The 49,047-nt window shown below is 42.4% G+C and carries 44 protein-coding genes (1 of these 44 only partly in view); 20 read left to right on the top strand and 24 right to left on the bottom strand.

Annotated features, from left to right (window positions below; genetic code table 11):
• Nucleotides 1–398 precede the first annotated feature (398 nt).
• The 3 genes from QL886_RS08160 (at nt 399) to QL886_RS08150 (ending at nt 2,443) form a co-directional block, all read left to right on the top strand.
• Nucleotides 399–602 (top strand): CsbD family protein, encoded by a 204-nt coding sequence (locus QL886_RS08160; RefSeq protein ID WP_057758006.1) that lies wholly within the window; start codon nt 399–401, stop codon nt 600–602.
• Between the two features lie 722 nt (nt 603–1,324).
• On the top strand, nt 1,325–1,984 hold the full coding sequence (locus QL886_RS08155; protein WP_290178312.1) for a hypothetical protein: 660 nt from the start codon (nt 1,325–1,327) through the stop codon (nt 1,982–1,984).
• Nucleotides 1,985–2,068: 84 nt separating this feature from the next.
• Nucleotides 2,069–2,443, top strand: coding sequence for a hypothetical protein (locus QL886_RS08150; RefSeq protein WP_290178311.1), 375 nt, complete (start codon nt 2,069–2,071; stop codon nt 2,441–2,443).
• A gap of 142 nt (nt 2,444–2,585) precedes the next feature.
• Here QL886_RS08150 and QL886_RS08145 read toward each other — a convergent pair whose 3' ends face one another.
• From QL886_RS08145 to QL886_RS08135, 3 genes are all read right to left on the bottom strand, one after another.
• Nucleotides 2,586–2,897: an NGG1p interacting factor NIF3 gene (locus tag QL886_RS08145; RefSeq protein ID WP_290178310.1), complete on the bottom strand. Its 312-nt coding sequence runs from the start codon at nt 2,895–2,897 to the stop codon at nt 2,586–2,588.
• 37 nt (nt 2,898–2,934) lie between these two features.
• A complete protein-coding gene (locus QL886_RS08140; protein ID WP_290178309.1) occupies nt 2,935–3,567 on the bottom strand; it encodes a DNA-3-methyladenine glycosylase in 633 nt (210 codons plus the stop codon).
• 321 nt (nt 3,568–3,888) lie between these two features.
• Nucleotides 3,889–4,608: a tetratricopeptide repeat protein gene (locus QL886_RS08135; protein WP_290178308.1), complete on the bottom strand. Its 720-nt coding sequence runs from the start codon at nt 4,606–4,608 to the stop codon at nt 3,889–3,891.
• A 49-nt stretch (nt 4,609–4,657) separates the two neighbouring features.
• Here QL886_RS08135 and QL886_RS08130 point away from each other — a divergent pair, with 49 nt between their 5' ends.
• Nucleotides 4,658–4,975, top strand: a complete 318-nt coding sequence (locus QL886_RS08130; protein ID WP_290178307.1) for a barstar family protein — start codon at nt 4,658–4,660, stop codon at nt 4,973–4,975.
• A gap of 338 nt (nt 4,976–5,313) precedes the next feature.
• Here the strand turns inward: QL886_RS08130 and purC are convergent, their stop codons facing one another.
• The 5 genes from purC to QL886_RS08105 all read right to left on the bottom strand — a co-directional run bounded on the left by purC (nt 5,314) and on the right by QL886_RS08105 (nt 10,918).
• Complete coding sequence (purC, locus tag QL886_RS08125; RefSeq protein ID WP_057757995.1) at nt 5,314–6,027, bottom strand: phosphoribosylaminoimidazolesuccinocarboxamide synthase; 714 nt, start codon at nt 6,025–6,027, stop codon at nt 5,314–5,316.
• A 127-nt stretch (nt 6,028–6,154) separates the two neighbouring features.
• Nucleotides 6,155–6,502: a hypothetical protein gene (locus QL886_RS08120; RefSeq protein WP_290178318.1), complete on the bottom strand. Its 348-nt coding sequence runs from the start codon at nt 6,500–6,502 to the stop codon at nt 6,155–6,157.
• Between the two features lie 120 nt (nt 6,503–6,622).
• The gene (gene dapA, locus QL886_RS08115) at nt 6,623–7,528 is read right to left on the bottom strand and encodes a 4-hydroxy-tetrahydrodipicolinate synthase (RefSeq protein ID WP_165598142.1); all 906 of its coding nucleotides are present in this window, start codon (nt 7,526–7,528) and stop codon (nt 6,623–6,625) included.
• 449 nt (nt 7,529–7,977) lie between these two features.
• On the bottom strand, nt 7,978–9,186 hold the full coding sequence (locus QL886_RS08110; protein ID WP_290178306.1) for a hypothetical protein: 1,209 nt from the start codon (nt 9,184–9,186) through the stop codon (nt 7,978–7,980).
• Nucleotides 9,187–9,463: 277 nt separating this feature from the next.
• Nucleotides 9,464–10,918, bottom strand: coding sequence for a Do family serine endopeptidase (locus QL886_RS08105; RefSeq protein ID WP_290178317.1), 1,455 nt, complete (start codon nt 10,916–10,918; stop codon nt 9,464–9,466).
• Between the two features lie 877 nt (nt 10,919–11,795).
• On the opposite strand from QL886_RS08105, the gene QL886_RS08100 reads away from it, so the two are divergent.
• Nucleotides 11,796–14,069, top strand: coding sequence for a cation:proton antiporter (locus tag QL886_RS08100; RefSeq protein WP_290178305.1), 2,274 nt, complete (start codon nt 11,796–11,798; stop codon nt 14,067–14,069).
• 180 nt (nt 14,070–14,249) lie between these two features.
• On the opposite strand, the gene tmk is transcribed toward QL886_RS08100, so the two are convergent.
• Complete coding sequence (tmk, locus tag QL886_RS08095; RefSeq protein ID WP_290178304.1) at nt 14,250–14,975, bottom strand: dTMP kinase; 726 nt, start codon at nt 14,973–14,975, stop codon at nt 14,250–14,252.
• Nucleotides 14,976–15,063: 88 nt separating this feature from the next.
• The gene (mltG, locus tag QL886_RS08090; RefSeq protein WP_290178302.1) at nt 15,064–16,353 is read right to left on the bottom strand and encodes an endolytic transglycosylase MltG; all 1,290 of its coding nucleotides are present in this window, start codon (nt 16,351–16,353) and stop codon (nt 15,064–15,066) included.
• Between the two features lie 170 nt (nt 16,354–16,523).
• On the opposite strand from mltG, the gene QL886_RS08085 reads away from it, so the two are divergent.
• The gene (locus tag QL886_RS08085) at nt 16,524–17,288 is read left to right on the top strand and encodes a DpnI domain-containing protein (RefSeq protein WP_290178301.1); all 765 of its coding nucleotides are present in this window, start codon (nt 16,524–16,526) and stop codon (nt 17,286–17,288) included.
• On the opposite strand, the gene QL886_RS08080 is transcribed toward QL886_RS08085, so the two are convergent.
• Entirely contained in the window at nt 17,285–17,779 is a 495-nt protein-coding gene (locus QL886_RS08080) for a hypothetical protein (RefSeq protein WP_290178300.1), read from the bottom strand. The two genes, QL886_RS08085 and QL886_RS08080, sit on opposite strands and share 4 nt — an antisense overlap.
• Nucleotides 17,780–18,106: 327 nt before the next feature.
• On the bottom strand, nt 18,107–18,673 hold the full coding sequence (locus QL886_RS08075; RefSeq protein WP_201606892.1) for a hypothetical protein: 567 nt from the start codon (nt 18,671–18,673) through the stop codon (nt 18,107–18,109).
• Nucleotides 18,674–18,816: 143 nt separating this feature from the next.
• On the opposite strand from QL886_RS08075, the gene QL886_RS08070 reads away from it, so the two are divergent.
• Nucleotides 18,817–19,014: a DpnD/PcfM family protein gene (locus QL886_RS08070; protein WP_290178299.1), complete on the top strand. Its 198-nt coding sequence runs from the start codon at nt 18,817–18,819 to the stop codon at nt 19,012–19,014.
• 3 nt (nt 19,015–19,017) lie between these two features.
• Here QL886_RS08070 and QL886_RS08065 read toward each other — a convergent pair whose 3' ends face one another.
• Nucleotides 19,018–20,010: an aminotransferase class IV gene (locus QL886_RS08065; RefSeq protein ID WP_290178298.1), complete on the bottom strand. Its 993-nt coding sequence runs from the start codon at nt 20,008–20,010 to the stop codon at nt 19,018–19,020.
• A 3-nt stretch (nt 20,011–20,013) separates the two neighbouring features.
• Entirely contained in the window at nt 20,014–20,691 is a 678-nt protein-coding gene (locus tag QL886_RS08060; RefSeq protein WP_290178297.1) for a hypothetical protein, read from the bottom strand.
• A 475-nt stretch (nt 20,692–21,166) separates the two neighbouring features.
• Here QL886_RS08060 and aroE point away from each other — a divergent pair, with 475 nt between their 5' ends.
• A complete protein-coding gene (aroE, locus tag QL886_RS08055) occupies nt 21,167–22,030 on the top strand; it encodes a shikimate dehydrogenase (RefSeq protein ID WP_290178296.1) in 864 nt (287 codons plus the stop codon).
• A 32-nt stretch (nt 22,031–22,062) separates the two neighbouring features.
• On the opposite strand, the gene QL886_RS08050 is transcribed toward aroE, so the two are convergent.
• A complete protein-coding gene (locus tag QL886_RS08050; RefSeq protein WP_290178295.1) occupies nt 22,063–23,184 on the bottom strand; it encodes an FUSC family protein in 1,122 nt (373 codons plus the stop codon).
• Nucleotides 23,185–23,566: 382 nt separating this feature from the next.
• Here QL886_RS08050 and QL886_RS08045 point away from each other — a divergent pair, with 382 nt between their 5' ends.
• Together QL886_RS08045 and QL886_RS08040 are read left to right on the top strand one after the other, a co-directional pair.
• On the top strand, nt 23,567–25,387 hold the full coding sequence (locus tag QL886_RS08045; RefSeq protein WP_290178294.1) for an acyl-CoA dehydrogenase C-terminal domain-containing protein: 1,821 nt from the start codon (nt 23,567–23,569) through the stop codon (nt 25,385–25,387).
• A 122-nt stretch (nt 25,388–25,509) separates the two neighbouring features.
• Complete coding sequence (locus QL886_RS08040; RefSeq protein ID WP_290178293.1) at nt 25,510–25,980, top strand: hypothetical protein; 471 nt, start codon at nt 25,510–25,512, stop codon at nt 25,978–25,980.
• A 112-nt stretch (nt 25,981–26,092) separates the two neighbouring features.
• Here QL886_RS08040 and QL886_RS08035 read toward each other — a convergent pair whose 3' ends face one another.
• Both QL886_RS08035 and ybaK read right to left on the bottom strand, forming a co-directional pair.
• Nucleotides 26,093–26,467: a 5-carboxymethyl-2-hydroxymuconate Delta-isomerase gene (locus tag QL886_RS08035; RefSeq protein ID WP_290178292.1), complete on the bottom strand. Its 375-nt coding sequence runs from the start codon at nt 26,465–26,467 to the stop codon at nt 26,093–26,095.
• Between the two features lie 204 nt (nt 26,468–26,671).
• Nucleotides 26,672–27,160, bottom strand: a complete 489-nt coding sequence (gene ybaK / locus QL886_RS08030) for a Cys-tRNA(Pro) deacylase (RefSeq protein WP_290178291.1) — start codon at nt 27,158–27,160, stop codon at nt 26,672–26,674.
• A gap of 247 nt (nt 27,161–27,407) precedes the next feature.
• Between ybaK and plsB the strand changes: the two genes are divergently transcribed.
• Nucleotides 27,408–30,230, top strand: coding sequence for a glycerol-3-phosphate 1-O-acyltransferase PlsB (gene plsB, locus QL886_RS08025; protein ID WP_290178290.1), 2,823 nt, complete (start codon nt 27,408–27,410; stop codon nt 30,228–30,230).
• A 103-nt stretch (nt 30,231–30,333) separates the two neighbouring features.
• On the opposite strand, the gene ettA is transcribed toward plsB, so the two are convergent.
• On the bottom strand, nt 30,334–31,995 hold the full coding sequence (ettA, locus tag QL886_RS08020) for an energy-dependent translational throttle protein EttA (RefSeq protein WP_057757965.1): 1,662 nt from the start codon (nt 31,993–31,995) through the stop codon (nt 30,334–30,336).
• Nucleotides 31,996–32,446: 451 nt separating this feature from the next.
• On the opposite strand from ettA, the gene QL886_RS08015 reads away from it, so the two are divergent.
• From QL886_RS08015 to QL886_RS08000, 4 genes are all read left to right on the top strand, one after another.
• Nucleotides 32,447–33,649 (top strand): 2Fe-2S iron-sulfur cluster-binding protein, encoded by a 1,203-nt coding sequence (locus QL886_RS08015; RefSeq protein WP_290178289.1) that lies wholly within the window; start codon nt 32,447–32,449, stop codon nt 33,647–33,649.
• Between the two features lie 158 nt (nt 33,650–33,807).
• Nucleotides 33,808–35,256 (top strand): acyl-CoA desaturase, encoded by a 1,449-nt coding sequence (locus tag QL886_RS08010; RefSeq protein ID WP_290178288.1) that lies wholly within the window; start codon nt 33,808–33,810, stop codon nt 35,254–35,256.
• Nucleotides 35,257–35,455: 199 nt separating this feature from the next.
• On the top strand, nt 35,456–35,749 hold the full coding sequence (locus QL886_RS08005; protein WP_290178287.1) for a GNAT family N-acetyltransferase: 294 nt from the start codon (nt 35,456–35,458) through the stop codon (nt 35,747–35,749).
• A 157-nt stretch (nt 35,750–35,906) separates the two neighbouring features.
• Nucleotides 35,907–36,200, top strand: coding sequence for a 4a-hydroxytetrahydrobiopterin dehydratase (locus tag QL886_RS08000; RefSeq protein WP_057757953.1), 294 nt, complete (start codon nt 35,907–35,909; stop codon nt 36,198–36,200).
• 133 nt (nt 36,201–36,333) lie between these two features.
• Here the strand turns inward: QL886_RS08000 and QL886_RS07995 are convergent, their stop codons facing one another.
• Nucleotides 36,334–36,489, bottom strand: a complete 156-nt coding sequence (locus QL886_RS07995; RefSeq protein WP_082624527.1) for a DUF1328 domain-containing protein — start codon at nt 36,487–36,489, stop codon at nt 36,334–36,336.
• 502 nt (nt 36,490–36,991) lie between these two features.
• Between QL886_RS07995 and QL886_RS07990 the strand changes: the two genes are divergently transcribed.
• Both QL886_RS07990 and QL886_RS07985 read left to right on the top strand, forming a co-directional pair.
• Nucleotides 36,992–38,278: a saccharopine dehydrogenase NADP-binding domain-containing protein gene (locus QL886_RS07990; protein WP_290178286.1), complete on the top strand. Its 1,287-nt coding sequence runs from the start codon at nt 36,992–36,994 to the stop codon at nt 38,276–38,278.
• Nucleotides 38,279–39,029: 751 nt separating this feature from the next.
• Nucleotides 39,030–39,608, top strand: coding sequence for a hypothetical protein (locus QL886_RS07985; RefSeq protein ID WP_290178285.1), 579 nt, complete (start codon nt 39,030–39,032; stop codon nt 39,606–39,608).
• A gap of 115 nt (nt 39,609–39,723) precedes the next feature.
• Here the strand turns inward: QL886_RS07985 and QL886_RS07980 are convergent, their stop codons facing one another.
• Complete coding sequence (locus QL886_RS07980; protein WP_290178283.1) at nt 39,724–42,270, bottom strand: Tex family protein; 2,547 nt, start codon at nt 42,268–42,270, stop codon at nt 39,724–39,726.
• Between the two features lie 378 nt (nt 42,271–42,648).
• On the opposite strand from QL886_RS07980, the gene ompR reads away from it, so the two are divergent.
• Both ompR and QL886_RS07970 read left to right on the top strand, forming a co-directional pair.
• Entirely contained in the window at nt 42,649–43,407 is a 759-nt protein-coding gene (gene ompR, locus QL886_RS07975; RefSeq protein WP_057757943.1) for a two-component system response regulator OmpR, read from the top strand.
• A 79-nt stretch (nt 43,408–43,486) separates the two neighbouring features.
• A complete protein-coding gene (locus QL886_RS07970) occupies nt 43,487–44,755 on the top strand; it encodes a GTP-binding protein (RefSeq protein ID WP_290178282.1) in 1,269 nt (422 codons plus the stop codon).
• A gap of 253 nt (nt 44,756–45,008) precedes the next feature.
• Here QL886_RS07970 and QL886_RS07965 read toward each other — a convergent pair whose 3' ends face one another.
• From QL886_RS07965 to ubiG, 4 genes are all read right to left on the bottom strand, one after another.
• Nucleotides 45,009–45,275 (bottom strand): DksA/TraR family C4-type zinc finger protein, encoded by a 267-nt coding sequence (locus QL886_RS07965; RefSeq protein ID WP_101204603.1) that lies wholly within the window; start codon nt 45,273–45,275, stop codon nt 45,009–45,011.
• Nucleotides 45,276–45,424: 149 nt separating this feature from the next.
• Nucleotides 45,425–46,261, bottom strand: coding sequence for a YciK family oxidoreductase (locus QL886_RS07960; protein WP_290178281.1), 837 nt, complete (start codon nt 46,259–46,261; stop codon nt 45,425–45,427).
• Nucleotides 46,262–46,336: 75 nt separating this feature from the next.
• Complete coding sequence (locus QL886_RS07955) at nt 46,337–47,047, bottom strand: HAD-IA family hydrolase (protein WP_290178280.1); 711 nt, start codon at nt 47,045–47,047, stop codon at nt 46,337–46,339.
• Between the two features lie 67 nt (nt 47,048–47,114).
• A complete protein-coding gene (gene ubiG, locus QL886_RS07950; RefSeq protein WP_290178279.1) occupies nt 47,115–47,942 on the bottom strand; it encodes a bifunctional 2-polyprenyl-6-hydroxyphenol methylase/3-demethylubiquinol 3-O-methyltransferase UbiG in 828 nt (275 codons plus the stop codon).
• A 505-nt stretch (nt 47,943–48,447) separates the two neighbouring features.
• Between ubiG and QL886_RS07945 the strand changes: the two genes are divergently transcribed.
• Nucleotides 48,448–49,047, top strand: partial view of a thiol:disulfide interchange protein DsbA/DsbL gene (locus tag QL886_RS07945; protein ID WP_057757933.1) — the 5' portion only. 21 nt of this gene lie beyond the right edge of the window; 600 of the gene's 621 nt are visible here — the first part of the coding sequence; the start codon lies at nt 48,448–48,450; its stop codon lies off the right edge, out of view.

The following is a 49,047-nucleotide window of genomic DNA, read 5'->3' as shown; positions in this document are numbered from 1 at the left end:
CAACGGGTTATCTTCATAAAAGTAGTCTAGCATAGTGCTTATCTACTACAGCCCCTATTTTTTTAATATTCATATAAAAAACAAGTTCATACAATAAATTATTCTCACGCATAGTAGACGCAATTTACGTGGCACTACTACAGCAGCCCTGTAGATAACACTTAGTAAACGCCCACTATAATTAAGTAACACTATAAACATAGCATATACAGACAGCTGAATTGAAAAGTCCTATATTTAACCTCACAAGATATTTGGGACCAATCACTTATCCTTGTGCAATACAATTAGAATAAAAATTAAATAGTATTATCAGTAATCGAAATCGTGAAATAAAAACCACAATAGTTATCAAGAAATAAATCAAACACAATAAGTTCAATAAAAGGAATAATACAATGAACGAACATACTCTAAAAGGCGAATGGAACCAAATGAAAGGTTCAGTTAAACAAAAATGGGCTGAGCTAACAGACGACGATCTTACCCATATCGAAGGTAGCCGTGACAAGCTAGTAGGCCGCGTACAAGAGCGTTACGGTCATGCCAAAGAAGATGCAGAGCGTGAAGTAGATGACTGGCGTGTAGAAAATAAATATTAATATATTTAGTTCATAACTACTGTACTGAATAAACCGAAAAACCGCATAGAAATATATGCGGTTTTTTGTGGCAGATTTATACTGTATAGATAAGCTGTCGGAAAAATAAATCACCGTCCTCCAGACACGATAAAACCGCATAGCAATCAATTGTTATGCGGTTTTATTGTTAACTATCCATGTTACCTATCACGACTGCTTTTCATGCATCCTTGCACAAATATTCAGTATATTGTGATACTGGGCATCCTGCCCTTTTTACTACACTACAGCTTCAGTATTACTTGCTGCTATCAGCAAAGGGTATATGTCCTTACTTCAATCGCTATTGTCATCCTGACGCTAGTTATCGAATCATTATCCTTAATGCGGTCAACTCAATCCTTGAGTCATATTCCCTAATGCCGTGTGACTATAATGCCTAACTCTCACTCGTATGTTAAGTCGCGTAAACGTCATTGCGTGTAAGCATATGCTTACAACAATCTATTTTACTTACCACAATTATTACAACTTATTAACGCAAATGACACCTACCGCAAAGTTTTGTACTCTATTATAGATAATGTAAGGAAATATTTCGTAAAATAAACTACCAGAGACACCTGCTAACTGCTAGCTAACTTGACGAACCAAAATACCTTTAAAATCTTATAGTTATATCAGGTATAGATATTTCTAATCTACACTGCCTAATTAATACCATCATAGGATATTGCCTCATGAAAACAATAAAACCTTTCTCTATTAAGGCCACTTTGTCTACTGGTCTTGTCGTTGCATTATTGGGTACGACAGTGGGTTGTGCGGTTGTAGGTCCAGGATATGACAATCAGCCTGTCTATCGTGGTGATAATAATAGCCAGAACAATAATTTTAATCGCGTAAGTCAGCAGCTTCGACAAGACTTGCGTCGCAAAGGCTATCAGGTTATAGATATCAGAGCTGATAGTTACCGCGGTGATCGAGCTCTTACGGCTTATGCTAAAAAGAACAACCAAGCCTACGAGCTAAAATATACTTACCCTACCCTAAGACTCATCAGCTCAAGCAAAAGAGCATGGCCAGATAACTGGGGTAATAAGTCGCAAAAGAATAATGACCGCTATAAAGAAAACAAGCATCAAGGTAATTATCAAAATGGTCAGCGCTATAAAAAAGGCGATGTTGAAGACACTATTAAAAGAGAAGCACGTTACCCAACTATCAAACGCCGTGCTATCAACAAAGTAAGGGCTATGGGCTACCGTGTTGAAGATATCGAGCTTGAAGAGAAAAACAAGCGAGGCGTCTTTGAAATTGAGGCCAAACGCGGTTCACAGAAGTACGAAATACTATTAAGTTATCCAAATTTAGATGTGATCAAAGTCAGAAAAGATTGATTACTTTTAGCATTTTTAGCTAATTACCTAGGTACGTTTAACTCTTACCCATATTGAGCAACAATATATTATTAGGAGATCATTATGAAAACCCTATCATTTTCAACATTAAAAACGGTAGCGACTGGCAGCATAGTCGCAGCTTTATTGGCAGTGACCACAGGCTGTGTGACTGCGCCGAATGGCTACAATGGCTATGACGACCTATACGAGCATACTCATAAGGACAATAAAGGCCATAAAAAACACAAAGACAAAAAGAACGATAAAAACAGCTATGTCTCCGTTGTCGAGCAACGAGCTGCTAGTAAAGTCCGTAGCATGGGATATCGTGTCAAAGACGTTAAGTATAAAAACGGTGATCGTAAGATTAAGATAAAGGCTGAACGTGGACGCGACGATTATAAAATCGAGCTAGGCTATCCAAGCTACAACGTGATTAAACTTAAAAAAGATTAATCAGTTGTCAGGGTCTGATATTCGCTGTTGATACTCAGTTGAAACAACAAAAACTCTATGACCAAATAAGTCATCAAATGATTTATTTGGTTTTTTTATGAAAAATCTTACACTCAAGAATCTGGTATTTTTCTATATAAAACTAAAAATCCAAGACTTTTATCACATCATAAGCTGGCGTTTCATAGGGATGCGCTTCTTTTAACGCGGCAATGGTAGCATCGATAAAGGCTTCATCCACCACCATTTCCATTCGCCACTCATCGACCATTTCTAAACTATCCTGTGTACCAATGTGCGGCTCACTGCCTGATAGTGGCATAAACTGACCGACCCCTCGTACCTGCCAACAGCATTGCTCATAGTTTCCAATCTTCCCAGCGCCAGCAGTAAACAGAGCAGACTTCACTTGGTCTAACGCTGCATCAGGAATAAAAACGGTCAACTTATACATAGGCTTACCTCATAGAATGGTTTTGAATCTCAATTTGCTAGTTCTTAGATAAGGAAGGATGATCGGTCCATATATAACGTAGCAGCCAGTCTTTGGCATCGCCTGCATAATCGATACCAATACGTGGGCGTAGTGATACAGGTGGCTGACAATTATCATCTTCTATCCAAACTTCTGATGCCGGCGAAATAGGTTTGCCATATAAATCGCGATCAATTTGCAAGCGTTTGGTCAATTTGCCAGGGCCTGCGAACTGCTTAGAATGTGTAAATTGCTTATCTGGGCTGAGTTGTTGCTCTTCAATCAGACGGTCACTATCATCGGTCAAAAACCCAGCGCGGATCAATACCGATTCAGGTGACTCTACAGAGCCGCTAATCAAATTTAGCATATGATGCACGCCATAGGTCAAATAGACATAGAACACACCGCCTTGCTCATACATAATTTCTGTGCGCGCCGTTCGAGTACCTGCATGTGAGTGGCAAGCGGGATCATCTTGACCAATATAGGCTTCGGTCTCAGAGATACGCATACGTAGCGTTTTTTGCTGTCCATCGCTATCGGTTAGCTGTCGACATAAGACTTTACCAATCAGATCAGCAGCGACTACACAGGTCGGACGAGTGAACCAGTCAGGCTCCAAAACAGTTGATGAGACAGTAGACATTAGCGAAACCTTTTTTATTTTTATAGTCTATATTGATATGAGTAAGTACTAACAAATTAGCATAAAAGTAAGATAAGGTATCGAGGACAGTGTTGCCGCTATGTTTGGTTTTTTATACGAGCTAACTACAAGCCTGTGCATAAAGGGTGTTACTGATTGATAAATGGATAGGAATTGCAGTCCGTTTTAAGTGGTTCTATTATAGCGGTCTGTTTTGGGTGGTCTATTCATTGTTTTAGAGGTCTGTTTGGTTGGTTCCGATGGGGTATACCCTTTTTGCCGCAGTTATAAAACAAGTTTGTCAGTTTCAAATATCTAAACTCAATTATACTTTGTTAAGCGATCATAGTCAGCGCAACTAGACTCAATACCGTTACTACAAGCTTTATTAAACCACTCTTTTGCCTTAGATAAATCTCTTCGAACACCTCTACCCTCTTCATACATAATACCTAAGCTATTCTGAGATAAAGAATTATCTTGTTTCTGGTTTGCTGATTTGAAGTACCATTCGAATGCTCTTTCATAATTTTGGCTGACTCCCACCCCATTCTCATACATATCTCCAATATTATTTTGTGCTCTAGAATACTCTTGATCGCTGGCTCTTAGATACCATTCAAGGGCTTTACTATAATCTTGCGCTACGCCTCGTCCATGGTGATGCATTAGTCCAACTATAAATTGTGCTTCTGCCATTCCCTGATCAGCCGCCTTCTGATACCAATTTAGCGCCTTTGTATAATCTTGATTGACGCCCAAGCCATCATAGTAAAGCTCAGCTAGGTTATATTGAGCAGAGGCTAACCCTTTTTCAGCAGCTCCCTGATATAACTTGAAAGCCTCATCATAGCTTTGCGGGACGCCCTGACCATACTCATATAATGAGCCGAGATTATTTTGAGCTTCTATGTTTTCCCGTTCGACTGACGTTTTAGTAGTTATAGAGCTGCATGCCAAAATAGACATAGATGTACTTGCCATAAAAATAAGTAGAGTTAATTTGTAAATTCCTTTGTATACTAGATGCTCTATCTTCATGAGGTATCTCGGTTAGGTCAGACTACACTTAAAAAAATGGTGATAATATATGGAAATGGTTATAGATTTTAAAGGTGTTGATACAGCAGACAAGATGCACACAAAATTAAAGCATGCTTTTGGTTTTCCAGATTTTTATGGTGCTAATATTCATGCCTTAATGGATTGCTTAGGTGACATACGCTATCCAGAATACGGCATGTCGGAGGTTACTATAGGAGAAAATGAAGTGTTAAATCTAACGATTAAAAACTTTCCTTACGAGAACGACATAATTATAAATATTTTTTTTCTTGCTATTAAATATGTTAATGCTAAGTCGATTCGAAATGAAGAAAGTCCTTCGATACATTTGATACTAATTTAGGTCAACTAATAAGTGACCCCTGCCGTCAATCCCATAGAAATTAACTTGGAAGATTCTAATCATACAGCTCGATAATCCTATGCTGTGGGTTTTATAGTAATTAAGTTCACATATAACACTAGCAGATCGATGCCGGTATGGCGCACTAATCACGAGTAGAATATATATGGTAAGTACACCATGAAGTACACTGTGAGTATTCCAATGTTTTAAAACATTGATACCATTAGCCCATAGCCAAACATTCGAATCCTCACTAGGGTACCATCATAAATATAATGCCATAAAAAAACTGAGCATATGGCTCAGTTTTTTATTGTATGCTAAGTATCAGATACTTATTTTAATGGTACACCAATACGGTCAGCGACTTCTTCATAAGCTTCGATTACATCGCCTAATGACTGACGGAAACGGTCTTTATCAAGTTTCTTCTTAGTGTTCTTATCCCAGATACGGCAGCCATCTGGTGAGAACTCGTCACCTAACACGATACGGTCATGGAATACGCCAAACTCTAGTTTAAAATCAACTAGAATCAAATCACCCGCATCAAACAATGCCTTTAATACATCGTTGACTTGATAGGTTAGCTCTTCCATCTTAGCCAATTGCTCTTTGGTCGCCCAACCAAGAGACACAGAAAGTGACTCGTTAACCATTGGATCACCTAGCGCATCATCTTTATAAAACAGCTCATACGTTGGCGGCGTCAATGCCTGACCTTCTTCTAAGCCTAAACGACGTACCAAACTACCAGCTGCAAAGTTACGCACCACGCACTCTACAGGAATCATGTCCAAGCGTTTAACCAACACTTCGTCATCAGATAATTGCTTCTCGAAATGTGTTTCGATACCAGCATCAGACAATTTTTGCATGATAAAAGCATTAAAGCGGTTATTAACCACACCTTTACGTGCTAATTGTTCGATACGCTTACCATCAAGCGCTGAGGTATCATCACGGAAGTGCAAAATCAGAAGATCGTTATCCTCTGTTTCATAGACAGATTTAGCTTTACCTTTATACAGCAGTTGTTGCTTTTGCATTATGGGGGTTCCTGTTCGTTCAAGCTTATGTGGTAAAAACGCGCAGCTACCGCTGACTGATGTAAGATACATGGTTTGCGGCTATGATAAAAACGCAACAGTCAGCGATATAGATAAGGGAATAAGTTTAGTTCGAAGTGTTGCTAACAGCACGCTGAGGTTTTGGCAGCTGATACTGATTGCCTGACTCATTTTTTAGTTGGAGCGTGTTTACCCCAGCATTAGGTGTTGAATATAAAGGGACAAAAGGTGCCGTTTCTTGGGCGGCAGGTAGCTCTATCGGTGCAAGCTTTTTGCTTTGTTGATAGTCTAAGCTGCCGTTATCACGTTTACCAAGCAGGTTTTTGGTCGCTTGACAGCCGCTCAATACCAAAGTGCTACCCAAAACCAAGGTCAGCATTGCTGGAAATAATTTTGTCGTTGATGATGCTGTCTTTGATGTTACTGTCATCATGTTGTCTCTCTGAGTTAGCAGTTATTGCTCATGTAGGCGATTGACTTATCGTGATAAGGTGACTTGCTGCTAGCTCGAATATCAATTATCCAACTAGCAACAAATCTAAAATCGCTGAATATCAATTGGCTAAATATCAATTTATCGTATGTTTGCTCGAACCAATGCTTCATCGATAGTCGCATGATGCTGCTCCGCGAGCCAAACCAATGGCAGACGAATACCTTTATCGATAATGCCCATTTTATGCAAGGCGTACTTCGCTGGGATAGGGCTTGATTCGATAAATAGGTCACGGTGCAGATGCTTGACCACGTCATGGATTTTACCAGCCGCTTCAAAATCACCACGCAAACCCGCAGAAAAAGTCTCACTCATGGCTTTTGGCGCTACGTTAGCAGTGACTGAGATATTGCCTTTACCGCCTACTTTCATTAGATCAAGTGCAGTGCCGTCATCACCAGATAGTACAACCATTCTGTCACCAACGGCTTTTATCAATTGCTCACCGCGACCGACAGATCCTGTCGCATCTTTGATAGCAACGATATTATCGATGTCACACAAACGCTCGACCGTGTCTTGAGCAATATCAACCACTGTACGGCCAGGTACGTTATACAGCATTTGCGGTATATTTACGGCTTTGGCAATGGCTTGATAATGCTGGAATAAGCCTTCTTGTGGCGGCTTATTGTAGTAAGGAGCAACTAGCAACGCGCAGTCCGCACCTGCATCGGCAGCATCCTGAGTCAGCTTGATGGCTTCCATCGTGTTGTTGGCACCAGTACCCGCGATGACCGGTACACGACCTTTGACATGCTGGACAAAATAGCGAATGACATCGCTATGCTCTTGCATAGATAGGGTCGCTGATTCGCCAGTAGTACCAACAGCCACAAGGCAGTGTGTGCCCTGCTCGATCTGCCAATCTATGAGATCTGCGAGACGTTTATAATCGACCTTACCGTCAGGGTGCATGGGCGTTACCAAAGCTACCATTGAGCCTTGTAGTCGGGTTTTGATCTCGTCGTATGCTGTGCTCATAACCGTGCCTTACTGTATTATCCTAGCTTTTATTAAAGCTGTCACATGATAGGTCGTTTGCAAGTGGCCATTACTTTATGTGCGTTGATAAACGCTGATGGCGTAACTTACTTGATGTTAATGCTGCGTATCTACTTACTATAATAGCGTTTGTACCATAGATAATTATATCTACGATATCAGTATCGTGATGGCAATTTACCAAGAGTAAAGGCCTGCTTACTAACCGACAGAAATATAATAATAAGAGTGCTCGTTAGTGTAGCATATTTTGATTTGACCGCTATCAATCAATTGGCAGTCAGCACATAATTTTAGTACCAAAAAACGGGAATTATTTTTTGCTTAAATATATAAAGCTTGGCTTAAAATCTTGTAGATGAATAGTTACATCATTAAAGGAGCAGTTTAGCGCAATCAATGTACGCTGATAAGTCTCTTATGTAATATTAACGAATCGTCAACACATCGATAGTAGGTCGATAGAATCGAAAAGGCAACCCTCTCGTACCGATGCCGCTACTAACAAATATCTGTGCGCTTGCATGTTGATATAGGCCGCGCTGCTTACCCATACGACTGTTATATAGCAATGCTGATTGCTCACTACTGCGTCGAATATCGTTTTGTTTTTGAGCAAGTAGGATATTTTTTTGAATAGCCTTTGCAGCGCCTGTTATCAACAAAGGGCGTGGTTGTAAAGATTTCGGCAGATCACTGATACTATCAAATCGTGATGCCAAGATAATCACTGGACTGGTGGCATTGGCAATCTCCGATCCAAGCATTATTTTATCAGTCGCTTCTGACGTTTCAATATCTGTAGATTGTTTGGGCACATCTTGCCAGCCACAAAGCACCGCTACTAATGAATTTGTATTCGGGTTTTCTTGCTCAACACTGTCTTGATTATTAGTTTGATTAGTCGACTGATTGACGACTGCCTGCTCATTTGTTGCTCTTGCACATTTGAGTGGTAGTGACGTACATTGCTGACCGATATAGTTAATATCGAGTACATCAAAAGTACTGGCCAATGTATCTTCTAATAATGGCTGACCTTGTTTGGTCGTATTCATAGATTGATAACGCAAGTCCGAGGTGCTCATGACCGTATAAACAGGTTTATTCACCCCTTTAAACAGCATTAACTGACCCACTAGATCCGCACTTGGATAATATAGCCAGTCGCCAGTAATCAGTACGGCGTCTGCTGACAAGGCATTAATAGTAGAGACCAACTTGCGAATATGACGCGGCTTACCACCGTATATCCCTATACGCAAATCTGCCAATACGGCGACTTTGAGCGGTGTAGACAAATCTAAGTCAATAGAATGATGCTCTAATCGTAAGCGATTGGGTTGTACAATGACAGTATAAAAGTATAAGCCCATCATCAATATTGCCATCAGTACGGCAGGTAATGATAGCTGCGCTAACATCGGTATCAGGTTCTGTGACCAAACCATGATAAGCAATACTGCCCAAACAGGCATCGTATAAGCAGCATAATATAATGCTAGCTTCACCCAAATACGCATAAAGCGCTTGGTAGGATTGGCATTAAACGTTTGTAGCCCTGACCACAGTGCAATGTACGCTAGCAGTGCTGCTGACGTTGTCGTAATAAGCGTATGTAGAGCGGGGTCAGTCATAATTACCTAGCGGTTGCATAATGGTACGAGCCTACTAAGCGACTCGGCCCACCTTAGAGCGTATTGATTGATCAATAACTCACTTAACGAATGGATTGCTGTTGAGGTCTTACTCTTAGCTGTTTGATAAAAAACCAAACATTATAGAGGTCGACCTCCATGATAGACAAGCACAATTATTGACGTGCGCGCTGCCTTTATACTCTGCACCGTAATCTGAGTTACATTATTAGTCACATTAACAATGACATTCACAGTCAAGCTTTAATCATGACACCTATTCAATACGTAGACCAATAATAGCAGGAATGCCTTGGCGTATAACTTCTATAGTGACTACGCCTTTTTTAGGAAGAGATGAGATAGCACCTGAAAAGTCTGCCACTGTTTCGATCGGCTTTTGATGAAAGTTAGTAATGACATCGCCTGCCAGAATACCTGAGCGTGCGGCCAATCCAGTAGGATCCACTGTGGTAACCAATATGCCCGTTTTATTATCGACAGCGATTTCTGCTTGTTCATCTGCCGTCAAATCGCGTAAACGCAAGCCCAACTGTACATCATCATTTTGCTCATCACCGCTCTGTGCTCTTACATCATTAGGCGCATAAGCGAGCTTGCCGTTAATCACCATCTGCTTACCGTTTCTCTGAATCCGTGCACGGAAGGGGTCGCTTGGACGCGCTCGGTTGAGCAAGTTCAGCAAATCTGATGCCTCCATGATTTGTACGTCATTGTATTGCAAAATGATGTCACCGGGTTTTAGGCCTGATTTTTGTGCTGGTGAATCTGGTGATACACGAGTCAGTAAGGCACCTTGAGGGCGCTCTAAATTGTAAGCCTCGGCCAGATTGCGATCGATATCTTGTGGATAGATTCCTAAATAAGCACGCGCCACTTCACCATCATTTTTTAGCTGCTCATAAATGTCCATGGCAGCGTCAATAGGGATAGAGAATGACAGACCCATATAACCGCCAGTACCACTAAAAATGCGCGAATTGATACCAATCACTTCGCCGCGCTGGTTAAATAGTGGTCCGCCAGAGTTACCCGGGTTTAGTGCTACATCCGTTTGGATAAATGGCACACTGGTCTCACGCGAGAAGCTACGCGACTTGGCACTGACAATACCAGCAGAGGCTGAGTAGTCAAAACCAAATGGCGAACCAATTGCCAATACTGGCTCCCCTACTTTGAGACCACTTGAGTCGCCAATAGGCAAGGCCGGAAATTGATTACCTTCAACTTTTAGCACGGCGACATCTGAGCGCTCGTCACTACCAACTAAAGTTGCATCAAGCTCGGTTCTATCATTGAGCGTCACAGTAATTTTGTCCGCACCTGCGATGACATGATGATTGGTCAGCATATATCCATTGGAGGTAATAAAAAAGGCCGTACCATAAGCATGTTCAATCGCTGGCGTCGCGACTCGATCAGGAATACGTAGACGATCACCAAAGAACTGACGCAACACTTCAGCAGTCTGAGCCTTAGCGAGCTCGGCCTCACTAATCGTTTTGGTAACATTGACGCGTGCCACTGCTGGCGTGACTTGTTGCACCAAACCAGAGAAATCAGCCGTAGTGACTGCAGCCTGAGCACTGTTTATCGTCGTGACATTAATACTAGTGAACATCGCGGTACTAATAGCGAGTGCCAGCGCACTACGTTGTAACCAGCGCTGCATATTGGCAGTGGTCTGTCCTTTGAACATATCGATAGGCATTTTGTGTCCTCCATATGAGTAATCGCTGTTATTAACAGCCACGTTATGATTGTCAGCGATAGCGACTACACCAAGCGGCATGCCCCTATTCGTTACTATTTGGTGAAATTATATTCTCTTATCTATTTATCTTGTCTATTTATGCGGCGCAGCACTTTTATTCGAACTTATTGTCATAGCTTTTTAGCCGTTACTTTACACTTATTTTTATCACTACTCATTATTTGAATACTTATAGAGCGCTCGTCTTTAGGACATGGTTAATAGTGTAGAACATGATTAATAGTGTCTTATAAAAATAAACCATGTCAGCAATCAGTATATGACATTTCATGGCGCTAACACTATTATCCTGTGCGCGACGTGCATGCCCCACGTAGCTACTGTATGATAAATAAAAACTTGAAGTATTGTGCTGATGCCTTTTGCATAGTGCAGGATAACCTAAGGCAGCGTTATTTCATACGGACTTCGTATACTTTTATGGCCGTAACATAGCTTTTTAGCAGGTACGGCTTACATCAGCTTGAAATAAAATCATGGTATGATGTCAAACCAAATATTTTACTAAACAAACAAAAGTTAGCTTGTATATAGGGCTGTTTATTGCAGGCTTATGAACTGGCTATCATCACTCTTGTTTTCCATCTTTTGCATTTCTAGCGTATTGTGATTTATCTAGAAGCGCTTTTGTCTTTGCTACTTTATAGTAGTTATATCATATCTAGCTTATGTTGTGATTCATGATGGCTATCAGTGCGATGGCTTAGCTACAACAGAAACGGATAACAACTTATTGTTAAATAAACGGTAGCGACTATCTTATAACAGCTATCGATAGATATAAAATATGACAAGATTATAAAAGGATTAATTTATGGATACCGCCCTTTTGCTATCCGGCGTGGTTGGGATTGGCATTGCCGCCCAATGGTTGGCTTGGTATTTAAAGCAACCATCCATTTTATTTTTATTACTGATTGGTATTATCGTCGGCCCAGTGCTAGGTGTATTTGACCCAGACTTGGTGTTGGGCGAGCTGATGTTTCCTTTCATCTCTTTGGGCGTAGCGATTATCCTATTTGAGGGCTCGCTAACGCTAGAGTTCGATGAGATTAAGCAACATGGTACCGTGGTACAGATGCTGGTATCGGTCGGTGTACTGATTACCATTGCTATCGTGGCACTATCGACCTATTTACTATTCGATGTCGACCCATTGATTGCTCTACTCTTCGGTGCACTAGTCTGTGTGACTGGTCCAACGGTCATTATGCCGCTGCTGCGTAGTGTACGCCCCAACAAAACCATTTCCAACATCCTAAAATGGGAAGGTATTATCATTGACCCAATCGGCGCTATCGCTGTGGTATTGGTCTATGAGTACATTATCTCAGGCGGCGAAGCCAGTAGTATTCTATTGTTTGCTAAGATTGTCGTATTGGCAACGGCAATGGGTATGGCAGGCGCTTGGCTACTTGCATTCCTCATGCGTCGTCATATGATTCCTGAGTTCTTGCGTAATGTTTTTACCCTAGCATTTGTACTGGTGTTATTTTCAATATCAAATCATCTAGAGCATGAATCAGGTCTATTGACCGTCACAGTATTGGGCGTAGCATTGGCAAACTGGCCAAAATTCCCACGTGAAACGATTTTAGAGTTCAATGAATCTTTGACCATTTTGCTGATTTCAGTGCTATTTATTATTCTGGCGGCGCGCGTAGAATTGGCAAGCTTGCTCAGCGTTGGTTTTGCCGGGCTAGTACTGCTCGCTATCGTGATGTTTGTTGCACGTCCACTATCAGTCTGGGCATCGGCTATCGGCTCGAACCTTAAGACCAATGAAAAGCTGATGATTAGCTGGATTGGCCCACGTGGTATCGTCGCCGCTGCAATCTCATCCCTGTTTGCCATTCGTTTGCAAGAGTATGATATTCAGGGCGTAGAGCTGCTTGTACCTCTCGTATTTATGGTCATTATCGGTACGGTCATGATTCAGGGTCTAGGTGCAAAAGTCGTCGGTAATCTACTAGGCGTACGTGAGCCTGAGACCAACGGTATCCTTATCGTTGGCTCAAACCCAATTGCGTTATTGATTGCTACCTCTCTCAAAGACCAAGGCTTTGACGTCATCGTTGCGCACAATAACTACACCAATATTGCTCGCGCACGCATGAGCGGTCTGCGTACTTACTTTGGCAACCCTATCTCTGATCACGCAGATCATCATCTGGATCTAATCGGTATTGGTCGTTTGTTTGCAATGAGTATGGACAAAGAAATGAATACGTTGTCCGAGATTCATTATCGTCATGAGTTTGGTGAGCGTAAGCTATACCGTCTCAAATTCAGTGACGAAAAGGTTAAAAGCGAGCGTGATGACAAGCAGTCTAACTTCCATTCACAGTGGTTGTTTGGCAAAGATGTGACCTATACAAAGCTTGCCAGTATGCTGTCCAAAAAAGCTCGAATTAAGATTACCAATATTACGGATAGCTACAGCTTTGAGCAGTATAAAGCGGATAATAAGCAATTCGTACCGCTATATACCGTCGACAAAGAAGGCAAGCTGCACGTCATCACCGATAAATTTGACGGTACTGTCCCTCGTGACCGTAAGCTTATATCGCTAGTGGTAGACGATGAAGTACAGCCAAAGCCAGTCGATGTAACGCCTAAGCAAGAGCAGGCTCGCATGGCAGCTGATGCTAACTTTGAGTCCAACTCAAAAGCTCCTGAAAAGCGCAAAGAGCAGGAGCCTAGCCCTGATGACAGTCAAACAGCAGCGCCAGAGTCTTTGGTAGATAGTGACAAAAATGATGAACAAAACACTGCTAATCCGTCATCAGCCACCCAAAGCAGTAACACCGAGACTAAGTCACCTTCTAGCACTACTGTAGAGAAAAGTGAGCCAGTAGAAGAGCCAAAAACGTCTGCTACTAATATGGATAATAAAGGCGTCATGTCTGCAAATTCGACAGCGACTTCGAAGACCAAAACCTCTACGAACAGTAATGGCAATGGTAGTGCGCCCAAAAACAAAAAAAGGGCGCTTGACCCAAATCGTCTACCTGACTCTGCTCAGGATAGCGATGCCTCTATCGCTACTACTGAGGATGTAAAAGTAGATAAAATAGATGACAAATAACGTGCATAGTTATCTGCTTTATTGACCTAAAGATGAAAGATTTACCTTAATAAAAAGCCCCAACAATATGCTGGGGCTTTTTATTGGTGCTAACTGACTGACTAGCTGACTAGCTGACTAGCTGACTAGCTGACTATCGATACATCTAACTGCCATATAAACCTACTTGGCAAAATTTAGTTATTTAATATCAAATCTGTCCATAACTGTCTGCCATATACGTGCACTCACATCATCCGTACTGCCCGATGCATCAATACGCTGTATCCGCTCAGGGTATTCGCTCGCTAGCTGGCTAAAACCAGTATGCACCCAAGTAAAAAACTCGGTAGCCTGCTGCTCAAAACGATCGGCCGCACTGCGCTTATTGGCACGTTTCATACCCTCTGCTACTGGCAAATCCAACCACAATGTCAGCTCAGGAAGCTGCGTCACAAATTGTTTGATAAGCATATCTATTTTGCCGCGTACCAGCTCGTCGCCATACGCACGTCCAAAGCCCTGATACGCAATAGTAGAGTCGGTAAACCTATCACATATTACCCAAGTACCATTTTGAAGCGCTGGTAAGATGACCTGCTGCATGTGATCACAGCGCGCCGCAAACAATAGCAGCAACTCAGTATCGTCTTCGATATCAGTCGCTGGGTCCAATAATATCTCACGCAATTGCTCGGCAAATGGGCTACCACCCGGCTCACGAGTACGCAGATACGAGATGCCATTAGCTTCTAAGCGCAAACACAGCTGTTCAATCGCGGTGGTTTTGCCCACGCCTTCGGTCCCTTCAAAACTAATAAAGCGGCCTAAAGTAGGTGCTGTATTTGAAGCACTTGATTCAGGTAGATTCGATGATGATGTGCTGCTATGTGACGGTGTTGCGCTGGTGTGCATAGATACTGACATGATATGACCTTATGTCATTGATGAGCGCTACCTCTACTTTGTAGCACTCAATAAACGATAAGTTTTTTAAGAAGATTAAGAAGGAATATTACTGCGGCGGCGTTTGAGACTTTTTCTCACGCATGACACTCAGATAGTCCTTTACCGCCTGATTGTGCTCAGCCAAGCTATTGGTAAATTTGTGCCCACCATTGCCCGTTGCCACAAAATACAACGCTTCACTATCGGCAGGATGTAAAGTCGCTTCGATAGAGGCCGCTGATGGTAGCGCAATTGGCGTTGGCGGTAAACCATCAATTTGGTAGGTGTTGTAAGACGTTTTTTCATTGATGTCTTTGCGGCGGATATTGCCATCATAACGACTACCCATACCATAGATAATAGTCGGGTCCGTCTGCATACGCATGCTTTTGTTCAAACGGTTTCTAAATACGGCAGAGACTAAAGGACGTTCATCAGCAACGCTGGTCTCTTTTTCGATAATAGACGCCATCACTAACGCTTCATAAGGACTCTTATAAGGCAGATTCGGCGCACGATTTTCCCACGCATCAGTCAGTACCTGCTGCTGACGCTTATACAAGTCAGTCAATACTTTTTTATCGCTGGTTCCTTCACCATAATAATAGGTATCAGGCGCGAACCAACCTTCAAGATTATAGTTAACAATCGGGTCACTGCTATTAGCCACACTATCTGGCAGTACACCCGTCAAATCTAGTGCTTGGGCAATACTCGCATTGTCACTATCTGCGGTCAGTACTTCTTTTTCGATTTTGTCATTATCACGAAGCGCTTGGTAAAGGTCTTTAGATGTCTTGCCTTCGATAATCTGTACCTTGACCATAGCCGCTTTTGCGCCTTGACCTAGTATTTGTAGCACCTCAGCGATAGTCGGGTTTTCGGGTAATTGATACGTACCAGCATGCAACGGCGCATCGACTTGTGATTTGATATATAGCTTGGCCACGCCTGCTGAGAACAGCGGAATCTGCTGCTGCCACTGCGGTAGTAGACCGTAATACGTCTGACCTGGTTCAATCGTGACCATTTGCTGCGGCTGCTCGATACGACCAAACAACGTCTGATAAACCATGACCAAGAAAAATGCAGCAATCAGCCCCAACACTAGCAGCACTTGATAGCCACGTTGCATAAAAAACGATGGGTTATTGACTTTATATTGACGCGGTTTACTGTTACCACTGATAAGCGAGACGTTGGTTGCTGGCGTTGCTGATGTGTCTTCCACCTCATCTACCACTGGTTGCGCGTCCGGCAGCGTGGTATCGACACGCTCCTCGACTGTGCCATCTTGCTTGTTTGACGGCGACTCATTGGGACGTTCAGGTGGTATATTGGGTGTAGGCTTGCTCATGGCAACTCGCGAGGCAGATGTTTGCTAGAATTTAGCACTGAACCGTGCGATTTTCAATGGTATTTGCTTAGCTTATGAATTATCTTGCTATTGATGGCCGTTTATATAGCTTAATACTTAGGCGTTTTTTTCAGTATTCTCAGCTTATCTATTAATAATGAAAATATCTTATGAACCTACATTTTAACCAAAGTCTTGCTAAAAACTATCACTCTGAACCTCAAAAAGTTCGTGTACTCAGTGAATCATGGGTAAAAGAAAATAGTTACTGCACCAATTGTAGCGCCCAATCGCTAGCTGAGTTTGCTAATAACAAACCTGTTGCTGATTTTTATTGCGAAAATTGTAATGAGCAATATGAGCTAAAAAGTAAAAAAACCAAGTTAAGCAATGTTGTCAATGATGGTGCCTATCAGACGATGATTGAGCGTATCAATAGTAAGAATAATCCCAGCTTCTTCTTTTTGACCTACTCAAAAGAATACACCGTTAATAATTTTCTAATTATTCCCAAGCATTTCTTTACGCCCGATATTATTGTTAAGCGTAAACCCTTATCAGTGAATGCCAAACGAGCAGGTTGGGTTGGTTGCAATATTGACTTACGCCACGTACCCGAATCGGGCAAAGTGTTTTTGGTCAAAGACCAACAAGTTATACCGCGTGAAAATGTCACCCAACAGTTCCAAAAGACTTTGTTTTTACGCAAGCAATCTATGGCTTCACGCGGTTGGACACTCGATGTCTGGCAATGTATCGACCGTCTCGATGTCAGTTTTTCTCTCAATCAAGTTTATGCTTTTGCTGACGAGTTACAGCTCAAACATCCTGAAAACAACCACGTAAAAGATAAAATTCGCCAACAGTTACAAGTATTACGAGGTAAAGGCATCATTGAATTTGTGAGCCGTGGTCACTATCGAAAATTATACTAAGAACACTTATCATCCCATAATGGTAAATCTTTGGCAGCAACCAAACGACCGTAAAACTTATGAGGAGGGTAATCTAGCTCTAGCTCATCATTTACTTTGAAAAAGTGTTTCACATTGCCATCGAGACAGGTATAAGCTCGATTTTTTACCTGTTTATTCCAGCTCATTAGCAGCCCTAACGGAGTGCGAGAAGCTTTAGTAAAAGCTTGTCTTTCGGTTGTGATTGCACACATCACAGTATCTTCATGAAACTGCTTATCTAAACCTTGTTCAATGACTTCTTGACGGGTATGCGCATACTTAAACACACTCCCAAATGCTGTGTATTTTTTATCTTTCTTAGAATAAACAATACTAAATGCTATCTGTGAATAACAAGGTAAGTGAATTATTTCATCAGGGTCTCTTTTCGCTGCACAGCAAACTTTATTAAATATCATCAATCTACGAACTTGTAGTGGAATTCGTTGATCTTCATATGTAGTACGCATTTATTATCCCCTGTTAGATAGTATTGGATAGAATGCAATCATTGATCGATTAACATCAGTACGCAATACTCATTAACAAAAGACGATCAATTATGAAGAACGTTATTGGAGATATGCATCACTCAATAGACTTCTTGCGAAAATACCAGTGCATTAACTTCGATTGTCGGAGCCTCAAAGGCGAGTGGTGATTTATGTAAGAAGGCTGATACGTCATATAAACACAGTATCAAGATCATAATATACAGCCGCTAAAATTTATTAGCAGCTATAACTATAAGTAGTAACTTAATTATGAGTTTCGTATAACATAGTAATTATTTCGAATTATAACAGACGCCTTTCATTATAACGTTCAGGTCTAGGTTCGCCTTGATTGTCACGGTATACATCTGCAATTAACTCATCTCTATCATCCCATAGTGGCAGACGAGCTGTCGCAACTAGACGGTCATGAAACTTATGCGGTGGGTAATCCGAATCAATTTCATCATTTATCCGAAAAAAAACTTCTTCACGATAGTCAACATAAGCATGCATTCTATTCTTTACATATTTATTCCAATACCACACTAATTGTATAGGTGTACTAGCTGGGCGAGTAAACTGCTTTAGATTAACAGTCAGCGCACATTTTACTGGCTCGTCGTTAGGAAAAATGCGAATACGTTGCTCAATAACTTCTTCGGGTGTTTGTGCATACTCAAACACACCACCAAAGGCTATAAATTTCTTGAAATCCTTTAGATACATAACTCCAAGTGATAACTGAGTAAATTTTGATAAATGAATAATTTCATCAGGTTCTTTCTTCGCTAATTTACAGATTTCATCAAAAACCATCAAACGACGGATTTGTAGCGGGATACTTTCATCTTCATAAACTTCGTACATTGGCTTATCTCCTTATTAGATAAGCAGCATTGATCGATTTGCTTTAAGACACAAGACCACGTAACAAAAGACGATCACTTCTTTTGAGGGCTTTTGCTAATCTACTTGGTATAAATGACTGAAGTGATATATGAGAATCGAGTGTGAATATAATAAGAAAAGATAAAAAGGCAGCACAAACCTTTCAAGTTGAAATTGTCGAAACACTAAGCACTATCGTGGAAGTAAATGCTGAAGATGAGCAAAGTGCGCTTTTGAAAGCGCAAGAAATGTATAGAAATGAGCAAGTGGTTTTATATCCTGATGACTTCATTGATACCAAATTTATTGTTTTTCAATAACAACTAAACGGATTCAAAATCCACACCATCACCTGACAATAACGTCAGACTGCTCATTGGCATGATACCGCGCAGTGCATTGCAAAAGAATAACTGCGTTAATTTAGGCAAATCTTCATCTTGTAGCGACCTGATTATGACTGGATATTGCGTCGTGGATAGTGCATCTATAATTACCTGACGCATGACACCAGCGACGCCTGATTGAGCCATAGAAGGGGTATACCACTGGCCAGTGGTTAGGTAGTTTTCATTATCTTTATGAATACTAGAGGCAGTTTTGGATTCTGATAGTGGTGCTTCTGCCAATTGATAGAATACATTACTCATCGTACCCTCAACCCACTGCCCACTCATATCGCGTAGCAGACCTTCACCAAGTGTTGAAGCAAGCTTTGATGCCAATGGCTCAGATTTTATACGTTGTAGCTCACCACTAGCGAGGACATTGTCTAAACGATTAAGGCTCTTGAGACCTGCCAGCGGTGGCGGTAAGCAAGCAATCTGAGAAGACAAACATATTGCCGAAGCATTAGGTTGGATGGGTACCAAGTTTCCATTAGGCAAAGACAATTGCAGCGCCGTAGAAACTCGCATTGCGGTAGCCTTTAACCATATTTCACAGTCGCTACCATCTGCACTAGGTGCATAGCCATAACCGCGTACATTCTGCGCAGCGCGAGTAACTACTAGCTTGAGCATACCTTGCTCTAACTGCTGGGCATACAGCTGCAGTACTGCTAATAGCTCTTCGCTATTTATGTTTAGCTGCAAGGCTTCAGCATGAGAGACAAGCCGCTGATAATGATAATCTGACCATAGTATCAACCCATCAATGACGCCCATGGTAGTAAAGAAGCCATCAGCGTATGCCAGTCCGCGATTATCTAGAGACATGGTTACCGTTTGGCTGGTTGCCCTATCATCTTCGGTCACACTGCTGACTTGTGGATACAGACACACCCAACCGTTTGGCACTGACGTCATATCGGTCATGATTTAGCTATTTTCTGTTTGAGCAGCGGCTTTATTTATAACTAGCATGCAACTGTAGAACTCACATTTTGCTAGCTCTATCTTTTGTCCACCGACGATTCTGTTTTTGATGATTTGACTATTGAGCATATCAGCAACCATTTTTCCGCCATCATCACCCATCAATTGACGTGATAGTTGATAGGCTTTTTTGGCGTGGTTTTGGCTCAGCTCTTTTTCTTTGTCTGTGTCAGTAGGATTGGCATAGTACCAGCCAAGCTCTAGATATTTTTCAGAGTCGATGATATCTAGATATGGCGCGTCCGTTTTCATAAAGCGATATTTTGCCGCTGGATTACTGGCATAGTCTAGGCTGTTTTCGTCAGTACTCATCACTTCGCCAAACACCGATTGTATACTATCTAACTCATCTACAGCGAGCGACTCAACCTTATCCGTACCCCATGCTGCGACATCATATCTCACTGGCGTGCCTTGCTGAGCAGTGGCACCGTCTAGGTCAGGATTGTTTGCGCTGTCCTGTACTGGCTCATTCGTTGTTACCTGCTCAGTGGTTTCAGCATCTGGATTTGGAGCATCTTCTTTGGTGCTGTCACAGCCACTGAGCGTCACACTAACTGCCATTATCATACCGACTAGAAGGGTCTGTAGGTTAGGATTCCACATGGATAATTTACTCACACTTTTAGATTGATCTCGAAATAGTATTAACGAGCTGGCAGGAACGCCGCTGATAACGAATAGTTTTCAATAAAGAGCATATTTCACAAACATTATAATCTAGCAGTCATTACAGCATATTGATATAGGTTTCCATATTTTATAGTTTACCCAACTGCTCAGCACTTGACTACCTTTTACGTTACGCGGAGCACTCCCCGAGAGTACAGATTTGTTAAATATATAACGTACCAAAACAGTCTTTTCTTTGATAGAAAGTACAAAACTACTTGCGCGTGTTTTGTATATGCTTGCCTCAATGTCAGAATTTATTTTCAAAAGCGATAAGGCAGCCTCTGACTAACGCTGTCACTTTTTAATAACCGATTGGTAATAGCCTCTTGGTTTGTCAATCATAGCGTTATCCCTTATGATGATTGAGCGCCACTTATTGCTTCTTTGATAGTATTTTTATTTTTTAGCCAGCGGATTATTTATGACCCAACACTTTATCGTTATTGGCAATCCAATTGCCCATAGTAAATCTCCTGAGATTCATGAGCAGTTTGCTATCCAAGCAGGGATTGATATTAGCTATCAGCGTCAGTACTGCCCTGATGATGCCGCCAGTTTTACAGCTGTCGTTGAGGCATTTTTTTGTGGTGGCGGTGTGGGAGCTAACGTGACAGTTCCTTTTAAACAAGTTGCTTATGATTGCTGTGCGGCGCGTGGTGGCTTATCAGAACATGCCAAGACGGCAGGCGCGGTCAATACATTACTGTTGAACAAAGCACTATTAGAAAGCGGCGTACCAATCACCGAAGCACTCTATGGTGATAACACGGATGGACAAGGACTTATCAATCACATTATGAGTATGGACTGGCCACTGACCGATGCTCGTGTGGCGCTAATAGGTGCAGGCGGTGCCGCTCGTGGCGTAATATTGCCATTATTTGAAGCGGGTATTGGCTCTCTCACGATTGCCAATCGCACCGTGTCTAAGGCAGCCGATTTGGTAAATGAGCTAAGCGCGGCCAGCTCAATAATCGATAACCAAAACATCGAGGTTTGCGCGACCAATGAACTCAGTGGCTCTTTTGACATTATCATTAATGCCACCTCGATTGGCTTGTCAGGTGATACGTTGCCGCTGGATGATACTCTAAACTGTCAGTACGCTTACGACATTATGTATGGTCGTCCGCTACCATTTTTACAGCATTTTGCCGCTCGCGGCGCACAGACCTCTGAAGGCTACGGTATGCTTATCGGTCAAGCCGCTTTAAGCTTTGAGCGTTGGACTAGGCATACTATCGATGTCGCACAAGCGACAACAGCGCTAAATAAAGACAGTTGATCAAAGAGAAATCTTTGTAAAGCTCTACCCTATTAACTAAAACGTAGTAACAGCCAATTTTCAAAACGGCGTAGCGGTACACGCAATCGCGTAGAGTGTATCGCCAGACCACCGCTCAATCCAATCACGCAGCCGAGCGCCGTATCAATCATACGCGCTTGGATAACGTCTCCAGCGACTGGTGGCACTGACATCGTACTACCATACTCAGCGATAAATATCGTCAGCGGCGTGATAAATATCACCGCCAGTCCATAATGCCGATCCACAAATGACTCAATCAAAAACATCATACATAATATCGCGATAGCGATGCCCCATCCTGATAGTCCCCAAGACAGCATCCAACCTGCCACGCCCATGCCAGCCAATGTACCTAATAATCGATGCAACTGTTTGATCCACATGGTTCGTAGCTGCATACCTTGGATGATAATAAAGCAGCTCATCGCTGCCCAGTATGGATAAGGCAGCTCTAACAGAACGGCAACGACCAACGCCAAACTGACGAAACTTACCACGATAAGACTATCGCTAATCATATCAGGCTGATAGTCATAGACAGGTACAGAAGCAACAGGACGCGTCGCCAATAAGAACAAACTATAGAGTAGCGCCAGCAACATCGAGGAGCCACTACCCAATATCACAAGCCCTATCGCTGAGAGCACTTGATCAATCGGTACAGGGATAAACAATGCAATCGCACCCGCCATCAACACAAACAATCCTGCGGGTGGTGGTTGCCGATAGTAACGACCTAGCATCACTACGCTAATACCAATCAGCATAAACACAGGCAGCCGAAGTACTGGTAATAGCTGCGCGATCAGACCCAGTGCAAAGCTCAGTATCATCGCAAACCCCCAAGCCATAACTGTCACTAGCCGATGTGGTAGCCCGCCTGCAAATGGTAGGTTTAAAATAATCATTGAGCCTAGCGATGCTTTGATACCTGAAGACAAGTCACCAAAATAAGCCCCTACAAACACTGGAAAGCTAATCGCAATCGCCGCGATGACTGGCATATGCCATGGTCGATGGCTACGATTGACTGTGAGTAAATGATTCAGCTCACCATCGATTAACCCCTTAATACGAGTTAACAATGTGCTCAACCAAGAGGCTCGCTGTTGCTTTTTTGAGGTGCTCATAAATGGCTTCTCCTATTTGATAAGTCCATTTGTCTTTGAATTTAGATGAGTCTACATAGCCCTTTATAGAATAATTTCAAGCGAAGATACAATTTACCTATACAAACTAAAATGAATTAATAACATAATTAATCATGAATAATAGTTATTAGTTGTATATTTGTCGCTGTAGAAGATTTATAATCATATCAACGCTATAACAGCTGTCTGCTACTAAAGACGTTCTAATAACTAATACACTAGAAAGCTGTCCACTAATAATTCACTTGATGACTAATATAACGTCTAGCTCATCTAAAATAAGTAAATATCGCTTACATAAGTTGTGACTCAAATATTGCGCCATAAGTCTATGATAGCGAACTAACCAAAGAGAGCGATTATGTTAACTTACAAAGCCCCCTTACGTGATATCAAATTTTTGATTAATGATGTATTTGACTATCAGACGCATTATAAAAGCTTAGACAACGGCGAAAACGCTGATCCTGAAACTGTAGATATGATTCTACAAGGTATGGCTGATTTTGCTGAAAACGTCATTGCCCCGCTCTATCAATCAGGTGGTGAAGAAGGCTGTCATTTTGAAGATGGCGTCGTGACCACGCCAAAGGGCTTCAAAGAGGCTTATGACCAGTTTGTAGAAGGCGGCTGGCAAGGTATCTCATACCCTGAAGAATTCGGTGGTATGAATCTACCAACGTCAATCAACCTTATTAAAGCTGAGATGATCGGTACTGCTAACTGGTCATGGTCGATGTATCCTGGTCTATCAACAGGTTGTATCAACACATTGCTTCAGTACGGTACTGACGAGCAAAAAGCACTGTATTTACCTAAGTTGGTCGAAGGCTCATGGGCAGGTACCATGTGTCTGACTGAGCCACAGTGTGGTACGGATTTGGGTCAAGTTAAATCGAAAGCCATTCCACAAGATGACGGTACCTATAAAATCAGCGGTACCAAAATCTTTATCTCAAGCGGTGAGCATGACTTAACAGATAACATCGTCCATATCGTCCTAGCACGCCTACCAAATGCACCAGAAGGCACGCGCGGTATATCACTATTTATCGTACCAAAATTCACGCCGAATGCTGAAGGTGAAGCTGGCGAGCGCAATGCCGTAGTTTGTGGTTCAATTGAGCACAAAATGGGCATCAGCGCATCTTCGACATGTGTATTGAACTTTGACGGCGCAGTCGGCTACTTGATTGGCGAACCGCATAAAGGCCTAAAAGCCATGTTCACATTCATGAACACGGCTCGTATCGGTACTGGTATCCAAGGTCTGGCGCATACTGAGTTGTCTTTCCAAAATGCACTGCCATATGCCAAAGAGCGTCGTTCTATGCGTACGCTATCTGGTACTAAAGATCCTGAAAAAGTAGCTGATGCTATTATCCATCATGCCGACGTACGCCGTATGCTACTGACGCAAAAAGCCTTTGCTGAAGGCGGTCGCTCAATGATTTATCATTCAGCACGTTATGCCGACAAAATGGCACAAGGTATTGTCAATGGCGATGATGAAGAGTTCGAAAAATGGGATGACAAATTGGGCTTCTATACGCCAATTCTAAAAGGCTTCTTAACTGAGCTAGGTATCGAAGCTGCCAAGCATGGTCAGCAAGTCTATGGTGGTCACGGCTACATCAAAGAATGGGGCATGGAGATGATCGCTCGTGATGCTCGTATTGCGACGATGTACGAAGGGACTACTGGCGTACAAGCACTTGATCTACTAGGTCGTAAGGTTATCTTACAGTCTAAAGGTAAGATTATCCGTGACTATACCTCTAGCATCATGAAATGGTGTGGCGAGTACGCACTCGATAAAGAAATGCGTAAATTCGTTTGGGCACTGACCAAACTATGTGCTGAGTGGAATACCTTGACGGTACGCTTGATGCTGATGGCACGTAAAGATCGTGAAATCATCTCAGCAGCGTCAGAGGACTTCCTAATGTACTCAGGCTACGTAATGATGGGTTATCATTGGGCTCGCATGGCAGCGGTCGCTTATGAAAAGCTAGAAAATGGCGGCACAGAAGCACCAGAATTCTACAAAGCAAAAATTCAGACTGCGGAATTCTACTTTGATAAGTTGCTACCGCGTACTTCTGGTCACGCAGAAGCGATGGTTGCACCAAGCGAAAGCATGACATCGATGGAAATCGATCACTTTGCTTTCTTAGATTAAAATTGACTAAAACTGCATCGATAATCAATAAAAAAGCGCCTATCATTTAGGCGCTTTTTTGTGCTTAACTGGAAATCTGCTTATACAGAATCCACAGCAACTAGCAGATTTAGGAGCAAGCTATGCGACTGATTGATTATAAATCCACTTCTGTAGCCACACGCTGTATGCAAACATTGGTAATTAGCACTGTACTAGCAAGTATCGCTGCAAATAGTGCGACTGCTAAAAATAACGACATCCCTCTTCATTTTTCAAAAGGTGCTATTAGTAGCGTCATCACTGGTAAATTAAATCCCAATGACAATGAACGCTGGTATCGTTTTGACGCTACAAATGGACAGTATGCCGTGATAAATATTACCCCATTTGCGGGAACATCTGAGACTGCCAATGTCGGCGTATTACATATGCCGAACGGTATACAAGATGGCGGTAAAGGTGGTATCGTCTATCAAGGCTGCTTACCTGCGACGGGCACATATCGATTGCGTATCGCCCGCAATCTTATGGCTACCGAAGGCAAAATTGCGGGCTACAATGTTGAACTAATGATACTACCAACGTATGCCAGTCAGCCTTTATGCAAATGATTGTAATCATTTAAGGTTGGTAACTTTAGCCTACGAGCAGTCACCTTTTTAAGCAGTCGCTTTTTCAACCAAACAGCTTTTTAAAAGACAGTTTTTAAAAAGGTAGGCGCTATTAACTACCAAGCATTTTCTTATGATACACCGCACTTATCTCTTCAACTTCTACACATATCTGCAATGCCGCACGCCCTGACTGCTCTGCGCCTATTTTTTCCTCGATAGTAGCGACCAACAGTTCAGCCAACTGGTCACGAGTGGCCATATCACGCCCACTCATCAGCTTTAGGTGAGCATAAATAAACCCATTGGCCTGTTCATCATCTTCAACACCTACTAGAAATGAATCAATAGGTACAATGCGGGCTTTGATATCAGCAGGTTGCTTGAACTGGCCACTATCCCACAATGCTTTGTTTAGCGATTTGAGCAATGATTCTTCATGAGCGATACTGACGTTGGGTGTCACTTGAATGGTTAAATGTGGCATGAGCATGTCCTTAAATGTAGATAAAAATAATAGATAAGCTGGCGTACAAGTCTACGCCTTATCGCTATGGTCAATCTACAACAATCTTGCGCCAAAATATCTTCAATACAAGCGAACCCAGTATAGATTACTCATAAATATGCCTAGCGAAATTATCGATATGGCGAATTTATAATAGGCAGATTATAGCCACCGTAGGATCTTTTATTCATCAGTGATATCACTAAAGCAAGCATCAAGCATCGCGGCCAACTGTGCAGGCGGCAATTCAATCTCAAGACCGCGGCGACCCCCACTCACATAGACAGTGGCCTGATCTTGAGCTGTGCTATCTATCACGGTTTTTAGTCGTTTTTTTTGACCCAGTGGACTAACACCGCCCAACACATAGCCCGTGCTGCGCTCTACTTGTTTGGGGTCAGCCATCTGTACTTTCTTGCAGGATAGCAATTTATTAGAAGATAGCGCCTTTGCCATTTTTTTAAAATTAAGCGTTTTGTTGACTGGTAATATCGCCACAGCGAGCACACCAGTATCGGTAGTCACTACTAAAGTTTTGAACACTTGTGTCACCGCTACGCCGAGTTTTTCTGCGGCTTCTAAGCCAAACGATGCGGCATTGCTGTCGTGAGTGTATTCGTGTACTTGGTAATCAAGGTTACGTTTTTTGGCAAGATCGATAGCTGGAGTCATAAGTTTTAAGCTTAGTAAAATGAGATAGAGAAATAGACGCTATATTTATGAGTCATCGGTGATAAAAATATATTATTACGCTAAATATATGAACTTTCAAATGTTTGAGCATTTTGTATAATTGGTCACTCACTACAGCGTAACCAAACCGTATTAATATTGGTAGTATATACAGACACTATATATCGCTTTGGTGGCTTTTATGGCATCATAAGCGCAACATATTTGACTATTTTTGATACTGATTATGATACCGAAGTTCCTAAAAAAACGGATTTTTAAAGCGCCGGTCGCGACTGATGGCACTGCTAAAACTGATGGCGTCGCGACTTATAGCACTGCCGAAACTGATGGCAATGCAATCGCTACTAAGCCTTATTCTAATGCACCGATCAATCAGCTGTATCGTAAGCTGTCAGGTCAGATGCTCGATATCGCCGTAAAACCTAAGCTATTAGGCGAGCTACCTGAGTTCGACAATGATGATCAGACGCTACGGTTTTATGTACTACAGGACTATTCTCGTTCAAACAGTATTCTGATTGACTTGCAAACGCAAGAGCACAACTTGCCACCAGCACTGGTTGGGGTAAATGATGCCGCTCATAATATTAAAGAAAATGCGGCCATCATATTTTTGAATCACCCAAGTGCCAAAGACAGCCAATTGTCTCCTCGCCTTTCTCGCTTAGTATCTGCTATATTGCAATATCCGGAGCTAAAGGTACGTCTAGTGCCCGTATCGATTCTGTGGGGACGCGCACCTGAAAAAGAAGATTCGTTATTTAAGCTACTGACTGCTGACAACTGGCAAGATCCTAGTATCACCAAGCAACTATTTAATATTGGAGTAATGGGCCGCGATACTTTCGTACAGTTTCACCCACCGCAAGACTTACGTACCATTATCAATGACAATCTCAAAGGCGATGTGGAAGGACCTGCTACCTTTGACTCAGTCGCTACAGATGCTCTGAAAGCAGATTTAACCGCGACGGATTCACTCGATATAGAGTCAACGGCCACTAACAATGATACCGCAGCTGACGCTGAGCAGACACCAAGCTATGCGCTAGTCGCATCGGCTGATAGTAATCGTGAACTGGTTCGTATGTTACAGCAGCAATTGTCGCTTTATTTAGATAAACAGCGCGCCAGTATGCTTGGCCCAGATCTATCAGATAGACGCAACTTGGTAGACAAACTGGTGTACTCGCCAGCTATCAAACATGCGATTGAAATGGAAGCGGCCGAAAAAGGGACCAGCGTTCGAGAAGCTCGCAGTCAGGCCAGAGGCTATGCTAATGAGATGGTCAATGACTACTCTCATTCTATCATCCGTGGTTTTTATAAATTCCTAACATGGTTGTGGACGCAGTTATATGACGGCGTAGAAGTCCATCACTTCGAGCGAGTACGTGACCTTGCGACCGATTATGAGCTGATTTATGTGCCTTGTCATCGCAGCCATGTCGACTATCTATTACTATCTTATGTCATCTACAAACGTGGCCTGAGTATCCCTTATGTGGCAGCAGGTGATAACTTAGATGTACCTGTATTAGGCCCACTATTACGCGGTGCCGTTGCTTTTTATATTCGTCGTAGCTTCCGTGGTAACGCGCTATATACCGCTGTACTACGCGAATATATGCATACCCTTATCACGCGTAACACCCCGATTGAATACTTCATCGAAGGTGGTCGCTCACGTTCAGGTCGCCTGCTACCGCCGAAAATGGGTATGCTAGCGATGACTGTGCATAGCCAATTACGCCAAACCAATAAGCCTGTGGTATTTATTCCAACTTATATTGGTTATGAGCGCATTATGGAAGGCGGCACGTATGTCGGCGAGCTAAAGGGTAAGCCAAAAGAGTCAGAGTCTTTAATCGGGCTGCTCAAAGTTGGTCGTAAAATCGAGCGTATCTTTGGTAATGTGCACTTGAGCTTTGGTACGCCATTGCACCTTAGCGATTTTAGGACAAAGTTCGATGTGCCAGCTAATAGTTTGCCATCTGATCGTACTGACTCGCCGCTCGATGAAAAGACCAGCGCCATGGTTGATAACATCGGTGTGAAAGTCATGCAGCATATCAATAAAGCTGCAGTCGTCACCCCTGTATCGCTATTGTCATTAGTTTTACTATCGGCACCGAAAGCTGCATTGGATGAAAACATCTGCCGTGAGCAAATCGCTTTGTATCAAGGTCTGGCTCAGCAGCTGGTCTACTCAGAGGATACAGTTATCACTGATATGACGCCGCAGCAAATCATTGATTATGGTATCAAGTTAAAACTTATTGAGCGTACGCCGCATATCTTGGGCGATATCATTCAGGTCGCAGGTAAGCAAGCAGCATTACTCAGCTACTTCCGTAACAACATTTTGCATGTCTTTATCCTGCTGTCGTTCCTGTCTGCGCTAGTCGCACGCAATGGACGTATCAAACGCAGCCGTCTCGATAGTATCGCTGAACAGCTATATCCGTTCTTACAAAGTGAGCTATTCTTATATTATCCAGCACATGGCTTGGCTGATACGCTCAATAAGAAAGTTGATAATCTACTATCTCATGGGCTCATCGTTGACTTAGGTGATGATACGCTCAGCGTTCCTGAGTCTAATAGTAAGCACTATCAGCAGCTACAAGTACTGGCGACTCCAGTTGGACAAAGCCTTGAGCGTTACTTTATGACGCTTGCCCTACTTGCTCAGCAAGGCTCTGGTAATTTAACTGAAAATGAAGTTGTTGACCTATGTCACCTGCTCGGGCAACGTTTGTCTGTGCTCTATGCAGATGATATTCCTGACTTCTTTGACCGTGCCCTGTTCACTAGCTTTATCAGTGCATTGACTCGTCTTGACTATCTACAAAAAGACGATGAAACAGGCATATTGACTTTCGATCATCGTATTAATGACATCGCTCATCATGCTAAGTACGTACTAACGCCTGATATGATGCAAATCTTGCAGCAAGTCGCTAGTTTGGATGAAGAAGAAATCACTCACGCCATTACTGAGATTAGTAATAAAAAACAGCGTAAGTTTGGGCGTAAGCGTTAATTTTAACAACTACCCACACCCTTTGAAATTTTACGCTAAACAAAAAAAGACCGCTAACGATTAGCGGTCTTTTTTTAGGATTGGACTATACTAAACAGCCGTATTAGTTGGTAATTTTCTTATACTTGGCACGCTTAGGACTGGCATCATCACCCATTGTCTTTTTACGATACGCTTCAAACTCAGTGTAGTTACCGTCGAACCAGACTGGGCCCTCTTCTTCGAATGCCAAGATATGAGTCGCGATACGATCAAGGAACCAGCGATCATGCGATACGACCATTACTGTACCTGGGAATACTTGAATCGCATCCTCCAGTGCACGTAAGGTCTCGATATCCAAATCGTTTGATGGTTCATCAAGGAGCAATACGTTTGCGCCTTGCTTTAGCGTCTTCGCTAACTGCAGACGGTTACGCTCACCACCTGATAATTGACCGACGTGTTTTTGCTGATCTGAGCCTTTGAAGTTAAAACGTCCGATATAGGCACGGCTTGGCGTGGTATAGTCGCCAACAGTAATGATATCAAGGCCGTCAGAAACTTCTTCCCATACAGTTTTGTTATCATCTAGATGATCACGTACCTGACCGACATAGGCAACTTTAACACTTTCACCCAAATCGACTGAACCTGTATCTGGCGTATCGCGCTCAGTAATCATGTTAAACAGCGTGGTTTTACCCGCACCATTGGGACCGATAATACCAACGATACCACCAGCTGGTACGTTAAAGCTTAGGTTTTCATACAGCAGACGATCGCCGAATGATTTAGAGATGTCATTGATCTCAATAACCTTGTTACCCAAACGTGGACCAGGTGGAATATAAATCTCAGAGGTCTCATTACGTTTTTGGAACTCAGTCGAGTTCAACTCTTCAAAACGCTGTACACGAGATTTTGACTTGGCCTGTTGGCCTTTTTGGTTCTTACGAATCCACTCAAGCTCTTTTTTCAGCGCTTTGGCAAATGACTCTTCTTGCTTGTTCTGCTGCTCTAGACGCGTGTTCTTTTGCTCTAGCCACTCAGTATAGTTGCCTTCGTACGGATAACCATGGCCACGGTCAAGCTCCAAGATCCACTGAGCAACATTATCCAAGAAATAGCGATCATGGGTAATAGCAACGATAGTACCGCTATAGTTCTGCAAAAACTGCTCTAGCCATGCAACAGACTCGGCGTCCAAATGGTTGGTCGGTTCGTCGAGTAATAGCATGTCAGGGCGCGACAATAGCAGACGGCATAGTGCCACACGGCGTTTCTCACCACCTGACAGTTTGCTAACGTCCGCATCCCATGGTGGCAGACGTAGCGCATCGGCTGCTTTTTCTAGCTGGTTGTTTAAGTTGTGCGCATCCCAAGACTGGATGATATCTTCCATCTTGCCTTGCTCTTCAGCAAGCTTATCAAAATCAGCATCAGGCTCTGCGTATTCAGCATAGATAGCATCTAGACGTGCTAGCGCATCTAGTGCTTCGCGCATACCGTCTTCGACATTACCACGAACGTCTTTGCTGTCATCTAGCTGTGGTTCCTGTGGCAGATAGCCAACTTTGGTACCTGCCTGCGCGCGTGCTTCACCACTAAACTCAGTATCCACGCCTGCCATGATACGTAGCAAGGTTGATTTACCTGAACCGTTGATACCCAAAACACCAATTTTGGCACCAGGGAAAAACGATAGGTTGATATTTTTTAGGATTTCACGCTTAGGGGGAACAAGTTTTGACACGTTGTTCATCGTGTAAATATATTGAGCCATTAACACTCCGATAGACTGCATAGAAGAGAACAGCAAATGCAACTCAGCGATGATGCCAAGCGTGCCGTACCTCAAAATCAGGGTTACAAATTATAGGTCATTATCGCATTGTGGCGCATACCCTGCAAGCTGACAGGTTGTTTTACCAGTTGTTTTACTGTTTTTGGCAGCAGGCTATGGCCTTTAGCTATAAAACACGCGTTGGAAAAGTAACTCAAGGAGTCTTATCTTAATGAACTAACTTAACATTTTGATTCATTAGCGTTTTATAAAGACCACAAAAAATAGCATCAAAACTTTCGCAAATTTAATCAATAGCCGTTAGCATGTTAGTGTGGCTTAACAAGGTCTATTGGCTCAATTTTGTGTTCGATTGTCAAAATGAACTATAAGCTGAATTTGTACGCGTTACATTACTCACTTTCATAGCAATCATACAGGTACTGATAATATGACCAACGGCTATCGCCCTGAAATTATTCAACGTGCGTTTGTCGATTTTATCGGAGCGCGCTTACATCCGTTTTGGTCATTGACGACTCCTAAGTTACGCCTGATCGCACGCTATACGTTAAGTGATGATTTGATAGCACTTCGATTTGAGAGCAATAGAGCCTTTAAACAGCAGACTTCTGAGATGATGGGTGGTTGGCAAGGCGGTCAATATCTTGATTTGCGCGTTTGTATTGATGGAGTTTATTATCAGCGTAGTTACTCAATAGTAGGCTTGGCGCATCAACCACTCTGGTGGCTCGACGATACTACCGAGAGCTATACGGCAGACCAACGTCATACGGTAACTATCGCGATTAAACCGCAAGGATTGATATCTGACTATCTAACCAAGCAAATGCCACTGGCTAGCGTCGTTGATACAAGCCTGCCACTTGGTCAATTTACTTTGGAACAAACCTCAATACTAAGGCAGCAGATATCAGAGAATGACAAACCTATTCCTTTGCTATTTATTGCTGGTGGTAGCGGTATCACGCCTATGCTCGGACTTATCACTCAAGCCCTGAGTAGTGGACATCAGGTGAGGCTATTACATTACAGCCGGACTGTTTCATCCAAGCTGCAACATCAGTGGCAACAGCTGAACGATGCATATCTAGACTTCACTTATCATCTAATCCATACTGAAGATCCGACTACCTATTTGGCTGGCACACGATATTTAAGTGCAGAGAGCCTGCTATCACTAAACTTACCTCTAGCAGATACGCAGATATTTGCCTGCGGTTCACAAGCGTTGTTAACTGACTTATATAAAGCTGCCGCAGAGATAACTTTAGCTACAGACAAACAGCTGCACGATAACATCATAGTAGAGAACTTTGGTAATACCCTAACTAATGTCGATAATAGTAGTAATCAAACATTCGATAAGACGATACCTGTAGAAGAACACACTGTCTATTTGCGGTCACGGCAGCGACAGTTTAGCAGTGACACGATCATACTGGTTGCTGCTGAGAATGCAGATGTACGGCTAGCACATGGTTGCCGGCAAGGTATTTGCCAATTGTGCCGCTGTAATAAAGTCAGCGGCGTGGTCAAAAACGTCCAGACAGGGAATGTGAGTGGTGATGGTTACGAGTCTATTCAGACTTGCATCAACATTGCCCTGACTGATGTAGTACTCGATGTTTAATGAATGGTTTAATAGAACGACTGGCTCAATAGAAAGCATATACCAAACAACCTATAAGAAATAAAAGACAAACTTCACTTTATAGGCTAAAACTCAGATAACTTATCAAACCGGATGCAGTGCTGCTTATTCATGCCGTTTCGGTTAAGGATTTATTTATGCGCTTATTACCACCCGTTACTACAACACAATCTGCTGTGCTCATCCTGACGCCACTGTCCGATGCACAACTAGCAAAAAACGCGCCTCTGCCTTTGACGCCGAAAACGCCGTACTCGCAGCTTAATGATGAACCAATCAATGATAGCGATCAGTCAGACACGTCAACACGGACTCGCTACCCAACAGTAACTGATGCCCCTCTATCAAAGCCTCAAAGTGATGCTTTAGCCGTAGAGCTCAATGCCCTGTATAAAAGCGTCATGGACTCGCTAGGCAGTAAGGATGCACGCTACATACAGCGGATATATGCCACCGTGGTATATAGTGAAGTTATTGCCCGTGGTCTACTTGCAGCGGCTGGGCGTATACCATCGAAACGCAGTCTGGTCGCTACTTGGCTACTAGGTACGTCTTTACTTAGCTTTAGCAAAATATTGAACAATATGGAGCTGGGTCATAACGTTATGCATGGTCAATATGACTGGATGCAACACCCGCACCTTAATAGTCAAAAATTCGACTGGGATATTGTCTGCCCTGCTCCATTATGGCAACACTCACATAATTATCTACATCATACTTTTACCAATATTGTAGGCCGTGATCATGACGTAGGCTATCACTTGATTCGAGTGACTGATGAGCAGCCTTGGACGCCAGAAGATCGCTACAATATGTTTAGTACAGCGGTACTGGCATTTGGATTTGAATGGGCGGTAGCCTTTCATGACATCCAAATCAGTGCAGATGAATACGCTGACTCCCCTGATCTGCACAAAATCATGCAGCAAAAGTCTCGCGCGTTATTTGCCAAAATTGGACGACAAATAGGCAAAGACTATATTGCACTGCCGTCTGTGGTAGCGATGGCGCTAGGTCGTCGTAGCGCCTTTAGTACGCTGAGCGGCAACATGACTGCCAACACTGTCCGAAATCTATGGACGTGGGCAGTGATTTTTTGCGGGCATTTCACTGAGCAAGCGCATATCTATACCCATCTCGATGCCAATGAAAGTAAAGGCGACTGGTATGTACGCCAAATCCTTGGCTCTAGCAATATCAAAGGCAGCAAATGGTTCCATCTTTTGACAGGTAACTTGTCTCATCAAATTGAGCATCATATATTTCCTGATATGCCAGCTGGCCACTATGCAAAGATTGCACCGCAGGTACAGGCCATATGCCGTAAGTATGGTTTAACCTACAACACTGGCCGCTTTGGCACACAACTCAAGCAAGTACTGGGACGTATTTATCACTTTAGCAAACCTAGTGAAAAAGAATGGCAAGCCTATGTACAGTCAACGAAAAATGCAGATAGTACTACTCATAAAGATGATAGGTCAGCGGCCGATTTAGAAGATAAGTTGGCGATAGAGAATACTGGTGGTTTCACTCGCTTTTTGCCTCCAGTCGTTCGTAAAGCCATATCCTATGCATGGTGACATATTCAGATTTGCAACTAGATACGGGCATGATAAGGTAGGACAAGAGACATAGATGACATTAACAGTCGTCCTATCTACCATTACGGTAAGTGTCTAGATAATTGAGCGTCAAAACTACATACTAAACTGGCACTATTAAATTAACAAAATATTTAATTACTAATAAAAATTCGATAATAAGAAATGGAGTATATTAATGAGTAACCAAACCTCTAAACCAAATCTAGACATTGTTCATAATCAAGCAGCGAACCGCTTTGAGACCTCTATCGATGGTCAGACAGGTTATATTAGCTATCAGGAAAGTGCTGACAAATTGGTCTACGATCATACTATCGTACCGCAGCAATTAGGCGGTCAAGGCGTTGGTTCAGCACTGGTTAAACACGCGCTAGATTATGCGCGTGAGCAAGACAAGAAAGTGATACCACAATGCTCATTTGTCGCGTCATACATTAGCAAACATCCTGAGTATCAAGATTTAATTTAATTGGCTACGTAGTTAGGTTCAATTAATTCGTTAACGAGACTCAGTTAAGTGATATCGGTCAAAGCAGAAAAATATGTAGATATTTATTTAACATAGGAGACATACCCCAGCACCACTTTTAATAAACCAATTCGACATAACAATAAAGGTTATTAATATGAGTAGTTTATCTGACAAACAAATAAATCTACAGCTAGAAGAGCTTGCCGGTTGGCAGCGTGATGGCAATAGTATCGTCAAGACCTATCACTTCAGCGACTTTATCGAAGCGATGAGCTTTATGAACCAAGCAGCATTTCATGCTGAAGCGCTTGAGCACCATCCAGAATGGCGCAATACCTACAATATAGTAGAGGTCCGTTTAACCAATCATGATACAGGCGGTATATCTAGCCTAGATATTCGTTTAGCCAAACGCATGGAGCATATTATTCAGCCCAAACGGTTGTAGTAGCAAGTCTACAACGTATGCCTTTACGCAAATTATCCTAGTTCTCTATTGATTGCCCCAGTTGAAGCAGACAAAAAAAGACCCTCAATTGAGGGTATTTTTTATAGTAGGTATTTACAACGATAAGCCGTGTCTACATTTTACGACTGACAAAGGCAACGATAAACAAAATCACAGCGACTGCTAAGAAAATGTATGCCAAATTAGCAGACAATCCTGCGACACCGCCAAAACCTAGGAAACTCGCTAATAATGCGATCACTGCAAAAATAATAGCCCAACGAAACATAATCTTCTCCTCAAATAATGGTAAAAAACAGATATTAGAATTTATATAGCATCCATTTAACTTGTTTTTATTTAATGCTAGTTATTACTGTTTACGCTTATAGATTAGCAATGTTTGTCTCTAAAAAACGTTCATTTTAGTAATAATATCGGTAGGTTATGTAAAGTTTGTAGTAACTGTTAATGTCTCATACCTCTTTTTCTTTAATAGATGATATTTTCAAAATAGAACTATATTTCTGAATGCAACGTTATTTAACTGAGAGTTCTTAAACTAAGCGCTTTTTACCTGAATGTGCTTTTATTGAATACTCTTTTACTGAACGCTATTCTTTTAACTATATGCAGAACTATTTTAAATTCCTCACGTTATATGTGATGTTGTATGTGAGGTATGCTGCAAACTATAAACTGTAGCGACCTCACAAACCCCTAACCTAATCAAACGACTTGGTTTATAGTTTACTATCCACTTATTCTCAAATCTATTAAGGACAATACATATGGATACCAATACGGATACTGAAAACCCTACACAAAAAACCAGCGGCGACACACGCCCTTATGCAGTTGTTCTATATGGTGCGACAAGCTTCGTCGGTCAGATCACTGCCCACTATTTAACCAATTTTTTATCAAATAATAAGAACGAAGATGGCTCAAACCTATCATGGGCAATCGCAGGTCGCGATGAAGACAAGCTCAATAAGCTAAAGGCCAAACTTGAGAGCAAGGTAGACATTATCATTGCCAATAGTAACGATGCTGCCAGCCTTGATAAGATGACTAAACAGACTCAAGTCATCATCTCTACTGTCGGTCCTTATCTAAAATATGGTGAGCCACTGATTAAATCCTGTGCCGAAAACGGTACGGATTATGTCGATCTTACTGGTGAGGCCATTTTCATCAAAGATATGATGGACAAGTACCAAGATACTGCCAAGCAAAGTGGTGCCCGTATCGTCAACTCTTGTGGTTTTGATTCTATACCTTCAGATTTGGGCGCGTACTTTACCCAAGCTAAGGCAGAAGAAAAGTTCGGCGAGACCTGTAATGTCATCCATATGCGTGTCAAAGCAGCGAAAGGTGGTATCTCAGGCGGTACTATCGCATCGATGGCATCAATATTTGAAGAAGCTGGCGAAGATAAATCACGTCGAAAACAAGTGGCCAATCCATATCTGTTAAACGATGATACTGATGCACCAAACGTACGTCAGGATAATGTCAGCAAACCAGTATATGACAGTAACCATAAGCGCTGGTTAGCACCGTTCGTCATGGCGACCATCAATACGCGTATCGTCCATCGCACTAACCAATTGCTCAGCTATGAGTACGGTCGCGATTTCAAATATGACGAAGCAATGTGGATGAAAGATGGCGTCAAAGGAAAACTGTCTAGCTATGCCATGAGTGCAGGTTTGTTGGGCTTTGCTACTGCAATGATGATTAAACCAAGTCGCGAGTTACTATCCAAGCACGTTTTACCAAAAGCTGGCTCAGGCCCTTCTAAAGACGAGCAAGAAAACGGCTACTTTGATATTCGTCACTTTGGACAAACGGCCAAAAATGACACTATTACCGTTAAAGTAACAGGTGATAGAGATCCTGGTTACGGCAGTACTTCTCGCATGATTTCGCAGGCGGCATTATGTCTCGCACAAGATATCAGCAAAGAGGACGTTGGCGGTGGGTTCTGGACACCAGCATCTGCGATGGGAGATAAGCTAATAACACGCTTAGAAGCGCATTCTGGTCTTAGCTTTAAAGTAATTGATAGTTAATATATCGAGTTATGATAAAGGCTGAATGTTTTTATGACCGTATCTTGGTTTCGAGATACGGTTTTTTTATTGTCTACTCTAAAAATTTAGACAAGAATTAAATTGAGAACAACGTATTTTTTTGGTGAACAATGTTTCTGTTTTCCGATTATTTAATACTTTATGATACTAATCACTAATGTAGTATTACTACTATCATTTTATAGATATTGTAGAAAAATCATATGCAAACATTAGTTTAATGAAGTATATGTTATCAAAGAGTTTATATAATAGAATTTAAGAATTATCTAAACACTAGCTTTAAATCATAAATAAAAATTTTTAAAAGAAGTCTCTATAACACTGATAGATAGCCCTAAAAAAACCATTAATAACAATAAGCTAAGTTCAAATAACAACTATAAGTAATCAAACATTCATATTTTTAATACTAGAGACGTCGATAGATATTTATTATTAGCAGACTCACTTACTAACAGTTGTAATAACACAATCAACCTTTGCTACTAATGAGTTTTGGGGAATCTAGAAGTTAAAATATTAGCTAGACTTTAGGTATGGCAGTTTCATAACGTCACAAGAAAACATTAAACTGTTAGAACCTTAATGAGTTTGCTACTGAAATATAAACTACATCGTTGATAATTTGCATACAGTATTTACAGACACCTTTAAATAAAAACAGCTCATCATTGAATATGAGTTATCGTTTTTAACTATTGCTAATTATGTATCATGGAGTTTTATAATGAAAAAGAATGTCTTATCACTAATCGTCGGCGCCAGCCTTGTATTGCCAACTATGGCAATGGCGGCACCCGTTAACAATAGCGATCTAATGCCAGAAGATATGCGTAATGCTCCTGTCGAGAGCACTTTACAGGCTGAAATAGAAGGTCCTGATGGTGAGTTGCTAGCGACCCAACCTGGCGCTGTAGATGTCGAAGAGTCAAACACTGCTGATGTCGATATGGACATGGGTAATGAAGCAGATGAAATGAATGACGAAGCTGACGATATGGATGATGCAGCAAGAGATGATAACGCAGCTTTGATGAACAACGCTCAAGCAACAGCCAATGCGGCAGCAATGACTAATGCTACAACTGCTCAGGCTCCTGTACAGAACACTCAAGCGCCTAACATGCAACACAGCAATCCAGACTATCAGCCTTTAATCGCTGGTGAAGCGGCTACTGAGAATAGAGTTGCAGATGCTGCTAGTACATTACAAGAAAAGAAAAAAGACAAACGTGGTGAGTTATTAGCTACTCAGCCAGCAAACGTACAGTTTAAAGAAAACCGTCGTATCGCTGTATCACGCTAAGCAGATAGGTAGTTGGTTTGATTAGTTTGTAAGCGTATTACTTATATAAAAAGGCAGCCATATGGCTGCCTTTTTTTTATATCAAACTATCAATTTTAGCTATTTTTAGTAGTATTTATTTCTTAGTTTTAGTCACGCCAGCTTCTTGTAATAAAGCACCGAGTGTACCCATTTTACTTGGGGCTTCAGCTTTATCATTTTTCACCGGCTTACTACGGTTGCTCGCGTTGTCTTTATCCTGACGCTTGCCACGTGACTTAGATGGACGTTTGTCAGCAGCTGGACGGCTATTATTTGGACGGTCACTATTTGCATTATTATTGCGTGGACGACTGGTTTTCTCACCATCTGTACTAGCTGTCGTAGACTTGGCAGCCGTACGGACAGGTTTTTCAGATTCAGGTTTCATGCTAAAGCCAATACGACCACGTTTCTCATCGATAGAGATAACTCGTACCGATACGATATCGCCAGGTTTGACACGGTTCATAGGATCTGCGACAAAGTCATTTGCCATCTGTGAGATATGTACCAGACCATCCTGATGCACACCGACGTCAACGAAACAACCAAAGGCAGTTACATTGGTGACTACCCCTTCTAACGTCATGCCTTCGCTCAAATCTTTGATGCTATTGACGTCATCACGGAAATTAGCTGTTTTAAACTCAGGACGAGGATCGCGAGCAGGTTTAGCTAGCTCTTCGATAATCGCTTTTACGCTGACATTATCATCGTTAGCAGCCAATGTAGTCGTATCGATAGTATTTAGCACACCGTCGTTACCAATAACTTCTGACAACGGCTTGCCCGCTTGTGCGAGTAAGCTATCGACCAATGCATAACTCTCTGGATGCACACCAGTGGCATCTAATGGATTGCTACCATTATGAATACGCAAGAAACCAGCTGCTTGCTCAAATGTCTTAGCACCTAGACGTGGGACGTTTTTGAGCGCTTCACGGCTCTCAAATGCACCATGCTCTTTGCGATAAGTGACGATTTGCTGCGCCACATTGCGGTTAAGACCTGCGATGTGAGCTAAGATAGCTGGACTGGCTGTGTTTACATCCACACCCACGGCATTCACGCTATCTTGAGTTACTTTATCAAGACTGTCTGCAAGCTGGTTTTGATTGACGTCATGCTGATATTGACCCACGCCAATGGCTTTTGGATCAACTTTAACAAGCTCTGACAATGGATCCTGCAAGCGACGCGCGATAGAAACCGCTCCGCGTACAGAAACGTCTAGATTGGCCAGCTCATCACTAGCAAGTTCACTCGCTGAATAAACAGACGCACCCGACTCATTAACGATAACAGCTTTGGCTTTTAATGCATCATTCGCGGCCAAAATCTCTTTAATCATCGCATCTGTTTCGCGACTTGCCGTACCATTACCGATAGCGACCAAATCAACGTTATAAGTACTTAATAGCGCATCGATGACTTTCTTGGCTTCATCCATCTTATTATCAGGTGCAAACGGATACACTGTCGCTATAACAGGCTTCTCTTCGCTATCTGACATCACATGACCTTGCGCATCGACGATAGCCATTTTTACGCCATGACGGATACCAGGATCGACACCCAAGATTACTTTAGGACCTGCAGGTGCAGACATTAGCAAATGCTGTAAGTTGCTAGCGAACACATCAATCGCATCCGCTTCTGCGGCTAGGCGCTTTTCAGTTAACAAGCGGTGCTCGATATGCGGACGCCATTTGTCTTTCCACAAGCTACTGGCTGCCTCTGCCAAAAACTCACGGCGTGCTGCTGGGGCTTTAGCATCGACATCGAAATGATTGATAATTTTTTCGATAAACGGTGCGTCTTCGCCTTCAATTTTTAGACCCAAGACGTTTTCTTGACGACCGCGCAACATTGCTAATAGGCGATGATTTGGCAGTCGAGCAAGGCTTTCGCTATGCTCAAAGTAGTCTTTGAATTTTTCGCCAACTTCGCGCTTTTCTTCGCTCGCAACGCTCGATACGATACTGGCAGTTTTGGCAAAACCACTACGTAAGTTGTCCAACAAGCCCAATGCTTGTGTCCATTCATCAACGATAATCGCTTGTACGCCTGCGAGTTGTTTTTCGATATCGCTAAAGTCAACCTCGATTTCATTACCACTGTCATCAGTGATACTTGACTGGATCTGATAATCAGCCAAGGCATCCGTCGGGGTGATTTCTTGGGTCAAGACCGCTTGGGCAGCAGTATCAAGACCAGCGGCACGAGCTTTAGCAGCAGGTGAACGACGACGCGGACGATATGGCAGATAGATGTCTTCAAGCTCAAGCTTAGACGTCGCATTATCGATACGCGTCTGTAGCTCATCGGTCAGATTGCCTTGTGTGCTTAGCAGCTCAGTAATTTTTAGGCGACGTGTTGCCATGTCACGCTCATAATTAAGAGACTTCTCTAAAGCACGCAACTGCGCATCATCAAGATTCTGAGTCTTTTCTTTGCGGTAACGCGCAATAAAAGGAACCGTCGCGCCTTCATCATAAAGTTTGACAAACGCATTGACTTGAGCAGTCTTAATGCCAAGCGCGCGAGCAAGCTTGTCGTGAATATTCGCGTGTGTGGTTGCATCTAAAACCTGTGCATTTGTCGAGGTTTGAGATGACGTTAAGGTATCAGTGCTACTCATATACGTATCAATCGTTGAGAAATGTAGCTTTGCATTATAGCAAAAGCTGCATGAATAAAAATCCTTTTTATCTTTTCGTTATTTATTGCGCATTTTAGGACGCGAATCGTTCTATATCACACATCCTATGGACTTGTTAAACAAACGCATACAGCATTTATTATCATGGGTGATGCAATTCTCGGTGCAATCTTATACACTAAAGTATCAATAACACAAATATTGATATGTGCTGACATATTGAACAATAGTTTTTAATTTTATGAAGTACTTATTCGTAACCAATAATTAAATAATGATAATTAGTGGCAGTGTTTTTGCTCATAGCTATTTACTTGTAGTTTCTGATAACAATAATTTTTATAAAAGGATGCCTGTATGACTGATAACAACAGCCCTGACACGTTGACTCAGCGTATTTTAGTCGTCGATGACGATGCTCGTCTGCGCTCTTTGTTGCAACGCTTCCTAGAAGACGACGGTTTTGTCGTTCGTACCGCTCATGATGGCAGTCAGATGGACAAACTCATGCAACGTGAGCTTTTCTCTTTGGTCGTACTCGATTTGATGCTGCCAGGCGAAGACGGTATCAGTATCTGTAAGCGTCTGCGTGAAGACAATGCAGATATTCCTATCATTATGCTGACTGCCAAAGGTGGCGATGCAGACCGTATCGCAGGTCTAGAAGCGGGTGCAGATGATTATCTGCCTAAGCCTTTTAATCCAAAAGAGCTATTGGCTCGTATCAAAGCTGTATTACGTCGTCAAAACCGTGAATTGCCAGGTGCGCCAAGTCATCAAATGGAAGTGGTCGAGTTTGGTCCATGGACACTAGATCTATCGACTCGTACGCTCAAACGTGATGGTAACGTAGTCACTTTGACGACAGGTGAGTTTTCAGTACTAAAAGCGCTCGTACAGCATCCACGTGAGCCATTGACTCGTGATAAGTTGATGAACCTTGCTCGTGGTCGTGAATGGGGTGCGATGGAGCGTTCTATCGACGTCCAAGTATCACGTCTACGTCGTCTGATTGAAGACAACCCTTCACAGGCGCGTTATATCCAGACCGTCTGGGGCGTTGGTTATGTGTTCGTTCCTGATGAAGCTGAGGTAGAAACCATCAAGAGTGAATAACTTTTGACTGATCTAATTTCTTTTAATATAGGCCGTGTTTGATTACTCACAAACACGCGCCAATATGATGAGCCTATTTGTGAAAAACCCAATTATGTTTCAAAACATACCCTGCACGTTAGTGACAGGGTTTTTAGGTTCTGGCAAAACCACCGTAATTAATCAGTTACTGGCCACAAAACCTGATGACGAACGCTGGGCTCTATTAATCAATGAGTTTGGCCGTATCGGTATTGATGGCGCACTCCTGGCAAGCTCCCAAGATAACGATCTTGAGCAAAAGAATATCGCCATTCGTGAGGTCAGTGGTGGCTGTATTTGCTGCACCAGTCAGCTACCCTTACAAATTGCAATCAGTCGTCTGCTCAGTGAGCATCATCCACAGCGATTGTTAATCGAGCCGACAGGATTGGCACATCCACGTGAGCTGATACTACAACTTAGTGCGCCGCACTGGCAAACCGCCCTAAAAATGAATGCTGTCATAACCGTACTGAGTGGCGAGCAGTGGCAACAGATTAAGTATCGTGATCATGATGGTTTTCAAGCGCATGTCCGTGATGCCGATGTGCTGATAATTAATCGTTATATCCAATTAGATACTAGCGAAAAACAAGCCTTGGTAGAATGGATAGCCAAGCTAAATTCACAAGTAAAAATCATTTGGGACGCTTCTGAATTAACGGTATCTGAGGCATCTGGGGCAATTGACTCATCAGATGTTCATTCATCAGATAAGTTTGTAGCAAATAAACTTGTAGCAGATGCATACTCGTCTACTTTAAACGACCAACTGAATAAGCCCAGCTATATTATCTCGAATCAACGAAAAGTCATTATCTCTGATCCTACAAAATCGATGATTGGTTTACAGTCTCCAGCCAATTCTTTAGCAACTGTGCCATCATCGAGTTCATCTACCGATGAGAGCGAGGCTCAGGCCAATCCTCAGGTCAATGCTGATATTGATCTGCCCTATCGCTATCATGAAGCGCAGCAAGATTTTCAATTGGCAGGATGGCGACTACCCGCACACTACATACTAAACGCTGACGATTTACAGAATTGGTTGTTAGCATTGCCAAACTGGCAACGCATTAAAGGTGTGGTGCATACTTCTGATGGCTGGATGCAGATCAATTTTAACCCTGGTAGTCTAACTACCAGAACCATCGACCCACAGACTGATAGTCGATTGGAAGTTATTTTGCAATTAGGCAATACTGTTGATACAAATGCTGTCGATAAAGCTACAGAAAAATCAGAAACTGTGAATGGTGCCAAAGCATTATCAGTATTGTTAGATTGGGAAAAGTGCGATCGCGAACTGATGGCACTGGTTATATAGCAATAGACAAAAAAAGGGCGGACACTGCTATTTTATCTAGCAATGTCCGCCCTTTCTTTTTTCAACGCAACTAGGGCGTGTCCTCATTTTAAAAATGGTGATAAAAATGAGATAAATCGCAGTCAAACAAGGAAAATAGCGCAGATAATATCGAGATATTAGTCAGTTATTTGACGCCATTTGGCAAGATTTAGCCATTTTTAACCCATTTAGATGACTATCAATTGAATTGATGACACGCCCTAACTATTTTTTAACGCAATTGACTGTCTTTACTACCACGACGATTAAACAGCTCAGCCGCTTTTGCTTCTTGTTCAAGCTCCGTCTGGCAGCTAACACAATGCTGAATACCGGGCACTGCCAGTCGCCTTGCCTCTGGAATAGGCTTACCACATTCATCACACAGCTCAGCACTCACACCTGTCGGTAACGAACGTCGCGCTCGCTCCAACGCATCATTTACCGTTGCATCCATCTGTTCATGCTCAGCACCATCTCTTGACCAGCCACCTGCCATAATCTTATCCTATTTTTTATTCATTATAATTAGACAATACAAATGTCTTTAATAACAAATAGATGGGGCTAGCTATGATTAATTACAACCTGCGATAGTGTATAAAACCATCCATAAAGAATGACGTAATCGATTTACAAACTTTGCTACTAATCTTTAGGTTGTAGCTCAATCACTTGACCGCGTACGCCAATGCTCTCATCACTCATCAAACAGACATAGCCTGCCATGATATCTTCAGGTGTTTTTAAGCTCATAGGGTTTTCACCTGGATACGCATGCGCACGCATATTGGTACGAGTGCCACCTGGGTTAACACAGTTAAAACGCAAATTGGTAGTGTTCTGAGTCTCTTGAGTAAAGATATCACTCATACCTTCTACTGCTTGTTTTGAGAGTGCATAAGCACCCCAAAATGCGCGAGGATGTGTACCTACAGTGCTAGAGGTAAAGACAACAGAGCCATGATCAGCATCTTTTAGTAACGGCAATAGCGCTTGAGTCAGCATAAAAGTCGCTGTGAAATTGACTTTCATCACTTGGGCGAAAGTATCAACGTCATACATCTCAAGCGGCGTCAGTTGTCCTAATACACCAGCATTATGCAATATGCCATCTAACTGGCCAACTTCTTTATTAATTAGCCCTTCGAGCTGCTGCATTTCAGAGTAAGTTGCCCCTTCTAGATTCATCGGCAACATAGCAGGCTGCTTACCACCAAGACTTTCAATCTCATCGTAGACGTATTCAAGCTTGCTACTAGTGCGTCCTAACAATAAGACAGTGGCGCCATAACGAGCATAGGTCAATGCCGCAACACGACCAATACCATCCCCAGCTCCAGTCACTAAAATAGTCTTACCATCTAGGCAATTACTGGACGGTACAAAGCTACGAATATCATCATGAGTCAAAGGCTGAATAGGACTTTGAACAGTTTGTTTATTGTCTTGTGGAACGACTGATTGGTTATTATTGTCACTCATGGCATTGCTCACTACTTATCATTAAATCGTTGAGGATATGTGCTTATGGTTGTAAATCTGATGATATATAGCAGTCTATAAATACTCAAACTTACCAGACGATAACAGCAATTTATTCAGCTGCTCAGGCGTATCCGTAATATAGTCGGCGCCCCATTTTTTTAAAGACTTTTGATCTTCAGGTGGAATATATCCATAAGCGGCCAAAATCGTTGGCATGCCAGCGGCATTGCCAGCTTCAATATCACGTACATGGTCACCGACATAGAGCACGCAGCCTGCCGCTCCTCGTGGAATACCCAGTTTTTCTAGCGCCATATACATTGGCTCTGGGTCTGGTTTGGTGCGAGATACATCATCTGGACAAACCAAAACCGCACAGCGTTGATCTAGTTGCATCTCACTTAATAGCTTTTCGGCTAAATAACGTGGCTTGTTGGTAACGATACCCCAAGGCACACCTTTTGCTTCAAGCTCAGTCAGCACCGCTTCAAGCGCCTGAAACACGCAGCTATCGACACAGATATCTGCTTCATAATCATCTAAGAATTGCTGACGAAACTCAAGCAACGCTTCCTCGCTGACTTCGAGTTGATCGTTATGTCTTAGCATCAATTGCACCATAGCTGAGGCACCCGCAGAGACTTGCTCACGGATTTCTGCTTCAGGCGGTGTCTGCCAATCGTTTTCGAGACTCATTTTGCCAATGATACGAACAAAATCAGCAGCAGTATCGATTAATGTCCCATCAAGGTCAAATAAAACAGCTTTTACAAATTGGGTCATAGTGAATGCTCTTGAGATTGATGACGTGTTTAGTGAAAGTATGGCAGATAAATGGCTGCGTGCAGCATCAAGCCAGTGGCTTATGTACGGCTATCATATAATTAACATCGACGTTTTGGGCAAGCCAGTAGCGTTTAGTCAGCGGATTATAATGCAAACCGATAATATCCTGACGAACAAATCCAGTATTAAGTGCCATTTTGTCTAATTCTGCTGGCGTAATAAATTTGGCATAGTCATGGGTACCACGATCAAGCAATCGCAGCACATACTCTGCACCAACGATGGCAAACAGATAAGACTTAGGATTGCGATTAATCGTTGATAACACACAGACGCCGCCAGGAGCTAGCAACTCATAACAAGCCTGCACAATCGAGCTAGGATCTGGCACGTGCTCTAGCATCTCCATGCACGTCACCACATCAAACTGACCAGCCTGCGTTTTTGCCAACTCTTCAACGGGTATATGCTGGTAACGAAGCGTATTCTCTAACTGGCTTTGCTCTGCATGTAACGCAGCAGCTTTTAGGTTCTCTGTACCTAAATCAATCCCTGTTACATCAGCACCGCGGCGTGCCATAGATTCTGACAATATTCCACCGCCGCACCCTACATCGAGTACTTTTTTGCCAGCAAGTCCTTGCTCAGTGGTTTTATTAGCAGCATTTTGATAGCCACGTTTGACGTTTTCTTCTATCCAGTTTAAACGTAATGGATTGATCTCGTGTAGCGTTGCAAAGGCACCTGTATTGCTCCACCATTCACTCGCCAAGTTATTAAATTTTTCGACTTCGCTAGGATCTACGTTGATGGTGTTAGACTCTGTACTATTGAAAGTGCTATTGTTATTTTGATCACTCGAAGTTGATGAAGAATTTAAAGCTGAGCTCATGGTATGTTCCTTGATTGTCACTATCATTATTATCGTTTACAGTGCACGATTATGTGCTTAATACTAGCATGAGAGTAGCAGTTTTGTCGTAAGCACATCGTCACCGATTGTGAATAGGCTTAAACTTTACCCTGTTTTTTGGGCAGTATCTTGATATAGAAAAGATACGTATCCTTGTGACAATATCGCATTCTGATCCTTTTAAATGTCTTGAATCTTACATAGAAATAAAGCAGACGTTTAAGAAACAATAGGTTCAAAAAGTAACAAGCAATATACCTTAAATAATAGCTAACAGCTTTACAACTATCGGTTAAGAATGCGATTCACAAGTACATACATTTTACGTTATCATAGTCGATACTTTGTTATTGTTCGATTATACTCGACACTGTCTGGTTTAGACCCTTTAAAAACTATATATTTTAAAGTGTCACATGTTTAACAACCATATAGACACCAACCTCTTAACCCATTCTAAGTCTCCACACCTCAAGGATAAAGTATGAAACGTGTCATCACACTGACTGGTCTAGCCATGGCCATTGGACTTGCCTCTATGGGCGCACAAGCTGCAGATTATGTCGCTGGAAAAGATTACCGTGTGCTAGACAACCCAGAGAAAATCAGCGGTGATGCTATCATTGTTCGTGAATTCTTTTGGTATGGCTGCCCACATTGTAATGCGCTTAACCCTCACATGGAAAAATGGGCAAAAACCAAAGACAAAGATGTTGCCTTCTTCAAGACACCAGCAGCACTTAACCCTGTTTGGGAAGCCAATGCTCGCGGTTTCTATGCGGCTCAGCTTTTAGGCTTTGAAAGCAAAACTCATGACGCATTATTTGACGCTATCCATAAAGATGGTAAAAAACTGTTTGATCAAGCGTCACTAAGCAAATGGTATGCATCAAAAGGCGTTGATGAAAAGAAATTTAACAGCCTATATAACTCATTTGCCGTTGGTACAAAAATTGGTCGCTCTCAAGAAGGCGCCAAGCGTTATCAAATCACTGGTGTTCCATCTGTCGTGGTACAAGGCAAATATGTGGTAACTGGTGAAAACGCTAAAGTCGCTAAAGTTGTTGACTATTTAGTTGACAAG

The sequence above is a fragment of the Psychrobacter sp. APC 3281 genome (genome assembly GCF_030407815.1).
Taxonomy (GTDB): Bacteria; Pseudomonadota; Gammaproteobacteria; order Pseudomonadales; family Moraxellaceae; genus Psychrobacter.
This window is presented reverse-complemented; position numbering and strand designations above follow the sequence as displayed.

What these genes read in the sequence shown, in the direction of transcription:
- QL886_RS08160 (WP_057758006.1), top strand. Translation starts at nt 399, where the DNA reads ATGAACGAACATACTCTAAAAGGCGAATGGAACCAAATGAAAGGTTCA.
- QL886_RS08155 (WP_290178312.1), top strand. Translation starts at nt 1,325, where the DNA reads ATGAAAACAATAAAACCTTTCTCTATTAAGGCCACTTTGTCTACTGGT.
- QL886_RS08150 (WP_290178311.1), top strand. Translation starts at nt 2,069, where the DNA reads ATGAAAACCCTATCATTTTCAACATTAAAAACGGTAGCGACTGGCAGC.
- QL886_RS08145 (WP_290178310.1), bottom strand. Translation starts at nt 2,897, where the DNA reads ATGTATAAGTTGACCGTTTTTATTCCTGATGCAGCGTTAGACCAAGTG.
- QL886_RS08140 (WP_290178309.1), bottom strand. Translation starts at nt 3,567, where the DNA reads ATGTCTACTGTCTCATCAACTGTTTTGGAGCCTGACTGGTTCACTCGT.
- QL886_RS08135 (WP_290178308.1), bottom strand. Translation starts at nt 4,608, where the DNA reads ATGAAGATAGAGCATCTAGTATACAAAGGAATTTACAAATTAACTCTA.
- QL886_RS08130 (WP_290178307.1), top strand. Translation starts at nt 4,658, where the DNA reads ATGGAAATGGTTATAGATTTTAAAGGTGTTGATACAGCAGACAAGATG.
- purC (WP_057757995.1), bottom strand. Translation starts at nt 6,027, where the DNA reads ATGCAAAAGCAACAACTGCTGTATAAAGGTAAAGCTAAATCTGTCTAT.
- dapA (WP_165598142.1), bottom strand. Translation starts at nt 7,528, where the DNA reads ATGAGCACAGCATACGACGAGATCAAAACCCGACTACAAGGCTCAATG.
- QL886_RS08110 (WP_290178306.1), bottom strand. Translation starts at nt 9,186, where the DNA reads ATGACTGACCCCGCTCTACATACGCTTATTACGACAACGTCAGCAGCA.
- QL886_RS08105 (WP_290178317.1), bottom strand. Translation starts at nt 10,918, where the DNA reads ATGCCTATCGATATGTTCAAAGGACAGACCACTGCCAATATGCAGCGC.
- QL886_RS08100 (WP_290178305.1), top strand. Translation starts at nt 11,796, where the DNA reads ATGGATACCGCCCTTTTGCTATCCGGCGTGGTTGGGATTGGCATTGCC.
- tmk (WP_290178304.1), bottom strand. Translation starts at nt 14,975, where the DNA reads ATGTCAGTATCTATGCACACCAGCGCAACACCGTCACATAGCAGCACA.
- mltG (WP_290178302.1), bottom strand. Translation starts at nt 16,353, where the DNA reads ATGAGCAAGCCTACACCCAATATACCACCTGAACGTCCCAATGAGTCG.
- QL886_RS08085 (WP_290178301.1), top strand. Translation starts at nt 16,524, where the DNA reads ATGAACCTACATTTTAACCAAAGTCTTGCTAAAAACTATCACTCTGAA.
- QL886_RS08080 (WP_290178300.1), bottom strand. Translation starts at nt 17,779, where the DNA reads ATGCGTACTACATATGAAGATCAACGAATTCCACTACAAGTTCGTAGA.
- QL886_RS08075 (WP_201606892.1), bottom strand. Translation starts at nt 18,673, where the DNA reads ATGTACGAAGTTTATGAAGATGAAAGTATCCCGCTACAAATCCGTCGT.
- QL886_RS08065 (WP_290178298.1), bottom strand. Translation starts at nt 20,010, where the DNA reads ATGACCGATATGACGTCAGTGCCAAACGGTTGGGTGTGTCTGTATCCA.
- aroE (WP_290178296.1), top strand. Translation starts at nt 21,167, where the DNA reads ATGACCCAACACTTTATCGTTATTGGCAATCCAATTGCCCATAGTAAA.
- QL886_RS08050 (WP_290178295.1), bottom strand. Translation starts at nt 23,184, where the DNA reads ATGAGCACCTCAAAAAAGCAACAGCGAGCCTCTTGGTTGAGCACATTG.
- QL886_RS08045 (WP_290178294.1), top strand. Translation starts at nt 23,567, where the DNA reads ATGTTAACTTACAAAGCCCCCTTACGTGATATCAAATTTTTGATTAAT.
- QL886_RS08040 (WP_290178293.1), top strand. Translation starts at nt 25,510, where the DNA reads ATGCGACTGATTGATTATAAATCCACTTCTGTAGCCACACGCTGTATG.
- QL886_RS08035 (WP_290178292.1), bottom strand. Translation starts at nt 26,467, where the DNA reads ATGCCACATTTAACCATTCAAGTGACACCCAACGTCAGTATCGCTCAT.
- ybaK (WP_290178291.1), bottom strand. Translation starts at nt 27,160, where the DNA reads ATGACTCCAGCTATCGATCTTGCCAAAAAACGTAACCTTGATTACCAA.
- plsB (WP_290178290.1), top strand. Translation starts at nt 27,408, where the DNA reads ATGATACCGAAGTTCCTAAAAAAACGGATTTTTAAAGCGCCGGTCGCG.
- ettA (WP_057757965.1), bottom strand. Translation starts at nt 31,995, where the DNA reads ATGGCTCAATATATTTACACGATGAACAACGTGTCAAAACTTGTTCCC.
- QL886_RS08015 (WP_290178289.1), top strand. Translation starts at nt 32,447, where the DNA reads ATGACCAACGGCTATCGCCCTGAAATTATTCAACGTGCGTTTGTCGAT.
- QL886_RS08010 (WP_290178288.1), top strand. Translation starts at nt 33,808, where the DNA reads ATGCGCTTATTACCACCCGTTACTACAACACAATCTGCTGTGCTCATC.
- QL886_RS08005 (WP_290178287.1), top strand. Translation starts at nt 35,456, where the DNA reads ATGAGTAACCAAACCTCTAAACCAAATCTAGACATTGTTCATAATCAA.
- QL886_RS08000 (WP_057757953.1), top strand. Translation starts at nt 35,907, where the DNA reads ATGAGTAGTTTATCTGACAAACAAATAAATCTACAGCTAGAAGAGCTT.
- QL886_RS07995 (WP_082624527.1), bottom strand. Translation starts at nt 36,489, where the DNA reads ATGTTTCGTTGGGCTATTATTTTTGCAGTGATCGCATTATTAGCGAGT.
- QL886_RS07990 (WP_290178286.1), top strand. Translation starts at nt 36,992, where the DNA reads ATGGATACCAATACGGATACTGAAAACCCTACACAAAAAACCAGCGGC.
- QL886_RS07985 (WP_290178285.1), top strand. Translation starts at nt 39,030, where the DNA reads ATGAAAAAGAATGTCTTATCACTAATCGTCGGCGCCAGCCTTGTATTG.
- QL886_RS07980 (WP_290178283.1), bottom strand. Translation starts at nt 42,270, where the DNA reads ATGAGTAGCACTGATACCTTAACGTCATCTCAAACCTCGACAAATGCA.
- ompR (WP_057757943.1), top strand. Translation starts at nt 42,649, where the DNA reads ATGACTGATAACAACAGCCCTGACACGTTGACTCAGCGTATTTTAGTC.
- QL886_RS07965 (WP_101204603.1), bottom strand. Translation starts at nt 45,275, where the DNA reads ATGGCAGGTGGCTGGTCAAGAGATGGTGCTGAGCATGAACAGATGGAT.
- QL886_RS07960 (WP_290178281.1), bottom strand. Translation starts at nt 46,261, where the DNA reads ATGAGTGACAATAATAACCAATCAGTCGTTCCACAAGACAATAAACAA.
- QL886_RS07955 (WP_290178280.1), bottom strand. Translation starts at nt 47,047, where the DNA reads ATGACCCAATTTGTAAAAGCTGTTTTATTTGACCTTGATGGGACATTA.
- ubiG (WP_290178279.1), bottom strand. Translation starts at nt 47,942, where the DNA reads ATGAGCTCAGCTTTAAATTCTTCATCAACTTCGAGTGATCAAAATAAC.